At 35.0% G+C, this 57,671-nt stretch carries 53 protein-coding genes and 1 pseudogene (2 of these 54 running past the window's edge); 28 read left to right on the forward strand and 26 right to left on the reverse strand.

The genetic code is table 11. The features are described 5' to 3' along the window. Positions 1–449, reverse strand: partial view of a hypothetical protein gene (locus LKL37_RS14870; protein ID WP_431611305.1) — the 5' portion only. The gene continues 34 nt to the left of window position 1, outside the view; only the first 449 of its 483 coding nucleotides appear in the window; its start codon is at positions 447–449; its stop codon lies beyond the left edge, outside the window. A 78-nt stretch (positions 450–527) separates the two neighbouring features. Then, the gene (locus tag LKL37_RS14875) at positions 528–1,079 is read right to left on the reverse strand and encodes an RNA polymerase sigma factor (RefSeq protein ID WP_431611306.1); all 552 of its coding nucleotides are present in this window, start codon (positions 1,077–1,079) and stop codon (positions 528–530) included. A gap of 180 nt (positions 1,080–1,259) precedes the next feature. On the opposite strand from LKL37_RS14875, the gene LKL37_RS14880 reads away from it, so the two are divergent. The 4 genes from LKL37_RS14880 (at position 1,260) to LKL37_RS14895 (ending at position 5,767) form a co-directional block, all read left to right on the forward strand. Continuing rightward, positions 1,260–2,009 (forward strand): Rossmann-like and DUF2520 domain-containing protein, encoded by a 750-nt coding sequence (locus LKL37_RS14880; protein ID WP_431611307.1) that lies wholly within the window; start codon positions 1,260–1,262, stop codon positions 2,007–2,009. Next, on the forward strand, positions 1,999–2,517 hold the full coding sequence (locus LKL37_RS14885) for a KdsC family phosphatase (RefSeq protein WP_431611308.1): 519 nt from the start codon (positions 1,999–2,001) through the stop codon (positions 2,515–2,517). Before LKL37_RS14880 ends, LKL37_RS14885 begins: the two co-directional genes overlap by 11 nt. Positions 2,518–2,525: 8 nt before the next feature. Then, entirely contained in the window at positions 2,526–3,089 is a 564-nt protein-coding gene (locus LKL37_RS14890; protein WP_431611309.1) for a Maf family protein, read from the forward strand. Between the two features lie 149 nt (positions 3,090–3,238). Continuing rightward, complete coding sequence (locus LKL37_RS14895) at positions 3,239–5,767, forward strand: tetratricopeptide repeat protein (RefSeq protein WP_431611310.1); 2,529 nt, start codon at positions 3,239–3,241, stop codon at positions 5,765–5,767. Between the two features lie 19 nt (positions 5,768–5,786). Here LKL37_RS14895 and tsaB read toward each other — a convergent pair whose 3' ends face one another. From tsaB to rpiB, 7 genes are all read right to left on the reverse strand, one after another. Further along, positions 5,787–6,467 (reverse strand): tRNA (adenosine(37)-N6)-threonylcarbamoyltransferase complex dimerization subunit type 1 TsaB, encoded by a 681-nt coding sequence (gene tsaB / locus LKL37_RS14900; protein WP_431611311.1) that lies wholly within the window; start codon positions 6,465–6,467, stop codon positions 5,787–5,789. A gap of 82 nt (positions 6,468–6,549) precedes the next feature. Further along, on the reverse strand, positions 6,550–7,299 hold the full coding sequence (locus tag LKL37_RS14905) for an SDR family NAD(P)-dependent oxidoreductase (protein WP_431611312.1): 750 nt from the start codon (positions 7,297–7,299) through the stop codon (positions 6,550–6,552). A 12-nt stretch (positions 7,300–7,311) separates the two neighbouring features. After that, a complete protein-coding gene (locus LKL37_RS14910) occupies positions 7,312–7,683 on the reverse strand; it encodes a YraN family protein (protein ID WP_431611313.1) in 372 nt (123 codons plus the stop codon). Between the two features lie 42 nt (positions 7,684–7,725). Next, positions 7,726–8,655 carry a S66 peptidase family protein gene (locus tag LKL37_RS14915; protein ID WP_431611314.1) on the reverse strand — a complete coding sequence of 310 codons (930 nt, stop codon included), beginning with the start codon at positions 8,653–8,655 and terminating at the stop codon, positions 7,726–7,728. Beyond that, the gene (locus tag LKL37_RS14920; protein WP_431611315.1) at positions 8,652–9,338 is read right to left on the reverse strand and encodes a LysE family translocator; all 687 of its coding nucleotides are present in this window, start codon (positions 9,336–9,338) and stop codon (positions 8,652–8,654) included. Before LKL37_RS14920 ends, LKL37_RS14915 begins: the two co-directional genes overlap by 4 nt. A gap of 253 nt (positions 9,339–9,591) precedes the next feature. After that, complete coding sequence (rnr, locus tag LKL37_RS14925) at positions 9,592–11,745, reverse strand: ribonuclease R (protein ID WP_431611316.1); 2,154 nt, start codon at positions 11,743–11,745, stop codon at positions 9,592–9,594. Between the two features lie 338 nt (positions 11,746–12,083). Next, positions 12,084–12,518: a ribose 5-phosphate isomerase B gene (gene rpiB, locus LKL37_RS14930; RefSeq protein ID WP_027372149.1), complete on the reverse strand. Its 435-nt coding sequence runs from the start codon at positions 12,516–12,518 to the stop codon at positions 12,084–12,086. Positions 12,519–13,161: 643 nt separating this feature from the next. Between rpiB and LKL37_RS14935 the strand changes: the two genes are divergently transcribed. Next, positions 13,162–14,352: a phosphoglycerate kinase gene (locus LKL37_RS14935; protein ID WP_431611317.1), complete on the forward strand. Its 1,191-nt coding sequence runs from the start codon at positions 13,162–13,164 to the stop codon at positions 14,350–14,352. A 1,486-nt stretch (positions 14,353–15,838) separates the two neighbouring features. On the opposite strand, the gene LKL37_RS14940 is transcribed toward LKL37_RS14935, so the two are convergent. The 6 genes from LKL37_RS14940 to LKL37_RS14965 form a co-directional block, all read right to left on the reverse strand. Then, positions 15,839–16,660, reverse strand: a complete 822-nt coding sequence (locus tag LKL37_RS14940) for a class I SAM-dependent methyltransferase (protein ID WP_431611318.1) — start codon at positions 16,658–16,660, stop codon at positions 15,839–15,841. A 120-nt stretch (positions 16,661–16,780) separates the two neighbouring features. Beyond that, positions 16,781–18,643 carry a tRNA uridine-5-carboxymethylaminomethyl(34) synthesis enzyme MnmG gene (mnmG, locus tag LKL37_RS14945; RefSeq protein WP_431611319.1) on the reverse strand — a complete coding sequence of 621 codons (1,863 nt, stop codon included), beginning with the start codon at positions 18,641–18,643 and terminating at the stop codon, positions 16,781–16,783. Between the two features lie 153 nt (positions 18,644–18,796). Next, a complete protein-coding gene (ybeY, locus tag LKL37_RS14950; RefSeq protein WP_431611320.1) occupies positions 18,797–19,210 on the reverse strand; it encodes an rRNA maturation RNase YbeY in 414 nt (137 codons plus the stop codon). Between the two features lie 5 nt (positions 19,211–19,215). Then, complete coding sequence (locus tag LKL37_RS14955) at positions 19,216–21,375, reverse strand: patatin-like phospholipase family protein (RefSeq protein WP_431611321.1); 2,160 nt, start codon at positions 21,373–21,375, stop codon at positions 19,216–19,218. 2 nt (positions 21,376–21,377) lie between these two features. After that, on the reverse strand, positions 21,378–23,825 hold the full coding sequence (locus tag LKL37_RS14960; protein ID WP_431611322.1) for a bifunctional UDP-N-acetylmuramoyl-tripeptide:D-alanyl-D-alanine ligase/alanine racemase: 2,448 nt from the start codon (positions 23,823–23,825) through the stop codon (positions 21,378–21,380). Between the two features lie 189 nt (positions 23,826–24,014). Continuing rightward, positions 24,015–24,602 carry a thymidine kinase gene (locus LKL37_RS14965; RefSeq protein WP_431611323.1) on the reverse strand — a complete coding sequence of 196 codons (588 nt, stop codon included), beginning with the start codon at positions 24,600–24,602 and terminating at the stop codon, positions 24,015–24,017. 61 nt (positions 24,603–24,663) lie between these two features. On the opposite strand from LKL37_RS14965, the gene LKL37_RS14970 reads away from it, so the two are divergent. The 4 genes from LKL37_RS14970 (at position 24,664) to fabG (ending at position 29,248) form a co-directional block, all read left to right on the forward strand. Continuing rightward, positions 24,664–26,136, forward strand: a complete 1,473-nt coding sequence (locus LKL37_RS14970) for a hypothetical protein (protein ID WP_431611324.1) — start codon at positions 24,664–24,666, stop codon at positions 26,134–26,136. Between the two features lie 2 nt (positions 26,137–26,138). Beyond that, positions 26,139–26,813 (forward strand): 16S rRNA (cytidine(1402)-2'-O)-methyltransferase, encoded by a 675-nt coding sequence (gene rsmI / locus LKL37_RS14975; protein WP_047377914.1) that lies wholly within the window; start codon positions 26,139–26,141, stop codon positions 26,811–26,813. Positions 26,814–26,819: 6 nt separating this feature from the next. After that, positions 26,820–28,331, forward strand: coding sequence for a WG repeat-containing protein (locus LKL37_RS14980; protein ID WP_431611325.1), 1,512 nt, complete (start codon positions 26,820–26,822; stop codon positions 28,329–28,331). 173 nt (positions 28,332–28,504) lie between these two features. Beyond that, on the forward strand, positions 28,505–29,248 hold the full coding sequence (fabG, locus tag LKL37_RS14985) for a 3-oxoacyl-[acyl-carrier-protein] reductase (RefSeq protein ID WP_047377912.1): 744 nt from the start codon (positions 28,505–28,507) through the stop codon (positions 29,246–29,248). A 53-nt stretch (positions 29,249–29,301) separates the two neighbouring features. Here fabG and LKL37_RS14990 read toward each other — a convergent pair whose 3' ends face one another. Then, positions 29,302–30,339, reverse strand: coding sequence for a GMP reductase (locus LKL37_RS14990; RefSeq protein ID WP_431611326.1), 1,038 nt, complete (start codon positions 30,337–30,339; stop codon positions 29,302–29,304). Between the two features lie 61 nt (positions 30,340–30,400). Here LKL37_RS14990 and LKL37_RS14995 point away from each other — a divergent pair, with 61 nt between their 5' ends. From LKL37_RS14995 to LKL37_RS15005, 3 genes are read left to right on the forward strand one after another with little or no spacing between them, the layout of a single operon-like run. Then, a complete protein-coding gene (locus LKL37_RS14995; RefSeq protein WP_431611327.1) occupies positions 30,401–31,153 on the forward strand; it encodes a prolipoprotein diacylglyceryl transferase in 753 nt (250 codons plus the stop codon). Continuing rightward, positions 31,150–31,386: a hypothetical protein gene (locus LKL37_RS15000; protein WP_431611328.1), complete on the forward strand. Its 237-nt coding sequence runs from the start codon at positions 31,150–31,152 to the stop codon at positions 31,384–31,386. The genes LKL37_RS14995 and LKL37_RS15000 overlap by 4 nt, the downstream gene beginning before the upstream one ends. A 10-nt stretch (positions 31,387–31,396) precedes the next feature. Then, on the forward strand, positions 31,397–32,800 hold the full coding sequence (locus LKL37_RS15005; RefSeq protein WP_431611329.1) for a radical SAM protein: 1,404 nt from the start codon (positions 31,397–31,399) through the stop codon (positions 32,798–32,800). A 57-nt stretch (positions 32,801–32,857) separates the two neighbouring features. Here LKL37_RS15005 and surE read toward each other — a convergent pair whose 3' ends face one another. The 4 genes from surE to LKL37_RS15025 all read right to left on the reverse strand — a co-directional run bounded on the left by surE (position 32,858) and on the right by LKL37_RS15025 (position 35,420). Continuing rightward, the gene (surE, locus tag LKL37_RS15010) at positions 32,858–33,646 is read right to left on the reverse strand and encodes a 5'/3'-nucleotidase SurE (RefSeq protein ID WP_431611330.1); all 789 of its coding nucleotides are present in this window, start codon (positions 33,644–33,646) and stop codon (positions 32,858–32,860) included. A 369-nt stretch (positions 33,647–34,015) separates the two neighbouring features. Next, positions 34,016–34,186 (reverse strand): lmo0937 family membrane protein, encoded by a 171-nt coding sequence (locus tag LKL37_RS15015; protein ID WP_236852306.1) that lies wholly within the window; start codon positions 34,184–34,186, stop codon positions 34,016–34,018. A 162-nt stretch (positions 34,187–34,348) separates the two neighbouring features. Continuing rightward, positions 34,349–34,660, reverse strand: coding sequence for a hypothetical protein (locus LKL37_RS15020; RefSeq protein ID WP_431611331.1), 312 nt, complete (start codon positions 34,658–34,660; stop codon positions 34,349–34,351). A gap of 49 nt (positions 34,661–34,709) precedes the next feature. Further along, a complete protein-coding gene (locus LKL37_RS15025; RefSeq protein ID WP_431611332.1) occupies positions 34,710–35,420 on the reverse strand; it encodes a hypothetical protein in 711 nt (236 codons plus the stop codon). A gap of 661 nt (positions 35,421–36,081) precedes the next feature. On the opposite strand from LKL37_RS15025, the gene LKL37_RS15030 reads away from it, so the two are divergent. Next, entirely contained in the window at positions 36,082–38,211 is a 2,130-nt protein-coding gene (locus LKL37_RS15030; protein WP_431611333.1) for a carboxy terminal-processing peptidase, read from the forward strand. A 54-nt stretch (positions 38,212–38,265) separates the two neighbouring features. Here LKL37_RS15030 and LKL37_RS15035 read toward each other — a convergent pair whose 3' ends face one another. Continuing rightward, positions 38,266–38,769 carry a superoxide dismutase family protein gene (locus LKL37_RS15035; protein ID WP_105700296.1) on the reverse strand — a complete coding sequence of 168 codons (504 nt, stop codon included), beginning with the start codon at positions 38,767–38,769 and terminating at the stop codon, positions 38,266–38,268. Positions 38,770–39,007: 238 nt separating this feature from the next. Here LKL37_RS15035 and LKL37_RS15040 point away from each other — a divergent pair, with 238 nt between their 5' ends. The 10 genes from LKL37_RS15040 (at position 39,008) to LKL37_RS15085 (ending at position 47,612) form a co-directional block, all read left to right on the forward strand. Beyond that, positions 39,008–39,646 (forward strand): 4'-phosphopantetheinyl transferase family protein, encoded by a 639-nt coding sequence (locus tag LKL37_RS15040; RefSeq protein ID WP_431611334.1) that lies wholly within the window; start codon positions 39,008–39,010, stop codon positions 39,644–39,646. Between the two features lie 97 nt (positions 39,647–39,743). Then, positions 39,744–40,646 carry an AraC family transcriptional regulator gene (locus LKL37_RS15045; protein ID WP_431611335.1) on the forward strand — a complete coding sequence of 301 codons (903 nt, stop codon included), beginning with the start codon at positions 39,744–39,746 and terminating at the stop codon, positions 40,644–40,646. Between the two features lie 92 nt (positions 40,647–40,738). Then, positions 40,739–42,985 carry a TonB-dependent receptor gene (locus LKL37_RS15050; RefSeq protein WP_431611336.1) on the forward strand — a complete coding sequence of 749 codons (2,247 nt, stop codon included), beginning with the start codon at positions 40,739–40,741 and terminating at the stop codon, positions 42,983–42,985. A gap of 50 nt (positions 42,986–43,035) precedes the next feature. Then, positions 43,036–43,695 (forward strand): hypothetical protein, encoded by a 660-nt coding sequence (locus LKL37_RS15055; RefSeq protein ID WP_431611337.1) that lies wholly within the window; start codon positions 43,036–43,038, stop codon positions 43,693–43,695. Positions 43,696–43,834: 139 nt separating this feature from the next. After that, positions 43,835–45,145, forward strand: coding sequence for a 2TM domain-containing protein (locus tag LKL37_RS15060; RefSeq protein WP_431611338.1), 1,311 nt, complete (start codon positions 43,835–43,837; stop codon positions 45,143–45,145). A gap of 4 nt (positions 45,146–45,149) precedes the next feature. Then, positions 45,150–45,455: a 2TM domain-containing protein gene (locus LKL37_RS15065; protein ID WP_431611339.1), complete on the forward strand. Its 306-nt coding sequence runs from the start codon at positions 45,150–45,152 to the stop codon at positions 45,453–45,455. A gap of 51 nt (positions 45,456–45,506) precedes the next feature. Next, entirely contained in the window at positions 45,507–46,076 is a 570-nt protein-coding gene (locus LKL37_RS15070; RefSeq protein WP_431611340.1) for a methyltransferase family protein, read from the forward strand. A 126-nt stretch (positions 46,077–46,202) separates the two neighbouring features. Further along, positions 46,203–46,499 (forward strand): 2TM domain-containing protein, encoded by a 297-nt coding sequence (locus LKL37_RS15075; RefSeq protein ID WP_431611341.1) that lies wholly within the window; start codon positions 46,203–46,205, stop codon positions 46,497–46,499. Between the two features lie 33 nt (positions 46,500–46,532). Then, entirely contained in the window at positions 46,533–46,808 is a 276-nt protein-coding gene (locus tag LKL37_RS15080; protein WP_431611342.1) for a 2TM domain-containing protein, read from the forward strand. A 60-nt stretch (positions 46,809–46,868) separates the two neighbouring features. Continuing rightward, positions 46,869–47,612 (forward strand): LytR/AlgR family response regulator transcription factor, encoded by a 744-nt coding sequence (locus tag LKL37_RS15085; protein WP_431611343.1) that lies wholly within the window; start codon positions 46,869–46,871, stop codon positions 47,610–47,612. 133 nt (positions 47,613–47,745) lie between these two features. On the opposite strand, the pseudogene LKL37_RS15090 reads toward LKL37_RS15085, so the two are convergent. Then, a pseudogene (locus LKL37_RS15090) lies at positions 47,746–48,971 on the reverse strand (DUF6051 family protein). Between the two features lie 190 nt (positions 48,972–49,161). After that, the gene (locus tag LKL37_RS15095) at positions 49,162–50,058 is read right to left on the reverse strand and encodes a hypothetical protein (RefSeq protein ID WP_431611344.1); all 897 of its coding nucleotides are present in this window, start codon (positions 50,056–50,058) and stop codon (positions 49,162–49,164) included. 115 nt (positions 50,059–50,173) lie between these two features. Between LKL37_RS15095 and LKL37_RS15100 the strand changes: the two genes are divergently transcribed. Both LKL37_RS15100 and LKL37_RS15105 read left to right on the forward strand, forming a co-directional pair. Further along, positions 50,174–50,905: a glycine-rich domain-containing protein gene (locus LKL37_RS15100; RefSeq protein ID WP_431611345.1), complete on the forward strand. Its 732-nt coding sequence runs from the start codon at positions 50,174–50,176 to the stop codon at positions 50,903–50,905. Positions 50,906–50,919: 14 nt separating this feature from the next. Further along, positions 50,920–51,270: a hypothetical protein gene (locus LKL37_RS15105; RefSeq protein ID WP_431611346.1), complete on the forward strand. Its 351-nt coding sequence runs from the start codon at positions 50,920–50,922 to the stop codon at positions 51,268–51,270. 62 nt (positions 51,271–51,332) lie between these two features. Here the strand turns inward: LKL37_RS15105 and LKL37_RS15110 are convergent, their stop codons facing one another. Beyond that, complete coding sequence (locus LKL37_RS15110; RefSeq protein WP_431611347.1) at positions 51,333–51,542, reverse strand: hypothetical protein; 210 nt, start codon at positions 51,540–51,542, stop codon at positions 51,333–51,335. A 504-nt stretch (positions 51,543–52,046) separates the two neighbouring features. On the opposite strand from LKL37_RS15110, the gene LKL37_RS15115 reads away from it, so the two are divergent. Next, entirely contained in the window at positions 52,047–54,278 is a 2,232-nt protein-coding gene (locus tag LKL37_RS15115; RefSeq protein ID WP_431611348.1) for a TonB-dependent receptor, read from the forward strand. Between the two features lie 9 nt (positions 54,279–54,287). Further along, a complete protein-coding gene (locus LKL37_RS15120; RefSeq protein WP_431611349.1) occupies positions 54,288–55,070 on the forward strand; it encodes a DUF4249 domain-containing protein in 783 nt (260 codons plus the stop codon). Between the two features lie 78 nt (positions 55,071–55,148). On the opposite strand, the gene mnmA is transcribed toward LKL37_RS15120, so the two are convergent. Then, positions 55,149–56,336 (reverse strand): tRNA 2-thiouridine(34) synthase MnmA, encoded by a 1,188-nt coding sequence (gene mnmA / locus LKL37_RS15125; RefSeq protein ID WP_431611350.1) that lies wholly within the window; start codon positions 56,334–56,336, stop codon positions 55,149–55,151. 192 nt (positions 56,337–56,528) lie between these two features. On the opposite strand from mnmA, the gene LKL37_RS15130 reads away from it, so the two are divergent. Further along, positions 56,529–57,056, forward strand: a complete 528-nt coding sequence (locus LKL37_RS15130) for a hypothetical protein (RefSeq protein ID WP_431611351.1) — start codon at positions 56,529–56,531, stop codon at positions 57,054–57,056. A 158-nt stretch (positions 57,057–57,214) separates the two neighbouring features. On the opposite strand, the gene LKL37_RS15135 is transcribed toward LKL37_RS15130, so the two are convergent. Continuing rightward, on the reverse strand, positions 57,215–57,671 hold the final stretch of the coding sequence (locus tag LKL37_RS15135) for an ATP-dependent Clp protease ATP-binding subunit (RefSeq protein WP_431611352.1). 2,081 nt of this gene lie beyond the right edge of the window; 457 of the gene's 2,538 nt are visible here — the last part of the coding sequence; its start codon lies beyond the right edge, outside the window; the stop codon is at positions 57,215–57,217.

Here is a 57,671-nt window from a genome sequence, read left to right on the forward strand (position 1 = left end):
GAATTACTTGCTAACTCTGCAATTTCAGAATTAGAAAAAGAATCCAGGTAATCATTCATTTGTATGTCTTCTTTTTTTGTTACTGTTTTTACCGGTTTTGGTGTCTCTGATATTTTTTCAGTTTCATCTCCGCCTTTAAAAGCATAAACATCTTTATCCGTTTGATTTTCAACCGTTTGATTATTATTTTCAACAGAAGTTAAATCAGATTTTAAAGTTTCATAAGCCTGCTCACTATCTGTCTTTGGTTCTCCGTTATTAGCAGTATATTCTGTTTTAGCACTCAATGTTTTTTCCACAGATTCATTATCTGAATTGAGAACATATGTTGCTCCAAAGATCAAAGCCAGTGATGCCGCTGCTGCATACATCCAATTCAGCTTAAAGACAGGTGCTTTTTTACTTGTCTTTATATCATTCATAACGTTCTCCTGAATATTTTCAAACATATTATCAGGAACTGTGTAAATGTTTTTACGCTCTAGTTTTTCTATGTCGAACTCTTTCATCTCTGTTGGGTCAAAAAATTATCTTTCGTAATTTTCTTTAATATAATCTTCTATTTTCTGTTTGGCATAATGATAATTTGTTTTCAGAGTGCCTACCGACATATCTACAATTTTTGATATCTCTTCGTAGGGCAAATCATCATAATACCTCATCGTAAATACCAGTTTCTGCTTTTCGGGCAGACTCTGTATAGCGTTCTGCAGTAAAATCTGTATTTCTTCAGCATCTCCTCCTGCATTATCGGCAACAAGATTCTGCATATGATACTCCGGATCTTCATCAGTTTTCTGCATTTTCTTCATTTTGTTGACCTGCTGTAGTGCTTCGTTGGTAGCTATTCTGTACAACCAGGTATACAACTGGCTATCATTTTTGAACTGATGAAAATTCTGATATGCTTTAATAAAAGTCTCCTGCAAGGTATCTTGTGCAAGATCTCCGTCCACAATAATTCTTCTTATGTGCCAATACAATCTGCTTTGATAGGCATCCATCAAGGCCCGGACTCCCTTATCCTGGGTCCGTGGATTCTGCATCAACGCAATAATCTCCGCGTCCTTAATCTTCATAAGATGCTTTCACTGTTTTGGATTACAAAAATAACTGAAAGTTAAATTAAAAATTCAATTTTCAGATTAAAAATTAAAATAATATGAGACAGTTACGCAATAAACGTGCCTGTATTCAGGTATCCTATTTCAGAAATCATCTTCCTTTTCCCTCTCAGCTTAAAATCTTATATTTGTTATATGCAAATTGTAATAATCGGTTCCGGAAATGTTGCCTATCATATGGCAAAAGCTTTCACTTTGAAAAGCATTCCCCTGGCCCAGATTTTTGGCAGGAACGAAAAAGAATTAAGTAAAATTTCTGAAGAATTAAAAATTCCTTATTCCATAGATCATCTGGAAGAGGCAGATCTTTATATCATCTGTGTAAGTGATAATTCTGTGGAAGAAGTTTCGAAGATCATTACCAAAAAAGACAGTTTGGTAGCCCATACATCGGGATCCCTTCCAAAAGAAGCGCTTTCCGGTGAATACAGGAAATCCAGCTTATACCCTTTACAGACTTTTTCAAAATCCAAAGAACTGGAATATGAAAAAATTCCGTTTTTTGTAGAGGCAGAGAATAAAGAAGATCAGAAAATATTACTTGATCTCGCTTCCCAAATTTCAGAAAAGGTTATGGAAAGCAGCCATGAAAAAAGAAAATATATTCATCTGACTGCTGTTTTTGCCTGTAATTTTGTGAACCATCTTTTTTCAAGGGCTAAAGAAATTTCAGATTCCCAGGATATTCCTTTTGATTATTTTTTACCCCTGATTGATGAAACGGTGCAGAAAATTCATGAAATTGAACCTAAACTGGCACAAACCGGACCTGCAGTGAGAAATGATGTACGGATCTTACAACTGCATGAAGAGTTATTAAAAGACGAAAGTCTCGAAATTTATAAAACAATGAATCATTCTATTCAGAAAATGTATGAGTTATAAAGAGAAATTAAAAGATATTAAGGCATTTGTATTTGATGTAGACGGAGTTTTCACAGACGGAAGTGTTTATCTTCTTCCGGGAGGAAATATGTGCAGGGTAATGAATGTTCTGGATGGCTATGCAGTAGTAAAAGCATTAAAAAATAATTATCTGATAGGTGTTATTACAGGAGGAAATGATGAAATGGTAAAACACAGAATCAACTATTTGGGTATCAAAGATTATTATCCGAAATCTCACAATAAAATTGAGGATTTTGAGGATTTTAAGAAGAAATACAATCTTAAAAATGAAGAAATTCTGACTATGGGAGATGATCTTCCGGATATTCATATTATGGAAAGTTCGGCTATTGCAGCATGTCCTGAAAATGCAGTTCCTGAAGTAAAAGGTATTTCCGATTATATTTCTCCGAAAAAAGGAGGAACAGGTGCAGTACGTGATGTGATAGAACAGGTGATGAAAGTTCAGGGGAACTGGCATGACGATAATACTCAATCTGTATAATTAACGGTATGAAATTACTTTTAGCATCACAATCGCCAAGAAGAAAAGAACTTCTGTCTAGCCTTGGTTTTGAATTTGAAGTTGTGAAAATAGACTGTGAGGAAATTCTTCCGGAAAATATCAAGATAGAGGAAGCAGCTGCTTATCTTTCTGATCTAAAAGCAGATGCTTTTAGAATCCTTGAAGCAGATGAAGTTCTTTTAACTGCTGATACTGTAGTGGCTGTTGATGATCAGATTCTTGGAAAACCTAAAGATGAAGATGATGCCTTTAAAATGCTTCGCAGTCTTTCGGGGAGAACGCATCAGGTTTATACCGGAATTACCATCAAAACCGCAAATAAAATTTTTACAGAAACTGATGTAGCCGATGTCACCCTTGATGAGCTTTCGGATGAGGAAATAAACTATTACATTCAACATTATAAACCTTTCGATAAAGCGGGCAGCTATGGTATTCAGGAATGGCTTGGAATGGCAAAAATCACCAAGCTTACGGGAAGTTTTTATACCATTATGGGACTTCCTACCCACCTTGTTTACAAAATATTGAAAGAAACCTCTCTGATTTAATCAATTATTGAAGTTACAAATATCAGATAAAGAAGAAATAAAATATTTCCGCAAGAAATATAAATATTATTCATTATAAAATTTTATTATTTTTACAAAATCATCAAACAGCTGATAATAAATAGAAGATTAGCGAGTTATATTGAATAATGAAAAAGAATATATTATTCCTTTTAGTCATTTGTCTTGTTGCTTCCTGTGCTACGAAAACAAAGAAGCCGGAGCAGCGATCAAAACTATTGAAAGGATTTTCCACATACTACAACACTCTTTTTAATGCTAAAGACGCATTGAACAGTGAGTTTACGACCAGAGACAAAGGGCATAAAGACAATTTTTATGCACCTTATATTTCCATTCTGACCTATGAAGACCAGCCTTTAGGAAGTGATCTTGGACAGTCAGAAGCTTTTGCCGAAAATTCTATGAAGATGGCTGAAGTAGCCAACAGACCTTCTGGAAGAGGTGATTCCGGGGCTCCTACCCGGCCTGGCGGACCTTCTGGAAATGGCCCTGCAAGACCCGATGGCGAACAAGGCAAAGGAGCAACTACGCTTGAAATTGCGGAAGCAAAAGCTTTAAAAGCAATTAATAAATATTCTGTAACCAGAAACGGTGAAGAAAAAAACAAGACCATTTTTGATGCTTATATGATCCTTGCCCAGGCAAGAATTTATCGTGGTAAATCACTGGAAGCACTGGATGCTCTTAATTATGTTTTCACCCACATGAAAGATGATAAGAGAATTCCACTGGCAAGAATTTATCAGGGTCTCGCTTATGATAAAATTAAAGATTATCACAGAGCTCATGAGACTTTTGCCAAGCTTAAGGGAGAAGATATCAATAAAAGTTATGCAAAACTGCTGAGCATTTATTATTCTGAATCTCTGCTTGACGCAGGTAAAAAAGAAGAAGCGGCAAAAGAGCTTGATGATGCTTTCGAGCTGAACGGCAATAGAAAGTTAAAGAGCAGAATTGCTTATTTGAGAGGACAGGTTCTTGAAAACCTGGGTCAGAATGATAAAGCAAGAGAAAGCTACACAGCAGCTTATAAATATGCTAATGATTTTGAATTTGAAGTAAAATCCCAAATCGCTATTGCCAAAACTTTTAATGGTAAAGGAGACTATGCAGGAGCAAAGAACTATCTGGAAGGCATCAGTAAGAAAGGAACTTACGGATCCAGAAAGAATGAATTTTATTACGCTTTGGGTTTAATGGCCAACAAAGCCGGAAAAAAAGATGAAGCCCAGCAGTTCTTCAGAAAATCTCTGTTTGAAAAGGTTTCTGATCCTCAAATCCGTGGATTGGCTTATTACGAAATTGGAAAAAGCTATCTGGAAAAGAATGATTATATCGGTGCAGGAAGCTATTATGATTCTGCACTTGCCGTAATGACATATGAGCCTTCAAAAATCTTATTAAAAGACCAATCCGAATACATTAAAAAGATTTCCAAAAACTACTATCTGATCAAAAAGAATGACAGTATTCTTTCTTTAGCCAAGATGGATAATACGCAGAAAACAGATTATTTTACAAAATATATTGCCAAACTAAAGATTAAAGAAGAAAAAGAAGAACTGGAAAGAAAACGTGCTGAAAGGAGCAAAGGATTTGATACAGGAGATTATGGTGCCAATTCTATTTTTGCCAACGGTTCTGCCAATGCTTTTGAAGATTTTGGAGTGACTACAAAATCATTTTACTTCAGCAATACCGGAACAGTAAGTAAAGGTACATCTACGTTTAAGCAAGTATGGGGAGACCGTGCACTTGCTGATAACTGGCGTTATTCGAAGAAAATGGCTTCTATTGAGGATATGAAAAATGAGGCATTGGGGGTAACTTCTGCTCCTAACCCAAGACGTTTTGAACCGGATTATTATATTGAACAGATTCCTACAGATCAGGGTAAATTATCTCAGTTAAAAAAAGACAGAGACACCGCTTCTTTAGGCTTGGGAATCATGTATCAGAACTATTTTACCAACACTCCCCTAGCTACCAAAACGCTGTACGACCTTGTAGATGTAAAACCGGAAGAGAAAGTAATGCTTCAGGCATTATATGAGATTTTTGCCATGAATTATGAAAAAAATCCACAGGCATCTGAAAAAGCAAAACAAATTCTATTAACGGATTATCCATATACTTCTTATGCTGAGTTTGCCAGAAATCCTAAAAACAAAACTTTCGTAAAATCAACAGAAGAAGTTGAAAATGAATATAAAAAGGCCTATGCCCTGTTTGAATCTGAAAAATTTGCAGAAAGTAAGGATATCATAGATCAGACTATTCAGAAGTTCCCTAAAGATGCACTGGTTCCTAAATTATATCTGCTCAATGCTTTCAATGCAGGAAAATCCAGTGGAAAAGAAGTCATGATTCTGCAGCTTGAACAGATTGCCCTGAATTATTCTAAAACTGCCGAAGGCGTTAGAGCTAAAGAAATGCTGAATTACCTGAAAAGTGACCTCAGCTTCCAGGCAACGGATACTAAAGGAAATCCTGTCCCGCAACAGCCTGATAGACCTAATGGAACAGGTATTCCACAAATGAACAACGGAAAAGTACAGAAACTGGAAGACATCACAGAACCTGCTCCACAGCAAAAAGACAAAAAACCAAACGACAACAAGCCAGCATCTAAGTCTCCACCGAGACCACAATAAAATAAAAAAAAGCGAAGAGTTATTCTTCGCTTTTCTTTTTCTTTACTCCATGGAAATCTTTGAGATAAAAAGGCTCAAAATAAGCCATATCTTCAAATTCCCTGTTTTCTATTTTTTCCAGTGTTTTCCTGATAAGATATTGAGAAGAAGGATAAACATTCTCATTAAAAACGGCATCAGGGAGATTCAGTATTTCTTTTGCCTTCTTGGCACCATCGCCTACAAATAATACTTTTTTATCTCTGAATTCTTCAAAAGAAGTTTCATCCAGTATTTTTGCTTCAGTTGGCAACACTTCTTTACCCGTATGAGCGTCATAAACGGCCGTATACACCTCCATTCTCCTAGCATCAACTAATGGCACTACAAAATCATAGTTACTGCCTAAAAAAGGCTCTATCATGCTTTCAAGAGAATTTACAGCAACAAGAGGAACTTTAAGTCCATAACAAAATCCTTTTGCTGAAGCAGCACCGATTCTTAAACCTGTATAAGATCCGGGTCCTTTTCCTAAAGAGACCGCTTCGATTTCTTTAAGTGAAATCCCTGCTCCTTCCAATGCCCATTCCACATAGGTATGAAGGCTTTCAGACTGCTTATAGTTTTCAGAAACTTCTTCGCATACGCACAATAGTTTTTCATTGTCTGATACAGCTACCGAACAGTTCTTGGAAGAGGTTTCCAGATATAGAATTTTCATTTTTTTGTTTTAAGCTAAACTGCAACATTGCAAAAGGCAAAATTGCTTGTAATATTCTGCAAATTTAATCCATTATTTTGGACTATTTTCTATAAATCGTTCTTGGTTCTGCCTGAGCACTTGGGTAGATGGTCATATCTGAAATGGTAACATGTTTTGGCGCATTTACACAATAGGCAATAGCATCTGCAATATCTTCTGCTTTTAAAGCTTCATAACCTGCATATACCGTTGAAGCCTTCTCGCTGTCGCCTTTGAATCTTACCAAAGAGAAGTCTGTCTCTACAGCTCCAGGCTGAATATTGGTTACTTTGATCCCAAACTCAGTAAGTTCCAGTCTCATACCTTCGGAAATAACGTCTACTGCTTTTTTCGTTGCACAGTACACTACTCCATTAGCATAAGTTTGTCTTGCTGCTACAGAACTTATATTTACAATATGACCTAAGTTTTTAGTTTTCATGATTGGAATAATCATTTTGGAAACATAGAGTAATCCCTTCACATTTCCGTCGATCATAGAATCCCAGTCATCCGTCTTACCTGCTGAAAGAGGATCTAATCCGTGAGCATTCCCTGCATTATTAATCAGAACATCAATCTCTTTCCAGTTTTCCGGAAGCGAATTGATAGCGGTTTCCACTTCTTCGAGATTCCTCACATCAAACTTTAAACTAAATATTTCGGTATATTGAGATAACTCAGATTTTACAGCTTCCAGTACCTCACTTCTTCTTCCACAGATAATAATTCTGTTTCCTTGTTTTGCAAGAAGCTCTGCTGTGGATTTACCTATACCGGAAGTAGCTCCGGTGATTAATATTGTCTTCATAATATTGATTTATTAATTGGCATCAAAGGCCTGAAAAGCATCTTTGATATGGTCAATAATTAAGTTCTTATTTTCATCGGGAAGAACGGAAATGATATCAAATCTGACTTCGTTCTCTTTATTGAATTCCTCCAAATAGTGATTGGCTGCGGAAACAATAGATTTTATCTTGGTTTTGGTAACGGCTTCCTGCGGAAGAATGAAAAAATCCGTAGATCTGGCTTTCACTTCCACTACAATAATAACATTATCTTTTTCAGCAATGATATCAATCTCTGCTTTTTGAAAACGGAAATTTCTGACCAGGATTTTATACCCGTTTTTCTGAAGATAATCAACGGCCATATCTTCTGCTATTTTTCCAAAATCGTTATGGTGAGCCATATTCTGTATTTAAGAGTTTGGAGATAGGAGAGTAGTGGTATTTTAAAAATCTATTTTTACTTTAGCACCAATCTTCATTTTAACATTTCCACCAATTAAAAGGGGTCTGTTGTCCTTAATATGTCCATTAGGAAAAGCAAATGCAACAGGGAAATTATACTTTGAAATTCTATCTGAGATCAGCTTGTATGCAAATTCATCAAAGCTTTCTTCAAAGCTTTTATTTTCCTTTTCATCGCCCATATTGGTCATTCCTCCAACGATCAATCCTTTGATCTTACTGAAGACACCTGCAAGCTCCAGACTCATAATCATACGGTCCAGCGCATAGAAATTTTCTCCGATATCTTCGATAAACAAAATCTTGTCCTTAAAGTCAAAAGAATATTTGGTTCCTAAAAGGGCATAAATAAGGGCTAAATTACCTCCAACCAGTTCTCCTTCAATATTCCCTTCTTTATTAAATTGGTGAGATTGCAGACTGTATTTTGGCGTTTTCCCTTTCAGGATGTCAAAAATCAGATCATAGCTTTCATCTGTAACTCCAAAACTGGATGTTTTGATGGTCTGCCCATGGATAGAAACAAAACCTTTTTTCAACAGATAGCTTTGAATTACTGTATTATCAGAATATCCGATGTACCATTTCGGGTTTTCTGTAAAGTTTTTCAACTTCAGGTGCTGAATCAGATGCTGGCATCCGTAACCTCCTCTGGAAGCCCATACAGCCCCAACTTCTTTGTCGTTTAAAGCCCAGTTAATATCTTTTATTCTTTCCTTTTCTGTTCCGGCGTAATTGTATCCGTTTGAAAACTTGGTGTAAAGATGCTCCCCAAGAATGGGTTCAAAACCTCTACTTTTAATCATTTCTATTCCTTTTTCCAGTTGAGAGGCATCTACCGCTCCTGCAGGGGAAATAACAGCTATTTTGTCTCCTTTTTTAAGAGACTTTGGAAAGATCATTTTTTTCATTTTGTTTTTTGATATTTTACTTCTTTTTTCTCTGCTTCCTCAAGTTGTTTTTCAAACTGGTTGAACTTTTTAAAACTCTGCAGGAAAATAAAGAAACTGAAGATAATAAGGATACAGCCAACAACTCTTCTTATTTGGTTGGCCAGTTTTTGTGTTAATTTATCGTGAAACTGCTTAGCAAGAAATATCTTGGCAAGATCTATTGAAAGGTAAGTGGCCAGTACTATGCCTATATATAAAATAAAACTGCTGGTGTCCGGATATTGATTCCTTACGGAAATTACCGTTACCAGCCAGAAAAGGATGACTCCAACATTTAAAAGATTAAAGAAAAAACCGTTGAAAAATGTTTTAAAATAATTTTGACCAATGATTCTTTCTTCGCCGGGCAAATGCATTTTGGTTTTGGTAACCAGCATCACAATCCCATAGATAAAAATAAGAATGGAGGTAATCCTGTAAAAACCAGGGTGTTTATCTATTAAACTTACAATATCTGTACTGGCATAATAGGCCGCTACAATACATAATAAATCTGCAGTAATCACTCCAAGATCCAGCGAAAGGGCATGCTTTGGGCCTCTGGAAAAGCTGGTTTCAATTAAAAGGAAGAAGATGGGTCCTATAAAAACCAGGCTCAGCATAAATCCTAATATGATGGCAGATAGTACAAGTTCTAGCATTAAGTGGTATTTAAAAATGAATAAAAATTCATTTCGTTTTATACAAAGTTATACTTTATGATTTAATTATTCAATAAAGTTGTGATATATCAAGTGGATTTTAAGGAGAGTTTAATCTGAAATTTTTAAGGAAATAGGAGAGGAGAGAGTTTATTCAAAAGTTTTTACTTAAAAAATAAAAGGCTGAGTGTTCAGTAACATCTCAGCCTTTTTTCTATAATTTTATCTACAGTCTTATTAAAGACCTTTTTCTTTATTCCACAATCTTGAAGTCAAGCTGCTTCTGAATAAGATTCGCTTTTACCACTTTGATCTGAACCTCGTCACCCAGCTGGTATTTGTTTCCATGTCTTATTCCGTATACTGCGTGAGTTTTTGCATCATACATATATGAATCATCTACAAGATCTCTAAGCTTGATCAGACCTTCAGCACCGTTTTCAGGAATTTCAACCCAGAAACCGAATTCTGCCACTCCGGAAATCACTCCTTTGAAAGTTTCTCCAAGATGTTTTTCCATGAACTTCACCTGCATAAACTTGATAGAATCTCTTTCCGCATCTGCTGCCAGTCTTTCCATCGCACTGCAATGTTTTGCTTTGTCTTCAAGCTCACCTCTGTTTGGAGATTTCCCCCCGTCCAGATAATGTTGAAGAAGACGGTGTGCAAGCAAATCCGGGTAACGGCGGATAGGAGAGGTAAAGTGGCTGTAATATTCGAAACCAAGACCGTAATGACCAATTGGTTCTGTAGAATATACCGCTTTGCTCATACTTCTCATCGCAAGGGTTTCGATCATATTCTCTTCGCCTTTGCCTTTCACATCATGAAGAAGTTTATTCAAGGATTCTGCAACCTTTTTGGTATTGGCAAGATTCATTTTATATCCGAAAGTAGCTACAAAATCTCTCAAAGATTCTAATTTTGCCGGATCCGGATCATCATGAACCCTGTAAATAAATGTATTGTTGGTGATCTCACCTTTTCTTGACAATGAGACAAATTCCGATACTTTTTTATTGGCTAAAAGCATGAATTCTTCGATCAGGTGATTGGAGTCTTTACTTACTTTAAAGTAAACACCAATTGGCTCGTTATTTTCATCAAGATTGAATCTTACCTCACTTCTGTCAAAAGTAATAGCACCTCTTCTGATACGTTCATGACGTAAAATTTTAGCTAACTTATCAAGCGTATTGATTTCTTCTGCCAGGTCTCCCTGTCCGCTTTCGATACGTTCCTGAGCTTCTTCATAGGTAAATCTTCTGTCTGAATGAATAACTGTTCTTCCAAACCACTGTTTCTGAATTTCTGCATTATCATTCAGTTCAAAAACGGCAGAAAAAGTATATTTATCTTCATTTGGACGAAGAGAACAAACATCATTACTCAATACCTCCGGCAGCATCGGCACGACCCTGTCAACAAGATATACCGAAGTTGCTCTCTTATACGCTTCATCATCCAGCATAGTTCCCGGAACTACATAATGAGATACATCTGCAATATGAACCCCGATTTCCCAGTTTCCATTTTCCAGTTTTCTTATGGATAAAGCATCATCAAAATCTTTCGCATCCTTAGGGTCAATTGTAAATGTACAGATATTACGCATATCCCAGCGCTTTGTAACCTCTTCATCCGTAATACTTCTGTCTATTTTATCTGCATCCGCTTCCACTTCTGATGGAAATTCATAAGGCAGTCCGTATTCCGCAAGAATAGAATGGATCTCTGTTTCATGTTCTCCCGGAGCACCCAGCACCTGAATGATTTCACCTTCCGGATTTTTATCTCCCGGTCTCCATTCTGTCATTTTTACAATGACCTTATCACCATCTTCAGCGGTACTAAATTTCCCTCTTGGAATAAAGATATCTGTGTTGATTGATTTTTTATCACAAACCACAAACCCAAAATCCTTATGAGCAACCTTCTGAAATGTTCCTACAAATTCAGTTCTGTTACGTTCTAAAACTTCTAAAACTGAGCCTTCCAATTTCTTTCCTTTATAATGATAAGTTATAATAAGAACCTTATCTCCCTGCAGTGCATCCTTCACATTTTTGGCGTGAACGAAGACATCATCTTCCATTCCTTCCACATTCACGTAAGCATTTCCACTTTGGTTGAAGTCAATAATTCCGGTAAGTGTTCCTGCAATTTTCAGGTTCACTATATATTTTCCTTTTTCTACTTCTTTGATCTTTTCGGATCCCTGAAGTTTATGCAGTGCCTGGATGACAAGTTCTCTTTGTCTTGGATTTTTATAATCTATTCCGTCAGCGATCTGCTTATAATTATAAATTTTGGATGAATTAGCATTCATAAAACGGAGAATCAGTCTTCCGATTTCCATTAGTTTTAAATCATTTTTATGACTTATATATTTTCTTTTTTTTGGCATTTTAAATTTCTTTTTAATTGTTTTAGTCTTAGTTCAAATAAGACCTTTTTCTAAATCTTCCTCATTCATTCCTTATATATAAGGTTATTCAATTTCATCATTAGATTCTTTCCGTACATCATCAGAAATTATCTTTCAGTTTACTTAGAACGGGAGCTTTAGTTTTGTATAAATTTAATACAATTCTTGAGAAGAAAAGAGAAAAACCTTCTATTAAATATGTTTCAAATATAAGAAAGGCTTTGGAGAATAATAGAGTGTAATTTCTATTGGACACTGCAAATGTACGAATAAAAAATAAATAAGGCTTGTAATGAGATTTACAAGCCTTATTTATTTTAGCAAACTGCAATTTTGTCAACTCTGTTCTGGTGTCTTCCACCTTCGAAATCTGTTGAAAGAAATTTATCTACAATTTCAATCGCCAGTTCCTTTGATATAAATCTCGCCGGCATTGAAATCATGTTGGCATCATTATGCTGTCTTGCCAGGGTTGCAATCTCCGGCATCCAGCACAATGCACATCTTATTTTCTGATGTTTGTTCGCAGTGATCTGTACCCCGTTTCCGCTTCCGCAGATCAGAATTCCAAGCTCGTTTTCTCCGTTTTCAACAGAGGTTGCAGCAGGGTGTACAAAGTCCGGATAATCCACACTGTTTGTGGAAAACGTTCCAAAATCCTGTACTTCAAAACGTTCTGAAAGATAGTTCTTAACAATCTCCTTATATTCATAGCCTGCATGGTCCGCTGCGATAGCAATTTTTCTTTTCATAATACTCTTATTAAGCTTTATTAGATTCTATTTCATTACAAAGGTAAGAATAATAACAATTCGTGTTAGTAAACCCTGAGTTAATTGTGAAAAGGTATGTGAATAACTGTGGAAAACTTTTATCAACTTTCTATTTTTAAAGATCAATTTATTTCGTAATAGAAATTCTTTCCTCAAACTTTTACCACAACTTTCCAGATGTTTTCTTCATCTATCCCCAGCTTTTTCCATAATAAAATAACTAATAACCGCTTCCTTTCAAACTTACCAACATTTGTTAATAACTATGTGAAATAGCGGGTTTACAAGGATTTATATTGTGAGTTAAATATGAATTGTATAAAAGTTGAATGTTATCAATTTTTAGCCTAAAACTTATCCCCGAAACTAACAACACTCAACAACAACTACATTATTCTTTTTTTTATAAGAGAAAAAATTGTTGATTAATGGGTGATTGGGTTCGGGGAAAGTTTTTGAAAACTTTTATTTTAATCAAAGTGTTGAAAAAGTTTAAAACCTTACATTTGTGAAACGAAAATTCAATGAGTTTCCTGAAATTGTCCTGGCGGGATTTGCGGAAATGCAACCCGGAATCTGGCTCAAGGGATTTCATAAGACTTGGAAAAAAATAAATCTACGTATGAAAACAATCAATGATTTCAATTTTAAAGACAAGAAAGCTCTGGTAAGAGTGGACTTCAATGTTCCTCAGGACGATCAGCTGAAGGTGACAGACAATACAAGAATTGTTGCTGTGAAACCGACAGTGGAGAAGATCCTTAATGATGGTGGTTCTGTCATCTTAATTACACACCTTGGAAGACCTAAAGGGGAAGTGAAAGATGAATTTTCTCTTCAACATATTGTTGGCGAAGTTTCTTCTGTTTTAGGAAAAGAAGTAAAGTTTGTGGATGAATGTATCGGGGAGAAAGCGGAGCAGGCTGCTGCAGATCTGAAACCCGGGGAGATCTTATTATTGGAAAATGTTCGTTTTCATAATGAAGAGGAAAAAGGAGATGCAGCATTCGCTGAGAAACTTTCTAAGCTTGGAGACGCTTATGTAAATGATGCCTTTGGTACTGCACACAGAGCTCATGCTTCTACAGCAGTCATTGCACAATATTTCCCGTCAACTAAATATTTCGGTTTACTAATGGCTAGAGAGCTTCAGGCAATTGATAAAGTCTTAAAGAGCGGTGAAAGACCTGTTACAGCTATTCTGGGAGGGTCTAAAGTTTCAACTAAAATTACCATTATAGAAAATATTCTTCCTGCAGTAGATAATCTGATCATTGGAGGAGGTATGGCATTTACCTTTATTAAGGCTCTAGGAGGAAAAATTGGAAATTCTCTTGTAGAAGAAGATAAGATTCCTTTGGCACTTGAAATTTTAGGAAAAGCTAAAGAAAACAAAGTAAAGGTATATTTACCATCTGATACCATCATCGCTGAGAGTTTTAGTAATGATGTGGAAAGAAAAGAGGTTGATATCTATGCAATCCCTGAAGGATGGATGGGTCTTGATGCAGGTCACAAATCAAGAGATCAGTTTAATGATGTATTGTTAAATTCAAGAACTATTCTTTGGAATGGTCCGATTGGAGTTTTTGAAATGTCAAACTTTGCTGGAGGAACTGTTGCATTGGGTGAGAGTATTGCAGAAGCAACAAGACTTGGAGCTTTCTCTTTAGTAGGAGGAGGAGACAGTGTTGCTTTCGTTAAGCAGTTCGGATATGCTGATCAGGTAAGCTATGTTTCTACCGGTGGTGGAGCAATGCTTGAAAGTCTTGAAGGACTTGAGTTGCCAGGGGTAGCTGCGATCAACAATTAATAAGAAAAAAAGAAATATTATGAAGCCTGCTAATTATATTAGCAGGCTTTTTTCTTTCTTAAAATTGTAAGAAAATCCTTTATTCATCGGAGTTTTCAATATATCTTAGATATAACTTAAGGTTATAACGTGTTGGGTTTAATTCTCTTTCAGGTACTTATATTTTTTTGCTAACCTATTATCAGAATATTTTAAAATTAATGGAGATTTTATTTGGGTTTTAAAGGTAATTTTCCAGTATAAATGATCATTCTTTTGCGTTGAAATTTAATATTAAAATTGTTTTTTCTCTTCACAACTAGCATATATATTTTGAAAAGAATTGGTTGGTAGTCGGTATGTGTTTTAATGAAAATTATTACATGGTCTGAGCTTTAATTTCTGATATTTTTGTTAGCTGAAACAAGTACTGCTGTGATCTTTTGAATAAATTTTAAGAGCTATGACTTGAAATCTTTTAATTCTCCAAATTCCATTATTTTGATCAGTTTTATTTTTAATTTCTTTTTTTTCGTTCCTGAAATTGTTTAGTATACACTTTTATGGTGATAGAATAGGAATTTTGAAAAATTTTATTATTTCACATAATTGTGATTGTATTGTAATTTGCTGTTTATCAATAATTAAACTATATTTAAATTAGTTTAATCATGATTTTATATAAAAAATATTAAAGAAATATTTGAAATTATTTGTGAAATGCCATAAAATGAATTGACTAATTTTCTTTTCAAGAAATTTAATTACGTGTTTTAGTTATTTTGATTTTCTATTTCCATGGATTAAAATTATCATGATTTTTTCAATTTTTATTTATTTACATTTTTTGTAATATCGCTTTTCTCATCCTACATTTTTTAAATTTATTCTAAGCAGAAATTGTTCTCATGAAATTTATTTCTAAAATTATATTTTTAAAATATATTTATTTTTTTGAAAATGATAAGATGGAGTAGGGTAGTTGTTTTTTATTTTTCTAACAAAATATTTTTTGATTTGAGAATAAAAATATTTCATGTTACTCCTAAATTTTTATTTTTTCGAGAAAACTGCTTAAAATTGACCTTCATAAATAGCTCTAAAATCAATTTTCTTACTTTTTTCGAGTGCTTGTATATTATTTTATTTTGATGTGAAATTATTGCTGTTTTTATAATAATTTCCTTTCGAAAACCTTATTTTTTGTTTTCTTGATCCAATTTCATGATGGACGGGAGAATGATACATGAAATTAAAGTTTTACTTTAATTAGATAAATAAAATAATTAATTTCTCTTGTCTTTATTTACAAAATGGAGTAGGGGATGTTTTTTTAAAATAAAAATGCAGTTCATTTTTTTCATTTTTATTTTTAATAAAATATAAGATTAGAAAAAAGCAAAAGATATAAAAAAAGAAAACTCAGGATAAATAATCCTGAGTTTTTGTTTTTAAAGTTGAAATATACCGAAAATTGACCTCCGTAAACCGCTTAAAAATCGATTTTCTATCTTTTCTCGATAATATATATCAAACTTGAAAATTCGTTCGAAAATAGTGCTTTTACATTCGAAATCGTTCCGTAGATCACTGCTTTTGCCCAAAATAAGGGTGATTTTTTATATTTTTCGCTGAGCATGGAGATATAATAGGAGTCAAGCACTAAAGGTTTGATCTTTCTCATTTTCCAGTCTGATTTTTTGGAAATTAAATTTTCCATACCATTTTTGGAAAAATGATAGATATGTCTTGGTACATCATAGGCTGCCCAATATTCTTTATAATGTTTTGCATCGTAAGAAGTAGGGTTGGGAACAGCTATAACAAGAATTCCTTTTTCTTTTAATTTCCCATGAAAAGTGCTTAGCATTTCATCCTGGTTTTCTATGTGCTCAAATACATGCCAGAGTGTAATGGCGTCCAAACTGTTTTCTTCAATTTTATTGATGTCATCTAAAATTGAAGCTTTGGTTATTTTTCCGTGTGCAGCTTTTCTTGCATCAGCATCTGGTTCAAACCCGAACGTTTCAAAATCATTCTCTATATATTTTACAAATTCTCCGGCACCACATCCGTAATCAAGAACTTTAGATCCTTTTTTTATTCTGTCTATCAGTATATTTTTTTTGTACTGCAGATTGAAAGACTGAAGAAATTTATAAAGCTTTTCTTTCAGACTTCCGGAATCCTGATGATGAGAAATATAATCTTCACTTTCATAATATCTGGAAATATTGGATGGGATAGGGGTGGTCTTAAATACCCCTTTTGTTTCTGTCTCTTTAATTTCAAATATTTCCTGTGAAAGAAAATGATCTTTTATTTTCATTGAAATCGTTATCTTTTTTATCATGTAAAAAAATTAAGATATTCAGAGATTGGTATAGCCTCATAAATAGCTTAATTTTCGCTTTATTTTTTTTAATGTTTCACGTGAAACATTAATTTTTTAACGTCCTAAATAGACTAGTAAAACGTTTATATCGGATGGTGAAACCCCACTTATTCTCCCTGCCTGTGCAATTGTTTTCGGACGTACGTTAGACATCTTCTGTTTTGCTTCTGTGGAAAGGCTGGAAAGTTTAGTGTAATCAAAATCTTCTGGTATTTTGATATTCTCCAGTCGATTTAATTTTGCTACGTTCTCTTTTTCCTTTTCAATATACCCTTTATATTTGATATTGATCTCAGCTTGTTCTCTTACTTCATTATTATATTGGGAAGAAACTTCTTTAATAAAGTCTATTTCATCCAATTTTTCTAAAGTAATATTAGGTCTGGTAAGGATTTGAGCTGCTCTATAAGCCTGATCTACAGGATTACTCTCAATAGATTCAAGAATAGGATTGATAATGCCAGGTTTTAAAGAAGTTTCTCGTAAAAACTCTTCAAGTGCCTGACTTTCAGATATTTTAGCTCCTACTTTTCTTAATCTGTCTTCTTTTGCCAATCCAAGCTGGAAAGCTTTTTCGGTTAGTCTGATATCTGCATTATCTTGTCTCAAAAGAAGTCTGTATTCTGCTCGAGAAGTAAACATTCTGTAGGGCTCTTCAGTTCCTTTTGTAATCAAATCATCAATCAATACTCCTATATAAGCTTCATCTCTGTTTAAGATGAAATCTCCTTTTTCGTGAACTTTATTATGAGCATTGATCCCGGCAATTAAACCTTGGCCTGCTGCTTCTTCATATCCGGTTGTTCCATTGATCTGACCTGCAAAATATAAATTATCAATTAATTTAGTTTCCAGTGTATGTTTCAATTGGGTAGGAGGGAAGTAGTCATATTCTATAGCGTAACCCGGGCGGAAAACTTTTACATTTTCAAATCCTGGAATATGTTTCATTGCTTTGATCTGTACATCCTCAGGAAGAGAAGAGCTGAATCCGTTTACATAAATTTCTACAGTTTTCCATCCTTCCGGTTCTACGAAAAGCTGGTGTCTGTTTCTCTCTGCAAAACGATTGATTTTATCTTCTATACTTGGGCAGTATCTTGGACCTAAACTTTGAATCGTTCCATTGAACATTGGACTTCTGTCAAAACCTTCTCTTAAAATATCGTGTACCGTTTCGTTGGTATATACAATATGACAGCTTAATTGTTTTGTTAGTTTTGGAGTATCAAGATAGCTGAACTTTTGAGGATTTTCATCTCCTTTCTGTTCTTCCATTTTTGAATAATCCAAACTTCTTCCGTCTACTCTTGGTGGAGTACCTGTTTTCATTCTTCCTGCTTCGAAACCTAAAGTGACCAATTGTTCTGTAATTCCAAATGCTCTTGGTTCACCCATTCTTCCTCCGCCTAATTGTTTGTCTCCAACGTGAATTAATCCGTTAAGAAAAGTTCCGTTAGTAAGAACTACAGATTTTGCTTTGATCTCAATTCCTAAAGAAGTAACCACTCCGGCTACTTTATTATTTTCAACAATCAATTGTTTTACCATATCCTGAAAGAAATCAAGATTGGGAGTATTCTCTAATGCTAAGCGCCATTCTTCGGCAAAAAGCATTCTATCATTTTGGGTTCTCGGAGACCACATCGCAGGACCTTTTGAAAGATTTAGCATCTTGAATTGAATAGCAGATTTGTCTGCCACAATTCCGGAATATCCTCCCATTGCATCAATCTCTCTTACGATCTGTCCTTTTGCGATTCCGCCCATTGCCGGGTTGCAGCTCATCTGTCCGATGGTCTGCATATTCATTGTAATAAGTAGTGTTTTTGAACCGAGGTTAGCTGCTGCGGCTGCAGCTTCACAACCTGCGTGTCCTGCACCTACTACTATCACATCATATATTTCTGAAATCATTTTTATCTCGCTTGTTTTAAGCTTTAAACCTTATCTTTATAACTAATGTTTCACGTGAAACATTTTTGGAGAATGCACTCTAGGTAAACTAATATTGTTGCTAGAACAGAGTACTTTAGATATGGAACTTTAAGTGATTGTTCAATTTTAAATCTATAAATTCCTGTATTTCTCTAAGTACAGATCTTCCATTCTCCGCATCTCTTTTTCTTCCTCTTCCGTCTTGTCTTTATAGCCTGCAAGGTGTAAAATTCCATGGGCTAAAACCCTTCTTAATTCTTCTTCATAATCTCGGGAAAGGGTAGAGGCGTTGTCAGAAATGCGCTGCAAAGATACGAAAATCTCAGCGCTTATTGTCTTGCCTTTTACATAATCAAAAGTGATAATATCTGTATAATAATCATGCTGTAAATAATCCTGATTGATCTTAAGAAGATATTCATCATCACAGAAAATGTAATTGATTTCTCCAAGCTTTTTTCCTTCTGAAAGAATAAGATCTTCCAGCCATTTTTTGTAATCTGTACTTACCGACTCTGGTAAGTTTTCGTAAAAGAACTGTATCATTTTTTTTAAAACCAGTGTCCTAAAATAACACTGAATATACCTTTTTGGTTATTTTTAAGTGAGTGGCTGAAGTTTACTTTTATCTGCCCGAAAGGAGATTTGTAACCTGCCGTTATTCCCAGTGAGCTATAATTTACTTTAACTGCATCTTCAAACTTGATATCGTTTGATAAGTTAGCAAAGCTGAAATTTCCACTGATGAAATAGTTTTTGTTAAACTTAAACTGGATATCGTTAGATGCCAGTATCACATTATTTGTATAAAGCTGGGCGAAATAAAATCCACCAAAGCTTTTGAAATTAATCAGATTCTGTTCAAAAATGCCTCCTAATCTGAATTGGTAAAAGGCGGGGAGGTTTTCTCCAATAGTAAGTCCTCCGAATAGGTTAAGACGATAACTGAATTGCTTGCCAAGAGGGATATTAAGCTTAAGGTCTGCCTTGATCTGAATGATTCTTTTGTCTACTTCAGATTTTAAAAGGTCAATAACCTTTCCTTCTGCAGCAAAATAAACCCCTTTGGTTGGAAATTCTTTATCATCTTGAGTATCGGTTTTAATGAATACATACGGATTTAAAAAACGGCTATAGCGTCTGTTGTCACCATTGCTGTTTTCTGCTTTGAAGTAATCATGGCTGATACCACCGCCAATTGCAAATTTATCTTTCCATGTAGACTGTAAATAAGCTTCATTTCTGAGCCATTCCCAGCGGTCTACTGCATAATTATCGACATTCTTTATATCAAAGCTCATTCCTGATGAATAAAGACCAAATCCTGGAATATATCCATTATCTATAAAATAATTCAGATAATATCTCAAACGGTCACCTACAACAATATCCAGGGAAAGGTTTGAGTTTTTAAATAAAAGTCTCTTTGCAGAGTAATTCAAAAGAAGTCCTGTTTTGAAAACTTCATCATAATGAAGTCCGAATTTTAAAAAATGGCGGGCATCATCTTCAGTCACGTAAAGCTTCAGATAGTTGGCATCATTCTCCTGAACGATATCATAATTGATAAATTTATAATTGTTTGTGGCAACCAGTTTATCAATCATTTTATTAATGCTTCCATAGGTCTGCAGAGAGGGAAGGCGTAATCCCATTTTTCCCAGAGTGTAGTTTTTTCCGTAGATCTTACTTCCTTCAATGGAAATGCTGTCTATCTTATATACATTGGAATAAATTGGGTTTATGCGCTGTCTTAGACGGTCAAATGGCCGTTTTGGAAGCTGGTCCAGCACCTGAGAATATTTTAATCCTTCTACATAGCCGCTATCCAGAATTTTCTTTTTTTCATCATAGCTTGTAGCAGACATTCCTTTAAGGTTGGGTTTTATATTGATGTCTGTGTATTTATACTGCTTTCTGGTATCTTTCTTTATTCCAAAATCAATGACCTGGTTCAGAATGGATATAATATTATTTAAATCTTCTCTTTTTGATAGATCCTGATTAAGGTCCACACCGATGACGATATCAATTCCTTTGTCCTTTAAAGGTTTTGAGGGGTAGTTTACCGTCATGGCGCCATCAATATAAATACTGTCACCTATTTTAACAGGATCCATTAAAGAAGGGAATGCGGAACTCGCCATGATAGATTGCACCAGATCTCCTTTTTCAAAAATCTGCATATTGCCGCTTTCCAGATTGGTAGCAACGCATAAGAAGGGGATTGGCATTTTGGAAAAGTCCTCAATATTGGAAACGTTCTTAAAAAGTTCTTTCAGAAGATAAACATTTCTCTGTCCGGTACTGATAGAGGAGGGAAGTGTGATTTTTCCATTTTTAAGCGGAATGGATAAAAGATATTTGTCTACAGATTTATTGAAAAAGCTGGCTTCCTGCCTTGATTTCGGATCCATAATTAAAGAATAGAAATCCGTATCCATGACTATTTTTTCAATTTCTTTTCCGGAATAGCCTGCAGCATACAATCCACCTACGATAGCTCCCATACTTGTTCCGGAGATATAGTCGACTTTCACTCCCAACGAATCCAAAACTTTAAGAACTCCGACATGTGAAAAACCCTTGGCCCCACCACCTGCAAGTGACAGTCCTATCTTTGGATTTTTCGGAATCACCAAATTTTTTTTTACCTGAGAATGGATCAATAGCAGTGGGAATATGAAAAGCAGAATCAGGATTTTTCTCATAATTAATCTTTTATATAAATCCGTTTCACCCGGGGAGAAATGGAGGTTAATACTTCATAGGTTATCGTTTTGCAGTAGCCTGCAAATTCTTTTAAACTTGGTTTGGCGTTGAAAACAGTTACTGTATCGCCTTCTTTCACATTGGGAATATTGTCAACATTAATCATCATCATATCCATACAGATATTTCCAACGATGGGCGCTAATGTTTTGTTTACTCCAACGTTTCCTACCTGATTTCCGATCAGTCTCGGAATTCCGTCCGCATATCCTACAGGGATCGTTGCAATTCTTGTAGGATGATCAGCCTTATATCTTCTGCTGTAACCTACAGATTCACCGTTTTCAACTGTTGATATCTGTGAAATTACGGTTTTAAAGCTTACAACAGATCTTAATTGCTTCTGAATCTCAGGATCTGCCGATTCTCCAAGCATACCAATACCGATTCTCACCATGTCATGCTGATGATCTTTATAACTTGTTATTCCGGCCGAATTCAGAATATGGCGGATAGGAGTATATCCTAATTTTTCAATAAGATAGCTTGAATTTTTTTCGAAAATCTCAAGCTGTTTCAAAGTAAATTCTTTCTCTTCAGGCATATCAGAAGATGATAAATGGCTAAACATACTTTGTACCTTTACATTTTTCTGGCTTAAAGTTTCACTTAACTGATCCAGTTCAAAATCTTTGAAACCAAGTCGGTGCATTCCGGTTTCCAGTTTAATGTGAATAGGATATTTCTTGTCATATCCGGATTTCTGAACCGCTTCATAAAATAATTCCAGAACTCTGAAACTGTAAATTTCAGGTTCAAGGTTATACTCTATAATCGTTTGATAGCTGTGCTGCTCGGGGTTCATTACAATAATAGGTGTTGTAATTCCTTTTTTACGGAGTTCAACACCTTCATCAACGTAAGCTACACCAAGATAATCTATATGATGATGTTGTAGAAATTCTGATACTTCATAACTTCCCAGACCGTAGGCATTGGCTTTTACCATGGCCATCATTTTAGTTTCCGGTCTCAGAAGTGATTTATGATAATTGATATTATGAAGAATTGCATTAAGGTTTACTTCTAATACCGTATCATGCTTTCTTAACTCAAGAATATCTTTTAATCTTTCTATTTCAAATTTTCTGGCTCCTTTTAGCAGAATGATCTGATTTTCTAATTCAGTAAGATACTTGCTTTCAATTAATTCTTTAGTATCAATGAAAGTATATGTTTTAGCTTTAAATAAATCACTAAAGTTTGAAATTTTATCACCAATTAAGAATACAGAATCAAAATGTTGTTCATTCACCAGTTCAGAGACTTCTTCATACAATTCTTTTGCGTTGGAATTTACTCCTACGATATCTGTTAAGACCAGCGATTTTTTAGATTTATTATATTCATTCAAAAACTGAAGGGCAGTCTTCAAAGAATCGAGGTCGAGATTAAAAGAATCGTTGATGACAATATTGCCCTTAATTCCTTCAATCGCTTCAAGCCTCATTTCAACGGCTTTTAAAAGGTTGATTTTTTCGACGATCTTTTTATTTTCGACATTCAGTTCCTTAAGGACTGTGATAAGCGCCATAGCATTGGTTAATGTCGCTTCGTCTCTTTGATGGACCGGAAAACTGATTTCTTCACCAAAATGTTCAACAATGATGTTTTCATCTTTAGAAATATTGCTGTTGATGAAAACATTATTCTCTTTTTTAAAACCGTAAGAAATTAATTTTTTGTCAGAATAGGAATTTTTAATTTTTTGATCAGCCAAAGAATTGTCACCATTATAAATGATCACCTCAGAATTTTTAAAAAGTCTGATTTTTTCATCAATCAATTCTTCTTCGGAAGAAAAGTTGGCAGCATGAGCTGTTCCGATATGGGTAAGCAATCCGATCTGAGGATGGAAAATATTTTCAAGCTTTTCCATTTCATGCGGTTTTGAAATTCCCACCTCAAAAATTCCCAGCTGATACGAGCTGTTGATCTGAAGAAGAGACAGCGGAAGACCGATCTGAGAATTAAAACTTTTAGGACTTTTTACCGTAGGAAACTCATTCCATAAACATTGATACAACCATTCTTTTAAAATAGTTTTACCATTGCTTCCTGTAATTCCGATAGATTGTAAGTGAGAATTTTCGAAATGATACTTTGCTAATTTTTGAAGAAACTCTACGGAATTTTCAACAATGATCCAGGTTATATTTTCAAACTCCGGATAATGATGTTCAGAAATAATGACATTGATACCTCTGTCAATTGCAGATTCTATAAATTTTTCACCGGAATTTTTATGTGTATTGATCGCGATAAAAGCCGTATTCTTGGTAGAATAAATAATCCTGCTGTCATACGCTATATTTTTAATCAATATATTTCCGTCTCCAATGACCTGTGCATTGGTGATCTCTGCAATGTGTTGTATTGTATAGTTCATTGGTACCCTTTCTGCTTTATTTGGTGCGAAACTGCAAAAAGGTAAAATCACAAAAAGTAATGAACCGGTTATTTTAAACTGATCCTTTTTCAGATTTTACAATAGAGCGCTTTCGCTTTTTATTTTATATTAAGTGAATAGATCTTATGGTTTGGTAAATACAGTTTTATAGTTTTACCTTTTCAACATTTATTTTCTTTTTGAAAGTACTTCGTCAATAAAGACACGGCGGCTTACTGCCTCATAGCTTTCAGTTTCTCCCAATTCTACGAGATTATCTCCCTGTGAAGTTCTCATGGAATAGTTGGCAAGATTACCAGTTCTTTTGCAAATAGCATGCACTTTTGTAACATACTCTGCTGTAGCCATCAAATTGGGCATTGGCCCGAACGGACGGCCCAAAAAATCCATATCCAATCCTGCAATTACTACTCTGATACCACTATTGGCAAGCTGGTTGGCAATATCAACAATACTTTCATCGAAAAACTGAGCTTCATCAATGGCGACTACATCACAATTGGATGCAAGCAGAAGAATTTCATTAGGATTTTCCACTGCTGTACTACGGATTTTATTCTGATTATGAGACACTACATCCTCTTCAGAATACCGTATATCCATTTTGGGTTTAAAAATTTCCACATTCTGTCCTGCCATTTCTGCTCTTCGCAATCTGCGGATCAGTTCCTCGGTTTTTCCCGAAAACATAGAGCCACAAATTACTTCCATCCAACCACTTTGTTTGGAATGATTAATTGTATTTTCTAAAAACATTTGTTAAATTAGCCGTATATTTTTAACATCAAAAGTAAGCAATTTTAATAAGAATCTTATTATGCAGAATATCCAAGATTTAAAGGAAAAGATTTTTTTTGAATCCATGAATATCATTGATAATCTGGACAAAATAAGCAATATAGACGAACTACTTTCCAAGCAAGATCTTGTAGATGAGCTTGCTAACAGGATTTCTTTTTTGAAACTGCTGGAAAAAAATATTGAATATTTCGTTGCAGACAATCCGGTGAAGAATCCGGATCATCAGCATCTCTCTTTTGTGTCAGGAGATACAGATCATCATGATTCAGGAAACGAAGTGACGGAAGAAGAAGCTATTTTTAATAATGAGCTGAACGAAATTGATGAAAATGAAGTTTTCTCAGATGGATCTGAAGAAGAGGAAGCTGTTTTCAACAACCAGTTGAATGAAATTGTTGAAAATGAATTCCATGAAAATATTGTAAGCTTTGCAGAAGAAAACAACGAAGAAAAACTACCGGAAAGTATTCAGGAACAGACTCCTGAACATGAAACCCTGGAGGAAGAAGCTGTTTTCAATAATCAGCTGAACGAAATTGACGAAAATGAAATTTCAGAAGAACAGAGAGCGGTTTTGAGCTTTGTAGATGAAGAAAAGATTCTTGCAGATTCTACACCGGATTCTGATGAAGATCTTAATGAAGACTTGTTTCATCATGAAGTAACGGAAGAAGAAGCCACTTTCAATAATCAGCTTAATGAAATAGAAGAACAGGAAGAAGAATCCGAAAAAGAAACTGATTATGCTGTAGTAAATGATGCTAATGTTACACTACCGGAGACGATACCTAGTATTTTTGATGCAGAAACATTGGATGATGAAATACTGATTGAAGAAAACGAAGAACAATTTGTAGCGTCAAATGTCTCAATAGAGCAGGGAGAAATGGCTACAGAAACTTCCAATGTAGAAAACATTCTGAGTGAGATAAAAAATGATCATTCTGAAGAACCTGTAAAAGAGGAAAGTATTCTTGCTGAAGTATATGACAGAAGAAAAATCGTTGAAATAGACAGGCCTGTTCCTGAAGAAACAGACAGACATCCTTCTGATGAGAGCTTTGAAAACTTAGAAGCATATCAGCAGGAGAAAAAAATAAAATTAGCCAATATCAAAGGATTGAAAGCTGTTCAGTCACTTTTTGATGATGATCACCTGGAAACAGATTTTCCTAAAGACAAAGAACCGATGGTAGTGAAAGAAGATACAGGAAGTATCCTGAAATCCAATATTCCTACCCAATTTATGGAAGCAGACAAGCAGAAACCAGAATTCAAGCTGGATCTGAATGACAGAATTGCTTTCTCAAAAACGCTGTTCGAAGGAAGCCAGTCTGACCTGAATGATGCAGTATATCAGCTGAACCAATTCAAAACACTGGAAGAAGCCAAAGAATATCTTAGTGATCTGTATTACGAAAGAAAGTGGAGTAAAGTGGATGAATATGCGCAGAGACTTTGGATATTGGTGGAAAATAAATTCTTATAATTTTGAGCGGAATCCTATATTTTGTTCCCACACCCGTTGGGAACCTGGAAGATATGACATTCAGGGCAGTAAATGTCCTGAAAGAAGTAGATTATATTTTATGTGAAGACACCAGAACTTCCGGAATACTTTTAAAACATTTTGAGATCTCCAAGCCTTTAAAATCTTATCATTTACATAATGAGCATCAGGCAACAGAGAAAGTAATTACAGACCTTAAAAACGGTCAGAATATAGCAATTATTACCGATGCAGGAACACCTGGAATTTCGGATCCTGGCTACTTACTGGCAAAAGCAGGAGCAGACAATAATATTGATATGATTTGCCTTCCCGGAGCCACAGCTCTGATTCCGGCATTAGTGGTTTCAGGGCTTCCTAACAATGAATTTTTATTCGCTGGTTTTTTACCACAGAAAAAAGGAAGACAAACAAAGCTTAAGCAGCTTGCTGAAGAAAAAAAGACTATCGTTCTTTACGAAAGTCCTCATAAAATCAATACCACGCTGGAGCAGATCAAAGAATTCTTCGGAGAAGAAACCAAAGTAAGCTTAAGCCGTGAAATCTCTAAGAAATTTGAAGAAACTAAACGGGGAACAATCAATGAATTAATTGAATTTTCCAAGAGTAAAACTTTAAAAGGAGAGATCGTTCTTATTGTCAACAATTCTATTTAATTTTCCTTGAAAAAATTAATTTTTGTATTATGTTCTGTAGTCTGTACAGCACAGACTAACCAATATATGAAAGTGATTCTGTCTAAAAAGACAGAAAAGGAAGTAAATTCCTATTCGGAGGGATACGGAACATTCTACGATTCTGGTTATAAAAAACAGGGAATCGTAGATTCTTTGGGGAATATCACCTTTGAATCTCCTTACAAAGGAAGCATTTTACATGTCTTTAAAAACAGATTCATTCTTTATTCTGAAGAAGGAAACAGTAGGAAATCTTCCATTATTGATGAAAAAGGGAAAGAACTTATTCCTTTGGATAATCAGGAGTTTAATACACCATGGTGGAGCAAAGAATGCATTATTTCTTCAAAACAGGATAAAGAAGCCGTGTATGATTTTAACGGAAAGGAAATCATTCCTTACTCTGAGAAGATCCGTTTTTCTGGTAAGAACAGGTTTTTTGTTTTAAAAGATAAAAAATGGTTTCTGTATGACCTTAGCGGAAAGCAGCTCAGCACCCGCGAATTTAAAGAAGATTACAACTTCGAAGACGGAAAAGCTCTGATCATTAATGATGACAACGAAAATGAAATCATTGGAAATAATGGTCAGACACTGCACAAATTTTCGAAACAGATCGTAGATATCAATGCCTATCCTTATCTGATTACCAGAAATAAAAGTACAGGAAAATATGGTTTGATTGATACAGATGAAAATGTCATTGCAGAGGAAATTTTTAATGATATCACACCAGAATATTTTGGTAAAAAGGAATACATCTACCTTACAAAAAATGGAAAGACAACTGTTTTCAATAAAAAAGACAGGAAGCTGCATGCACAGGCTTTTAAATATTTAAATCCTTTATTGAATAATCTTTTCAGTGTTTATAATGATAAAGTAAAAAAATCCGGTATTGTAGATCTGCAGGGGAATATCATCCTTCCTCAGGAATATGATTTTATCAAAAGTTTTACTATTTCGGGCAAAGATTTTATTTACCTTAAAAAAGGAAATGAAGAGCAGTTTCTGGATAAAAATCTTAAGAATATTGTAGGAGAAGGAGTTCAGGTTTTAGGTTTCTATCCGGACAATCTTATCATCGGAAGACAGGATCGTTTCTACAGATTTTCTGTCGCAGATCAGTCGGTATCTGAATTGAAAAATATCAGCCAGATAAAAAATGAAGATGTTGAATATTTTAATCCTCTTAATCAGTACTCAAAACCTTTAGTATGTAAAAATACAGGCAATCTTTATGGCATTCTGGATGGGAAAGGAACAGAAATTGTACCCTTTATTTATGAAGATATTATAACATTCGGGAATGCTGAAAACGAGATTGTGGTAAAAAAAGAAGGCAAATTCGGGGTTTCCAACTTTCAGAATGAACCTCTTAAAGAAATAATTTATGATAAATATTTCTGGCAGAAAGAAGTACTAAAGCTGGATAAAAGCAAAAAAACAGATTTTATTTATTTCACCAGATTTAAAAATAACTCAGCTCAGCTTTAGTAAATATCCAGAGAATTGTCAAAAAAATCCAGTATTTTAACAATTTAAATGGCTTGAATAACATTTTATAATATCTTTGCAAACCGTTTAATTCCCGAAAGGAATTGTAGAAGCTATAAGAGGCAGCTGTCACAAGCTGAACGAGTTATAAAAGAAAATAATTATCAATAGATATGAAAATATTAGAAGGAAAAGTAGCATTAATTACCGGAGCTACAAGAGGAATCGGTAAAGGTATCGCTGAAATGTTTGCTCAGCAAGGGGCAAAAGTAGCATTTACCTACGCTGGTTCTGTAGACAAAGCAAAAGAATTAGAAGCAGCTTTAAGTTCTGTAACCCAAATTAAGGGATATCAGTCTGACGCATCAGATTATGATGCAGCTCAGAAATTGGTGGAAGATGTAATGGCAGAGTTCGGACAGATTGATATTCTGATCAACAATGCAGGAATTACAAAAGATAACCTGTTATTGAGAATGTCTAAAGAAGATTGGGATAAAGTAATCAAAGTAAACTTAGACTCAGTTTTTAACCTTACAAAAGCGGTAATCAAGCCGATGATGAAGGCAAGATCAGGATCTATTATCAATATGACTTCTGTAGTAGGAGTAAAAGGGAATGCCGGACAAGCCAACTATGCCGCTTCTAAAGCTGGGGTTATTGGATTTACGAAATCTGTTGCGTTAGAATTAGGGTCAAGAAATATCAGATGTAATGCTATTGCTCCCGGATTTATTGAAACGGAAATGACTGCTGTCCTGGACGAAAAAACAGTTCAGGGATGGAGAGAAGAAATTCCTATGAAGAGAGGAGGACAGCCTGCAGATATCGCAAATGCGTGTGTATTTTTAGGAAGTGAAATGTCAGCATACATTACCGGACAAACGTTGAACGTTGACGGTGGAATGTTAACTTAAAATATAAAAAGGCTGCATACTTGCAGCCTTTTTTATTCTTTGTAAAATCAATACTAATTAAAAACCTGATTTTCCTGTTCCTGAACTCTGATAAATGTAGTTCTCTTGGAAAGTTCTTTAAGGGTAGATGCTCCTACATAAGTACAGGTAGATCTTACTCCTCCTAAAATATCCTTTACGGTGTCTGCCACAGGACCTTTATACGCTGCTTTCACTGTTTTCCCTTCAGAAGCACGATATTCTGCTACCCCTCCGGAATGCTTATCCATTGCGGTTTTGGAACTCATTCCATAGAAAAGGCGGTATTTTTTACCATTTTCTTCAATTATTTCGCCGCCACTTTCGTCATGGCCGGCAAACATTCCGCCCAGCATTACGAAATCAGCACCACCTCCAAAGGCTTTTGCAACATCTCCTGGTACTTTACAGCCGCCATCAGCAATGATGTGTCCTCCCAAACCATGGGCTGCATCAGCGCATTCAATAATTGCAGAAAGCTGAGGATAGCCGACGCCTGTTTTTACTCTGGTTGTACATACAGATCCAGGGCCAATACCTACTTTTATAATATCTGCACCCACCAAAAGAAGCTCTTCTACCATTTCTCCGGTAACCACATTTCCGGCTATAATAATTTTATCCGGAAAATTAGCTCTTGCTCTCTTCACAAATTCAACGAAATGCTCAGAATAGCCATTGGCTACATCAATGCAGAGAAACTCAATTTTTGGATGCTTTTCGAGAATTTGTCTTATTTTTTCTTCGTCAGCTTTTCCCGTTCCTGTGCTTAAAGCAATATATTGATGAATGCTTTCAGGCTGGCTTTCCAGAAACTGGCTCCATTCTTCAGGGGTATAATGTTTGTGAACCGCAGTAATAATTTTTTCTTTTGCAAGTTCTACAGCCATTTCAAAAGTTCCTACCGTATCCATATTGGCTGCAATTACAGGAACTCCCGTCCATTTTTTCTTAGTATGTTTAAAAGTAAATTCTCTTTTCAAATCAACTTCTGAGCGGGATTTTAAAGTAGAACGTTTAGGGCGGAACATTACATCCTTGAAACCCAGTTTTATGTCATATTCTATACGCATTTTGTAATTATTTGTCAGAATAAAGGTAGTGAATAATATGAAATAGTGTATTTTTGAAATAATGGATTTTCCTGTAACATTTCATATTTTCGGCAAAACGATCCTTGCACATCCTCTTTTTGAGGCTGCCGGAATGTTTTTGGGAATGAGATATTATTTTTATCTGAAACGTAAATCTAAAGAAAAACTTTCATTCAATACCTCTGCTGCAGTTTTGATTGGAGCTACCGCCGGAGCTTTGATAGGTTCCAAATTAATAGGAAATCTTGAAAATCCCTATACGTTATTTGAGAATTTTAGTATTAAAAAATTTTGGTCAAATAATACTATAGTCGGAGGCCTGGCCTTTGGCTTACTTGGTGTGGAGCTTGCAAAGAAGATTGTACATCATAAAGAAAGTACAGGAGATCTTATTGTTTTTCCTTTGATGTTTGCCATTATTATAGGCAGGATAGGGTGTTTCCTTACCGGAATTTATGAAGAAACATATGGCATTCCTACTGATTCTGTTTTTGGAATGCATCTGGGAGATCAATACCTCAGGCATCCTGTTGCTTTATATGAAATAGCTTTTTTAATTGTTCTCTGGCTGGGATTAAAATATATTCAAAATCTTAAGAAATATCCTTCAGGGTTTATTTTTCAATTGTTTATGCTCAGCTATTTTACATTCAGATTCTTATTAGATTTTATAAAACCAAGGGTTGAGATCATAGGAAATCTTGGTATGATTCAAATGGTCTGTATCTGTTTAATTATTTACTATATTTATACTATAAACACCAAGGTTTTATATTTAAAACATTCAAAATGAAAATTTTAACTATTTTAGAAACAGGTAATCTCATGGGTTTAGTCATAATGATCATTGGAGCAATTATTTTGGCTGCTTTGTTTTTTTCCCTTATCGTTACTGTTGTTACAAAAATAATCTATGAAAGGAAGGGAGACCGAAAATTCACTAAAAAACAATTTATTCAAACAATGCTGATCTGCCTTCTGATCTGTGGATTGATCAGTGGCTATATTTGCGGAGGAAATTTTTAAAATTTTTGCTATGCCGGTAAGAAATTATACCTATTACGACTATACAATCAGTCTTTGTCCAGAGTGCCTTAAAAGAGTTGGTGCTAAGATTATCATAGAGGATGAAGCTGTATTTATGACCAAGAGATGTCCTGATCATGGCTTTTTTAAAACAAAAATAGCCTCCGATGTACATTACTATAAAAACATAAGGAACTATAATAAAGCCTCAGAAATGCCACTTCATTTCGGAACCGGTGTAGAATATGGTTGCCCCTATGATTGTGGACTTTGTGTAGATCATGAACAACATAGCTGCCTTTCTATTGTAGAAGTTACAGACCGTTGTAATTTGACTTGCCCTACGTGTTATGCTATGTCTTCTCCGCATTATGGAAGTCATAGAAGTCTGGAAGAAATTGAAGCCATGTTTGATGTTATTGTAAAAAATGAAGGTGAGCCGGACGTTGTTCAAATCAGTGGGGGAGAACCCACAATTCATCCGGAATTTTTCAAAATTATGGATATTGCAAAGTCAAAACCCATTAAACATCTCATGCTGAATACCAATGGAGTCAGAATTGCCAATGATCCTGGGTTTGCTGAACAGCTGGCGACCTATGCTCCTGAGTTTGAAATATACCTTCAGTTTGATTCATTTAAACCGGAAGTATTAGAAGATTTTAGGGGAAAAGATCTTACTGCTGTAAGAATGAAAGCATTGGAAAAACTCAATGAGCTTAATCTTTCCACTACATTAGTTATTGTCCTTCAAAAAGGTAAAAATATTGATGAAATTGGAAAAATTATAGAATTTGCCTTGAAACAAAAATGTGTGAGGGGAATTACTTTCCAGCCTGTTGAAATTGCCGGAAGAAACAGGGAAGATTCTGCTCACGAAAAGATTACTTTAACGGAGGTAAGGCAGGAAATAATCAATCAGTTTCCTTTATTAAACGCTGATGATATTATTCCGGTTCCATGCAACCCGGATTCCCTGGCTATGGGATATATTTTAAAACTTCAGGGTGAAACAATTCCTTTGACCAGGTATATCAATCCTGCAGATCTTCTGAATAATGAATCGAGAAATACTATCGTTTATGAACAGGATAAAGGGTTGCATATGCAGCTGCTGGATATATTCAGTACCGGAATTTCTGTAGATAAAGTACAGCCCAAAGTAAATCAGCTGTTATGCTGTCTTCCGGAAGTTTGTGCTCCGGATCTAGACTATGATAATCTGTTTAGAATAATTATTATGAACTTTATGGATGCTCATGATTTTGATGTACGGGCAGTAAAGAAGTCTTGCGTGCACATCGTCAATAAAGACTTGAAGTTAATTCCTTTTGAAACTATGAACCTTTTCTATAGAGATGAAAAAAAAGCGTATCTCGAAGAACTCAGAAAAGAAGATAAGGTATTATTTTAATACATAAAAAAGCGTGAAATCAAATTTCACGCTTTTACTATTTTTAATTTCGGAGATTTATTTTGCTTCTTTTACATTTTCAAAAGTCATTACCTCTTCCAATGTTTTCATATATTCATAAGCTGTAAGGTCAAATTTTACAGGAACAATAGAAATATATCCGTTTGCCAATGCTGTTTCATCAGCATCTTCAGAATCATCCATATTGTTGAAATAACCGGTTAGCCAATAATACTTTTTACCATGTGGATTTATTCTTTCATCAAAGCTTTCTTCCCATTTGGCATGAGCTTGCTTGCATACTTTTACTCCTTTTATTTCTTCAGCCGGAAGTTTAGGAATATTGACGTTTAGTACAACGCCTTTTGGCATAGGGTTTTCCAGCGTTCTTCTTACAATATTCTGAATAAATTCTTTAGCTTGAGTAAAATCTGCTTCCCAACTGAAATCAAGTAATGAGAATCCAATCGCAGGAATTCCTTCTACACCAGCTTCTACAGCTGCAGACATAGTACCGGAATAAATTACATTGATGGAAGAATTCGCCCCGTGATTGATTCCTGAAACTACAATGTCAGGTCTTCTTGTCAGAATTTTGTCAAGAGCCATTTTTACACAATCTACGGGAGTACCGCTGCATGAAAAATCAGTCTGTGGGCCTTCCAAAGTAACTTCTTCGTAGCTCAGTGTAGAATTAATGGTAATAGCGTGGCCTTTTCCACTTTGAGGAGAGTTTGGTGCTACAACAACTACTTCTCCGATTTCATTCATAAAATTTACAAGGTTTCTGATACCAGGAGCTGTAATTCCATCATCATTAGTCACCAGAATAAGTGGTCTTTCCATAAATTATCTTTATTTTTTTATTTAAATAGGGTGAGTTTGTTCATTTTCAGAATTGAACAAATAGATTTTCAACACATCAAATGTAGTTAAAAATAAGACGCAATAAAACAGAGGTTTATTATTAAGTATAGTGTATTTAGAATTAATACACCAATATTTTGACGATGAAATAAGGATGAAAGCAGAGTGTAAGATGAATTTAAAGTTCAGAACATGAAGCTGAAATGAAGAAAAATTAATAAAGACTAATATCTTCATCACATTTACGTCATAGCTTTGCAGGTGTCTTTACATACATAATTTTTTATTACCCGAACACACCTGCTAAGCCTGACGGTCTTGATTTAAGTGGTTTAACAAAATAATAAACTAATCAAGAGGTTTTCTGCCGGAAATGATATTATAAAGAATAACAACAATGGCAATGACCAGTAAAATGTGAATTAAATAACCCGTACTAATTCCAGGAACTATTCCCAACATTCCTAATAGCCAAACAACTATGCAGATGACTGCGACTAACCATAGTAAACTTTTCATGACTTAATATTTTGAATTTGTATAAGGTAATACTATCATATTTTATGCCCTTATGGGTGAAAATTGATTTTTGTGGTATCTGTTTTAAATTATTGAATATAAATAAAACTCCCTTCAGGCTATACCTGAAGGGAATAATTAAAAATTAAAATAAGTAATACTTTATTTTGCAGTTCTATTTGCCCCACCAGGGTTCCCAGGATTTCCTGGATTGGTAGGAATAGTAGTAGAAGTGCAACTTTTTGAAGAAACTGTTCTGGTAGTCCCTAATGGGCAGCAAAGAAAATACTTAGTTACAACTTTATAAGTAACTGTACAAGAACCTTCTTGTTTGGTCTCGTAACAAACTTTAAACCAACAGCATAGTGTTTTTTCACTGTTAGCATTAGTTCTAAGTTCTTTTGTGTTTGCACTCATAAGTGACGAAGTGCTAAATGTTGCAAGTAATAAACCTGCCAAAATTGTTTTTTTCATCGTGAATTTAATTTAAAAATTAAGGTTAAAATATTTTTTGTAAAAAAAATTATTGATAAAAGGCTACAGCCTGAAATCGGGATCCTGATATATTACCTCCCTGTTCACAGGATATATATGGGTTGCATGTGCCTTCCACTTTAATCGTATGGGTTCCTGCAGTTAGATTGATGAAGAAACTGCCCGTGTTATAAAAAACACCAGTTAAAGCAGGAGGTGGAGTAGGCTCATCAGGGTTTACATAATTCGTAACGGTGTTTGTTGATTTTGTAACGATGTTACCATCCACAACCAAATTGGTTCTAAGCATTTTGATTCTTCCATCTTTTGGAGGTAGGGAAGTACCATGTTCATAAATCTTATTAAGAGGAATAGAAAAATTAATTTGCACCAAGGCATCCTTCGCAAGGGTTATAGTCTTACTTTGAATTTCAATGGGAGTTCTGACATTGCTTGCACTGGTGTCAGCATCATCAATAGCAGCAATTCCTAAAGAATTTAGATCAAATAAAATATCATATGAACGAGTGGCAGGAATAGCACTTTCAGGAACAGATTTTAATACTCCGTTTGCATCTGCAACTACTATTTTATCAACGCCAGAAACGTAAGTGTTGGGAAATAAGGTTCTTACGCGAGCTGTGCCATTAATGTCTAATGTGTTTGTTGGAGTACTAGTGTTTATGCCTACAGCACTGGCTTGTGCATTAAGCATCGCTGAAGCAACAATTGCTACAACAATTGAATAATTTTTTTTCATATTTATGAGTTTAAAAATGTGTTTTTTGAAATGTTTATCAGGCTGTAAAGAGGAAAAATATTTTAGTATTTATTATTTCACTTTTGGAAGAAGTGAATCGTTATACAAAATCAATTTGACCTATGAGTCCTCAAACTTTTCGACTGTGAATCTAATTATTTATCACTACTTTTTGATAAATAATGTCTACTACACATGTACGACATTTGTATAATTATCAGATTTACAATATTATAAAGTTGTATAAAACTGAATGTTTTGAGTTTTTATATCTATGACAAGGGATAAATTTTGAAAAAAGTATTTTCCTTTTAAATCTGGTCCCAATTTTTATAAATTTTAATAACAATGAAGTATTAAATAAGAATGTTTTTTTTAAAATATCATATTCATGTCTTATACTTTTATTTTATTATAAAGTTTTAGTGCGTATATTTTTCTTATCCAATTACAGATGTAAAAAGAGAATGATGTTTCTGATCAAGCTTTTTTGTGTTAGATTATCTCTATATGAACAGAAATTGTATTCCTTTAATAAAAAAATATTTAAAACTGTCTGATAATTGCAAATAAGGTATTAAATTTGATCATTTGTAACAGTACCAAGCTTACTGCTACTAATTACTATACTTATTTAAAAATTAATAAATAAAGACAGTTTATGTGGAAAAATTTCAAACTGAATAAATTTTTACTTCTTATTCCATTAACCAGTCTGATGTTTTGTTTCAACTCGCCAAAGAATGACGATGAAAAGATGCAGACGATCATGGTGAGCGTAAAAAATACACTTTCTTATCTGCATTATAGCCCAAAGACTATCAATGATGCCTATTCGAAGGACGTTTATAAGCATTATTTCGAATTGGTAGACCCTGCAAAAAGATATTTCCTGCAATCTGACATGGATGAATTCAACAAGCATGAAACAAAGCTTGATGATTATATCAGCCAGGGAGATCTTACATTCTATAAACTTACGATTGACAGGCTATACCAGAGAGTAGACGAGATTGATAAAATCACTCAGGATATTTTCAGCAAGCCGATTAATCTTCAGGAAGACGAAACGCTTACCCTAGAACCAAAACTTAAAAAAGTACCTGCCAATAAGCAGGAACAGTATAACGAGTGGAAAAAATTCATCAAATACAATATTCTTCAGGAAGTTGAATCGATGAACAGTAAAGAAGAAGCTCAGAAAGAAAAGAAAGACTCTGTTCAGAAGTATAAACTGAAAGATACTATTAAGCTTAAGGTTCTTACTCAGGATGAAAAGATCAAAAAAGCTACTGATGAAGTAAAAGATCTCGTAAAAGATACCTTTACCCGATTCAAAAAGAGAAAGAAAATGGACTGGTTTACAGTGTATATGAATGCCTATACAGAAGTGTTCGATCCACATACCAACTATTACTCTCCAAAAGATAAAGAAGATTTTGATACCCAGTTTACTGGAAAAGTAATTGGTATCGGAGCATTAATCCAGGAGAAAAAAGGAAACCTCTACTTAGGAGCTCTTACAATAGGTGCACCGGCATGGAAGTCTAAGCAGCTCTCAGAGGGAGATAAAATCCTGAAAGTAAGATCTAAACCGAAAGAAGATGCTGTAAACGTGGTGGGAATGCTTTCTGATGAAGCTGTACGACTGATCAGAGGAGAGAAAGGAACACCTGTTACATTAACTGTTCAGAAAAAAGACGGTACTATCAAAGATGTAACAATGATCCGTGAAGAGGTAGCTATTGAAGATACTTTCGCAAGAAGTATTGTAGTGAATACTCCAAATGGTAAAAAATATGGTTTCATCAACCTTCCAAGCTTTAATGCTGATTTTGAAAATGCCAAAGGAAGAAACGCTTCTGATGACATCAAAAATGAAATCATTAAACTAAAAGAACAGAATATTGAAGGAATCATTCTTGATCTTAGAAATAACGGAGGTGGTTCATTAACTGAAGTGGGAGATATTATGGGGCTTTTCATGGAAGCTGGTCCTTACGTTCAGGTAAAAGACGGAAACGGAAAAATACAGACGCTTAAGAATAAAAATGAAGCTCCGATCTGGACAGGCCCGCTTGTCATTATGCAAAATGAACTTTCGGCTTCTGCTTCTGAAATCCTTGCCGGAGTAATGCAGGATTACGGAAGAGCAATGATCATCGGATCTCCGCAATCTTTCGGAAAAGGAACCGTGCAGACTTTTGTTGATCTGAACAGATTCCTGAACACAGAAGATGATTTCGGATCTTTAAAACTGACTATTCAGAAATTCTACAGGATTACCGGAGAATCTACACAAAGAAAAGGGATCGTTTCTGATATTCAGATGAAAGACTTCTTTACGTATGCTGAAGTAGGAGAGAGATACGACGATTATGCCTTAGCGTGGGATAAAATTCCATCTACAAAATTCCAAAAACTGAATTATTTCAATATTCAGGCTCTTGAGAAAGCAAGTGCAGGAAGAATGGCTAAAAACAGCAATTATCAGTTGTTATTAGAATCTGCTCAATGGAGAGAGAAATTGGATAAAGAAGAAAATATCACTTTGAATATAAACAAGTTTAATGAGCTGATGAAGAACAGAAAATCTCAGATTGAAAAGTTCAAGGCTTTGACAAAATTTGAGAACGGACTTCAGTTTATGATGTATCCAAGTGAAATTGAAAGAGAGAAAAAAGATGAAGCTTTCAAGAAAAAATCTGAAATGTGGATCAAGAATCTGAAAAAAGATCTTTACCTGCAGGAAGCAATGAATATTGTATCAGATATGGGAGCTAAATCCTAAACATAAAAAAACCGCTAATGAAAATTAGCGGTTTTTTTATTGAATAAATAAGGATTATTTAATTTCTACACATCCCACTCTTCCTCCGGCATTTCCGGTAGGCTGGGTATGGAAGTCATCAGCTGCAGCATGTACAATAAGACCTTTTCCGATGATGTTTTTAGACTCATCTGTACAGCCCAGACACCATTTGTCTGTCTTGAAAGTCAATGTTGCCGTTCCGCTCTGATCAGCAACCAGGTTTCCTATATCTCCCATATGGAAATGTTCAGCACCCCACTTACCATGATCATTCTTGGAAGGATTCCAGTGGCCTCCGGTAGAAGTTCCGTCTGCTGCAGAGCAGTCTCCTTTTTCATGAATGTGTACTGCATGAATTCCAGGAGTAAGGTTGGTGATATCCAGCTTCATCGTTACCTCATTTCCGTTTTGAGTAAACTTTGCTGTTCCTCCTGTCTGTGTTCCGCTTTTGGCATTTACGGAGTACATTTTTGTTGTTCCGCATGAAACTGCTAAAAATGCAAATCCCGCCAATAATGCTAATGTTTGTACTTTCATTTTTTAAATGATTTATAGTGATTTTACGATAAATTTAAAAAAGATTTTCCAAAGCGCTTTATGATCCCAGTCTTTTTTAAAAAGATAGTGTAAATAATAACTGCAATTCACCTGCTTTTAGCCTTTAATTTTTAAACCTGGACAAGGAGTCTAACTTCTTTAGAAAGAGAGGAAAAAAGCTTATTTTAGTCTTCAGAAAGTAACTTGTAAATCCGGCATTTCGGCAGAAAAAAAGAAAATGATTATTCTATATACATTCATCAGTAAAGAAAAACATGAGTTTCTATTAGACAAATACCTGCCTGCATTTTCTCAGGAAGCCCAACAGGATATTCTGAGATACAGAAGATGGCAGGATGCACAGCTTTCTTTGCTGGGGAAAGTTCTTTTACAATATGGATTGAGAACCCGCTACAACATCTCTGAAGCAGAAACGGGGGTTCTTCCCAACAAAAAACCTTATTTAAAAGGCCATCATCTTCATTTTAATATCTCGCATTCTAAAGATCTTGTAGTTTGTGCTATTGCAGAATATGCTTTGGGAATAGATATAGAATTTAACGATCCTAAGGTCAGTTATCTTGATTTTAAATTTCAAATGACGAATTATGAATTTCAGGAAATTGATAACTCTGATAATAAAACAAAAGGATTCTTTACCTATTGGACGAGAAAAGAAGCCGTCATAAAAGCCCATGGAGCAGGAATGATGCTTCCTTTGGATACTTTTGAAGTCATAAAAGACGAGTGTACGATTGAAGGTGAAAGTTTCTTTACCAGAGAGATTTTTATTCATGAAGATTACCATAGTTATATAGCCTCTTCAGATCAGAAAATTAAAGAAGTATCCCTTATTTTTAAATATTTTGAAGTATAAATCTTTAGTAAAAAATAAACCGGATTTTTGATAATCGCAATAAAAGACAACAGAATCCGGATCCGGAAAAATATCTTTGTAAATTAACAACTTTGAAGTGGAAAAGTATAAAAAACGGATTGTAAAAACAATTCAATATATTGATAATCATATTGATGGAAATTTGTCTCTGGAGAAAGTTTCAGAGGTGAGTGCCTATTCACCATTTCATTTCCACAGGATATTTAAGCTGGTTACGGGAGAAACTCTTCAGAATTATATTATCAGGAAGAAAATAGAAAAAAGTGCTCTTCATCTGGCGATGCATAAAAGCATGGAGATCAAAGAAATCTATTGGAATCTTGGATTTTCAAACCACTCAGCTTTCTGCAAAACATTCAAAAAATATTACGGTCTTGCACCTACAGAATTTCGCAGATCAGCTCCGGAAAAATTTCACAAGATTTTACAAACACAAAGCAAGAACGGACAAGTTGATACAGTTTTCAGCCAATACATTTGCAATATTGAAAACCTGTTAAACTGGACCAATATGAATTTAAAAATCGAAGTAAAAGAAATGCCTGAAATGAATCTGGCATCCGTAATGAGCCTTGGAATGGCTAATGTAGAACCTTCTTTCAACATCTTGATTGACTGGGCGAAAAAGAAAAACCTGTTTCCTCGGGAGAATGTTAAAATGATTTCTGTATATCACGACAGCTGCAAAATAACACCTCTTGACAAAGTAAGAATTCATGCGTGTATGCTTTTGAATGAAAAACTGAAACAGCAGGAGGGAGAAGTATTTCCCGAAACTATAGATGGTGGAAAATACATTGTTGGAAGCGGTGAAGTTACCCTCAACGACTTTGAACAGTGCTGGGTTTCTTTGTTTTTATGGATGAATGAAAACCACTATTCTACAAGAAGAACCTTCCCCTATGAGATCTATCACACCAATTTTAAAGAACACCCGGAAGGAAAGATGATCGTGGATTTTTGCATTCCGATTCATTAATTACCATTCGGTAGCAAAAGAATGCCTTTCGGTAATAATTTTTTTACAGAAGGGCATTTCTTGTGCTACTTTTGATCCAGAAAACAATAAAAATGAAAACACAAGGACAAAACATACTGTTCCTGATTCTCCTTCTCACTTCCATAATGGGATATTCCCAGGTGAAAATATCGGGAAAAGTTTCCTTCAAAAATAAAGGAGTAGCGGAAGTAAACGTGACGCTGAAAGATACTTATGATGGTACTACAACAGATGCTCAGGGTAATTTTACATTCGAAACTTCAGAAAAAGGAGCTCACGTCATAACTTTTACCCATCCCAAATATGAAAATATTGAAAGGACAGTTACTATTGAGAATCAAGATGTTTCTTTGAGTGTAGATCTTAAAGAACAGATCAGCGAGATTGATGTCGTAGTAGTTTCTGCAGGATCTATTGAAGCCAGCGATAAGAAAAGAGCAACAGCATTACTTAGCCCGATTGATATTTATACAACAGCAGGTGCAGACGGACAGATTTCTTCAGCATTAACCTACCTTCCGGGAGTTCAGAAAGTAGGAGGAACCGAAGGATTGTTCATCCGTGGAGGTACCGGAACGGAATCTAAAATCTTTATGGACGGAAGTCTTATCAATAATTATTTTTCTAATTCTGTTCCGGGAATTGCAGGGAGAGACCAGTTCAATACTTCTCTTTTTAAAGGAAATATCTTTTCAAGTGGCGGCTATTCTGCATTGTATGGGCAGGCTCTTTCTGGAGCATTGATGCTGGAAAGTGTTGATCTTCCTGATGAAAGTTCTTATAATATTGGAATATCACCTATTTTCGTTAATGCCGGATTTCAGAAGCTTGGAGATAATAAAAACTATTCCTACGGAGCTACAGCGGGCTATTCTCTTTTAAGTCTGATGCAGAAAGTCTTTAATTTTAATACAGATTTTGTTGAAGCGCCACAAGGGCTTAATGGGGATCTGAATTTCAGGTTTAAAACAAAATCAGGAGGCTTCTTCAAATATTACGGAATGTTTAATTCTAATAAAATGGGAGTAAGATCAGAAAGCCTTGAACCCGGATATGATTTCAGCCTGGTCAAACTTAACGGCAAAAATACATTTCATAATCTTTCCTTTAAACAGAAATTCGGAAAATACCTTCTGAATGTAGGCGGTTCTTACTCCTACAATAGGTCGGATCTTCATTTTTCTACAGAAACCAATGATATTGAATCCAACAGAAGCCAGCTTCTGACTGATGGAAATTATCTGAATTTTAAAGCCGTTGTTGAAAGAAAAATCAACAGAATCAGTGCGGTAAGAGGAGGAATTGAATTGAATAATACCGATGAAAACCTGAACTTTGAAGCAGTACAGAAACATTATAAGGATTTAATTTCTTCTGCTTTTGTGGAAACTGATCTTGGATTCAGTAATGCATTGTCTGCAAAAATTGGAGTAAGAGCAGAGCACTCTTCTTTTTTAGGAAAAAACAATATTGCCCCTCGTTTTGCTATTGCCTACCGCCTTGCAAAAGACTGGACAACTTCACTGGCATACGGCCTTTTCTATCAGAATCCGGAAAGTAAATACATCAATGGGCCCGCCAATCTTGGTTTCCAGAAATCCCAGCATTATATTTTTCAGGTTCAGAGAGCTTCAGAAGGCAGAACATTACGTTTTGAGGCGTTTTATAAAAAATATGACCAGCTGATCAAAACATTTAATGTTACTCAGGATAAAGAACAAAATCAGCAGATTCAGGCGGCTTTGAACAACAGCGGATATGGATATGCAAAAGGACTGGAGTTTTTCTGGAGAGATAATAAAAAAACATTTGAAAATATAGACTATTGGATCAGCTACTCTTATCTGGATTCAAAAAGAGATTTCCTGAATTATCCTGTAAGCCTGCAGCCAAGTTTTGCTGCTCAGCACACGCTTTCAGCAGTGGCAAAAAGATTTATTCCGGAATGGAAACTTGGGGTAAACTTATCTTATACTTATGCAAAAGGGCGTCCTTATTACGACATTGCTTCCAAAATTGAAAATGGGGAAGCTATCAATTATACCCGAAACGAAGGAAGATTAAAAGATTACAATGCATTGAACTTCAGTGTTAATTATCTCCCGAATATCGGTAAAAAAAATGCGAAAGCTTTTCCTGTATTTGTATTGAGTGTCAGTAATATTTTGGGATCAAAGAATGTATATGGTTATAATTTCTCAGCCGATGGTTCCAGAAGTTCTGCAGTCGTTCCGCCAGTCAATACTTTTGTGTTCATAGGAGCATTTATAAGTTTTGGAGTAGATAAAACGGATGATGCCATCAATAATAATTTATAAAAAACATATCTTAGGACAAACAATACAACTAACTTTTAAAATTTGATAATATGAAAAAATACCTTTTAAGCTTTGCTTTAGCTTTTGTGAGCTTAACAGCTTTTGCACAAGCAGATTATGACAAAATAATGACTGAAAAAATTGCAAAAATAGAAACCTGCAAAACATCTGAAGACTTCCAGGCTTTGGCCAATGATTTTCAGAGAATAGGAAGCAAAGAAAGTACAAAATGGCTTCCGGCATACTATGCAGCATTTTCTTATATCCAAAAAGGAAGAACACTGATGCGAGACGGAAAAATGCAGGAATTGGATGTCATTGCAGATCAGGCTGAGAAACATCTGTCTATGGCTCAGAATCTTGCCGGAGCAGATAATGCAGAAATTCATCTGTTGAGAAAAATGTCTTATTCTCTGAGAATGATGGTGAATCCTGCACAACGCTATATGACAGACGGGGCAAGAGCTGCTGAGGAAATGAATTCTGCGGAAAAACTAGATCCTACAAACCCGAGAATAGCGCTTATCAAAGCAGAAGATGTCTATTTTACTCCTGAACAATACGGAGGAAGCAAAACAAAAGGGCTGGAAATGTTTAAAGATGCTCAGGCAAAATTTAAGGCATACAAACCAAAAACGGCGTTAGATCCGAACTGGGGTAGAGGAGAAGCAGAGTATTTCTTAAGCTTGCCAACAGAAAAAGCGAAATAATTTTATCTATATTTCACTAAAAATCAACCTTCATTCGTGAAGGTTTTTTCATACCATTCAGGGATGAAAATAAGCCCTTCGGTAAGAATTAATTTTTGATACCTTTAATAAAAACTAATTTTGAGTCAAGAAAAAGATCATGAAACGTAAATACCTCATTATATTACTTTGGACATCATTAGGAACCACTTTGTTTTTCTTTTTGTTTTTTAATGAATGGACTTTGCATAATTTTCTTATTACGCTGCTCCTTTCAACCATGTATTCTTTTGTTCTGGGATTTGGAAACGGATTTATCAATGAATTTCTCAACAGGAAATTTCCCTGGTCTGAAGCAACACGGACGAGAGCGATTTTAAGTATCATTTCCATTATCATCGGGAATTTTATTCTGGTCTATTTCTGTAATTATATGAACTATGTTGTCATACAGGAAACGGCGACTACAGAAGAATTCTTTTCCTCAAAATATGGCACAACCAATTGGTTTATGATCAATATTGCCCTGTTGATTTCGGCTTTTCTTCATGCTAAAAGTTTCATGGAAGAACTGAAGAAGACTTCCAGAAAAGAAGTAGTAGAGCAGAAGCTTATCGCCAAATCGGCAAACGCCCAGTTTGAAAGTTTAAAGAATCAGCTGGATCCTCATTTCCTTTTCAATTCATTGAATGTTTTAAGCTCCCTGATTGATGAAAACCCACAACAGGCTCAAAAGTTTACGGCTTCAATGTCAAAGATTTACCGGTATGTACTTGAACAAAAAGATAAAGAACTGGTAACGGTGGAAGACGAAATAGAATTTGCTAAAACCTATTGTGATCTTTTGAAAACAAGGTTTGAAGACAGTGTAGATTTTACTTTTGATGTTGCTAAAGAAGACTATCAGAAATATGTAGTTCCATTGGCGCTGCAGCTTTTGTTGGAGAATTGTATAAAACACAATTTTGCAACATCATCAAAACCTTTAATCATCAGAATTTTTTCAGACGGAAATACACTCTGCATAGAAAATAACCTTCAGGTAAGAGAGCAGATTAAAGAAAGCTCAGGTATTGGTCTTGCTAATATTGTACAGCGCTATTCTCTGCTTACGGAACGAAATGTATTTATAGAAAAATCTGAAGATCATTTTAAAGTGAAACTGCCGATGCTTTTAGCTAAGCCGCATGTTTCCAGTGCAAAACCTGAAGATGAGTCTGAAGCTTACAAAAGAGCTCAAAAGAGAGTAAAAGAGATCAAGGGATTCTATAAAAATCTGATTTCTTACTGCACGGTGTGTTCCTTTTTAATCTTTATCAACCTCTTTACGAGCAGCAGAAATCAATGGTTCTGGTTTCCGGTGCTTGGATGGGGAATTGGGGTTGCTTCCCATGCCTTTCAGGTTTTTGGAGTAGGAGATTCGTGGCAGGAAAAGAAAATTCGTGAAATTATGAACAAACAAAAGAAATAACGTGATGGAAAGATTTGACGAAAACGATATTGACTATCAACGTGCCAGAAGGCAGGTAGAAAGACTGCGTGGGTTTTACGGACATTTATTTGCTTATGTTGCCGTGAATGCAATGATTGTGGTGTACAATTGCATGCATCTGAAACCCGGGGAAAGCTATTTTCAGTTTAAAAATTTTTTTACAGCCACTTTCTGGGGAATAGGATTGGCAGCACATGCTGTTACGGTTTTTCTGCCTCGTGTTAATTTTATCAGAAAATGGGAAGACAAAAAGATTAAGGAACTGATGGATAAACAGAAAGATCATTAAAAGGAACTCCCTTTTTTAAAACACTTTTAAGCTTAAAAACGTACTGAAAAAATGAACACCTTATCAACGCTGTTTTACATTTCAATGGCCGCCTGGTTTCTCAGTGAATTTCTTTATAAAAACATGCTGAAATCCGGCAAAGAAGATCAAAAGAATAAAGATAAATCTACTCTGAATATCCTATGGCTTGCCATTCCTTTTTCTATCGTAAGCTCAATTTTCATATCTTATAAAATTCATTTTCCGATTGCTGAAAGCAGCTGGATTCTTTATCTGGGAGAGTTTTTAATCCTTACCGGCATTGTTTTCAGATACATCATCATCAGATCATTGGGGAAATATTTTACGGTAGATGTTACCATCAGGCAGGATCATAAAATCAAAAAAGAAGGGTTTTATAAATACCTGAGACATCCTTCTTACGCTTTTTCTTTACTTACCTCTCTAGGCCTTGGTTTGTATTTGAATAATTGGCTGTCATTAATCTTCGCTTTTATGCCTCCGTTTTTAGCTTTTGCGTACAGAATTAAGGTGGAAGAGCAGGCTTTGATAGAACAGTTCGGAGATGAGTACCTTGAATACAGAAAAGGCACCAAGAAACTGATCCCATTTATCTATTAATGACACGTTTTTACGATTCGGATAGCATAATCTACCATTCGGTAATATAAAATTGATTGACGCCCTTTTCCTGAGCTATCTTTGATTCAAGAAAAAACAAATTAACCTTTTAAAAACAAAAACATTATGGAAATTTTACCAAATAAAGAGACGATTGCTTACAGAAAAGCTTCAAGAAGAGTAAAAGAATTAAAAGAGTTTTATGGAAACCTTACTTCTTATTGTGTAGTCATTCCATTTTTAGCCATATTGAACCTTGTGACTGCCCCTGGATACCTGTGGTTTTTATGGCCTGCACTAGGATGGGGAGTCGGAATTACATTTCATGCAATAAGTGTATTTGGAATTGGAAAAAGCTGGGAGGAAAGAAAAATAAAAGAACTGATGGAGAAAGAAGAAAAACAGAAAATAAAAACATTTTAAGTAATAATCATAACTAAAAAAACATACACGATCATGGACTACGAAACAGCCTGCACAAGAACCCGTAACATCAAAAAATTCTATAAAAGCCTTTTTATATTTGCCATCTTTGCTGTTCTTATCATTCCTGATGATATTTTTGGCGAAAAGATCGTTCACTTTAGATTATTTGACAGATATACCATCCTTGGAATCTGGGGATTTATTATCCTTATCAAAGCTATAAAATTGTTTCTTTTTGATTCAGAATGGGAAAGAAACATGATTGAAAAAGAACTCAGAAAAGAGAAAAAGCCAATAGATTATTAAAATCCGTCCGCTTTTATTTAACTTTATTTCCCAAAATCTGAAAACCAAAATTAAAGCTCAATGATCAAAACTGTCATTATAGAAGACGAAAAACCTGCTTCAAGGAAATTAGAAAGAATGCTGAGTAATTTTCCTGAAATAGAAGTAGTTGCAAAAATAGAGTCTGTAGAAGAAGGCGTGGCCTGGTTTTCCGAAAACGAGCATCCGCAACTGATCTTTTCTGATATTGTTTTAGGTGACGGATTGTCTTTTGATATCTTTGAGAAAGTGCCTACAAAAGGTTTTATTATCTATACGACAGCCTTTGATCAGTATACACTGAAAGCCTTTAAGCTGAACAGTATTGATTATCTTTTAAAACCTATTTTGGACGAAGATCTCGAAAGAGCAGTGGAGAAGTTTAAATCTTTCATTCCTGCTAACGATACGAACGGTTCTCAGGATATCAAGCAGCTGATCAGAAAAGAAAAATCCACACTTTCAAGGATTTTGGTTAAAATAGGGTATAATCTTAAAATCATACAGACTCCTGAAATAAGCTGTTTTTTCAGTGAGAATAAAATCGTCTACCTTCAGACGGAAGACCGTACTTATCCGTCAGATTTTACGTTGGATGAGCTGGAAGATGTTCTGGATGAGAAAAAGTTTTTCCGTGTAAACAGACAGTTTATCATAAGCTCAGATTATATCAAAAACATCCATACTTCACCTTATTACAAAGTGGAGCTGGAATTTCAGCCGGAAGAGGAAATTACGGTAAGCAGAGACCGTGTGAAAGATTTCAAAGACTGGCTCGTCAGTTGATCAATAAGGAAGATATCGGATCATGATTATTCCTGATTGTATACTTCCTCATAACTCAAAAAACTAACACCATGGATCTTATATTATTGATTTTTAAATTATTTCTTTCCCTCTTTTATAACTGAAAATAATATCAGGTATTATAAAAGTCAGTGGCAGATTGTACAAACTGCTGAAAGGCTTCCGTAACTTCTTTCTTATGTTTATGAGTAAGTGGAAACGGAACCATATGGGAATATTCAAACGGAAAATCCCTGATTTCAATATCTACATTGATATTTCTGTAGCCTCCCTGTAATGTATTTAATGCTTCTATTGGAGGAGCAACACGGTCTTTTTCCAGTACATAAGCTTTGATCTGAGACTGAATTTCATAAATTCTTTCTTCCCTTTCTTTTTGAAAATAATTATATCGGAGCATTTTTTTGAACCAGCTTTCCTGTGGATGCAGTTCTTCATTCTGATAATGTTTCAAACGGGGATCTGATTTGAAATCAGAACTTAACAGTTCCGTAAAGACAGACTGCATTTTAACCGTTGCCTGAGTATCCATGATGTATTTTGAAACCGGAAACATCCTGTCGATAGTCATTCCTCCACAAAAACAGAACACTTTAGATTGGGTAAAATAATGATGAGGATCTGCCATTTTGATAATCAGCGAAAGGAATGCTCCAATAGAATATCCAAATAAATCCAAACTTGCTTCTTTAGAAATACTCTTTATTTTGCCATTTTTAATATCCTTTACCACTTCCGTGATATCACAATAAGTCTGCAGCCCGGACCAGAAAATTCTCTGAGGATGTGCCTCCAATCTTGAACTTATCGCAGCATTCACATAGGAGTAATTCATATTTTCCGGATACTTTTTTTTCTGTAGCTCACCACTTCCATCATGTGATGACGGTCACTCCAGATCGGATCGGCACGGTCCATGTGAAAGGCAATAGGGAACAAGATAATGGCTTTTTGTGTTCTTTGGGCCAGTTCATATGCCCATGGCAGGTATTTATCCCATTTCTTTTCATTCAGTCCGTGGAAAAAAAACAGAGCTCCGTCAACTGTTTCTACATCTGCCCGCTTCAGAATATGATATTCAAACTTTTTATTGCATTCAATATCAAAATCCTTGATGTCTACAGCTGGCTGGCTGTAAAAGAGGTAGCCCTTTTCATTAATTCCGAGTGGTTGCTGATGTTTGCTGCAATGCTGGTGTTCTGAGCCGTAAAGCAGATCTGAAACCTTAGACTCAAAAGGAATTGATTCAATAGTAACATTCAGTTCTTTGATTTCAACCCTGCCTTTTCCGGAATCAAAATGACTTTTCAAAACTTCATACAATTCATAATATTCCATAGCAAGATGATTGAAGGGTTCATATTTAGAACTATCAAGTTAGAGAATTATTGCAGTAATTGACTGATTTTTAAGGCTTAAATATATTCTAGGCATAGGAGAAATACACAGATCCCGGAACGTGTGTTTTTCATAATGATATAATTACCTATGATCCTTTAATATCTAATATCTATTTTAATTAATATAACTACCTGTAATCAATACGGTTAGATTCAGTGTCTTCAAGTTGTTTAATAATAGATTCAGGAATCTCATCACTATCAATCGGGAAGCTGATAGAATCTGAAATAAAGTTTTTTCTCTCTGCTTTTCTGAAGATTTCAAACAAGGCAATCGGCTCCTGATTGAAACTGATGCAGGTGCTTATGAAGTGGATTTCGTGGAGTTTATAGTCTGGGTTTTTAAGTTTTTCTTTAATATCTTTTATTCTTGAAATAAAATGTCTCTGACGGATAAAAGTATTGCTGTTCATAATAATAAAAACATAATCCGAATAGGCGGTTACTTTGCCAAAATACTTATGATGATCACCACCGCTTCTTTCAATAAAATATTCTCCTGAAGTTTCGGATTTATAAATTTCCATTGCAGAACGCCATATACGGTCTTCTTTTGCCATTAAAGGATTATCCGGTAGATTTCTGTTATAAGAATACCAGCAGCCCACCAGACGATCTAAAAGAGATGTATTCAGGGTTACATTATTCATGTCAATTCTAAGATCATTAAAATTGAATGATTCTGTATTGGAATTAATGAAATCTATATAATTTGAATACCCCAGGACTTTGACAATCTGGCTTAGTTTAGCGAGATTGGGTCTACTCAGAACTGCATTTTCATTTTGCTTGAATTTCTTTAGTTTATTGATAATAAGGTGTTCATAAAGATAATTGTTCCCCAGAAGATCAGGTTCTTTTTTGATCTCTTTCTCAGAATGATCGTTGATAATCAGCTCATTCAGTTCAGAACTGATATAAGACCATTCAGTTTTTGTAACATCTTCCCAATGGTTTTTTTTTAAAAACTGACGGCTTAAGAAAGTCATAAGCTTTTCAAGATGCAGAATATCTTCCTTTTTCATGGCATGTATTTTATAAGACTAATTTAAGATTTTTATCAAACCAAAAAAGACTTTTGAGAGACTTTTATATTTTAAAATCCATTGATATTTGAATAGAAAAACAAAAATCAAAACAATGGAAACAAAAATGGTATTAAAAGACGAATCCCTTTGGAGCCGAATCCAGGAATTTTCTCTGGATGCTCCCGGTGTTGATTTTCCTTTCTCAAAAAAACTGGCCAAAGAAGAAAGCTGGAGCCTTGATTTTGCAAGAAAAGCAATTGAAGAGTACAAAAAGTTTGTTTATCTCTGCTGTATTCTTCCCAATGGTGCATCTCCCAGCGAAATCGTGGATAAAGTATGGCATATGCATCTGATTTATACTCAGAATTACTGGGAGGAATTCTGTCCACATATTTTAAAAAGGCCGCTTCATCATCATCCTTCTAAAGGAGGAATTTCGGAGAGAGAAAAACACAGGAACTGGTTTGATGACACCCTGATAAGCTACCGGAAAGTATTTCAGCAGGATGCGCCGGAAGAAATCTGGAAAGAGTTTAAGAAGAAGTCTAAAGTACGATCCTGGCTAAAAAGAATGGTTTTTTTTGCTCCGATCTTTGGGTTACTCCTTTTATTCTCATGTACAGAAGGGAGTAGTTTTACGGGATTGCTGGTCACAGGAGTAATATTTACCATTATTTTCATCCTTGGAACTATTGCATCAATAGTAGGAGACAGCGATGTCACAGATCCTAATAGAAAAGATAAGCAGAATAATGATGGAGGAGGAAGCTGCGGGGGCTCGGGCTGCAGCGGAGGCGGTGGTTGTGGAGGCGGTTGTGGGGGATGCGGTGGCTGTGGCGGATAAAAAAATTAATAATTATGAAAAAACTCATTATTCATTCAGCTCCGGTTATCATAAGCTTTACATGGCTTGTGGCAGTATATCAGACATATAATCCGGTTGTTCTTAAAGGACCAGACTTTCTGAAGTTTTATCTCATCCTGATTATCGGATTCTACATTTCAATTTTTATTTTAAATTCTTTGAAAGAAACCATTTCAAGAACAACCCTTTGTTTCGCAGGTCTTATTTTCTTCTTTGGAATAATCAAACTGATCAGAGGAGTCATATTAGGGAAACCTGTTGGATTTCTGATCATGATTTTAATAGTAGAAGTTATTGTTATATTGACTTTTATGTTGAATCATATCAATAAAAAGACGAAATAAATACCTATTGAAAAACAAACCCGAAACAAAGATGTTCCGGGCTTTATGATGTTTAGTTGAGATTAAATATCTTTCTTTTTCTTTTTTACGGGCTGATAACCATATTTTCGAACCATAACGGAAGTAAGGACTACCAAAATAAGACTGATTGCAATATTTGAATTTTCAGGATGCACAATGGCCTGATAAAAGTTATAGCCGAAAATGGCAGAAACAATTGTAATCAGAATATTGTTTACATAAGCATACTGGTTTTTTGTAGATGTTTTCATAGTAGTATTTTTTATTGTTTTACTTAGTAAGTATAACAATCTGAAATCTGTTACAAAAAAATCATTCTTCCTTACATTTTAATCTAAATGCCTTTTTTGTATTGAAAATATTTATTTTTTCATTGATGATAAGTAAAACTTTAATTTCAAGAAATGCTTTTCACAGGTATTTTCAGCAGAGTTTTCAGAGCTCATATGCCATATGCTGAAGTAGGGTTTTATATTATTTCTTCAAATTCGTTAAAAAAATTAACGAATTCTGTATGCGGAAATAGAAAGCAGTTAAATTATTGTTAATTTATTAATATAAAGGATATATTGACTAATTGTTAAAAACGATTTTGAATATAACTTGGAATGATATTTAGTCTTTTTGGTTGAAAAAAATATATTTATGGCTGTTTTTGGCTAAAAAAATACCATTTATGCTGGAAAATATGATTTTTCACCACGGATAGAAGGTTTTTGGAATTTAAATATACTTTTGCGCAAAAATGACGAAAAATGATTCGAATCACCACTTCTACTATTTTATTGTCTGCTTTTTCCTATGCCCAAAATATTTATCCCGTCAGCGGGGTGGTAAAGGATAGGGATACGGGGGAATTAATTTCCGGAGCAGTAATTAAAATAAAAGAGAAATCTGAAATTAATGTACAGTCCAATGAGTATGGTTTTTATTCCTTATCATTGCCTGAAGGCGATTATACGCTGCTGATTAGCTATTCTAACCGTAAGAACGACAGCAAAGAAATCCATCTGCATGAAACAATAAAAATAGACTGGGATCTGATAAAAGAAGAAACTCTTATTGAGGAGGTACAATTGAAAAAGAATAAAACTGTGGTCTCTACCAGATCTAAAACGGGAGGTGAAATTCTGGATGTAGAAGGTATTTCAAAATTGCCAGTTTTATTGGGAGAAAAAGATATTTTGAAAACAATACAGTACTTGCCCGGTATAAGCTCCCAGGAAGGAAGATCTGGCTTTAGTGTAAGGGGAGGCAGTCCTGATCAGAACCTTATGCTGGTAGATGAAGCACCGGTTTTCAATAACTCTCATTTGCTGGGTTTCTTTAGTACATTTAATAGTGATGCACTGAGAAATGTGACCGTTTATAAAGGTAACATTCCCTCCCAATATGGAGGAAGGTTATCATCGGTGGTCGATGTGAAGATGAAGGAAGGAAATAATCAGACATATAATGTGAGTGGAGGTCTGGGACTTGTAAGCAGCAGACTGAGCGTTGAAGGTCCTATTCAGAAAGGAAAATCGTCTTTCATTATATCCGGGAGGCGAACTTACGCAGATCTTTTTATACCACCGCAAAATGGATCAAAAATTAAATTGAATTTTTATGATCTTAATGCAAAGGCTAATTTTCAGATTAATAAAAATAATAGCATCCATTTATCCAGCTATTTTGGCAAAGATGTCTTAGCTTTTGAAGAATTCAATAATGATTGGGGAAATACAGCTGCAACTCTTAGATGGAACAGTATTATAAGCAGCAAATTATTCTCAAATACTTCTTTGATTTACAGTAATTACGGATATAAAACAACGGTTCAGAATAATAATGATGAATTTGTAGAAATAAAACCAAATATCAGAAATATTGGTATCAAGCAGGATTTCACTCATTATGTTGGTCTAAAACATACCTTACGTTATGGCCTCCAGACCTCTCAATATTTTTTCTCTACACGAGATCTTCCTGAAGCTATAACTTCCAGCTTTCTGAGAAATAATAGGACAATGTGGGAAAACGCACTCTACATTAATGATGATTATAAACCGAATGATAAGCTATTCATCAACTATGGCTTGAGGGCATCACTGTTTTCTTCAAACAGAAAAAATATGGATAATATAGGGAATGATTTTAATAAAAGTTATTTCAATATCGAGCCCCGAATTGTTGTTGGATATAATTTTAATGAAAACAATACTTTAACCTTAGGATATAATAGAAATACCCAAAATATATATACGCTGAACAGTCTCAATGGAGCTCTTAATAATGATTTGTGGATGGATGTGAGAAAACCTCAGATTGCTGATCAGATGAACGTTGGGTTTACTAAAAAGTTCAAAGGCGGATATGAATTGAGTACGGACGTCTTTTACAAGAAAATGTCAAATCTTGTTGATTATAAAGACGGTGCTGAAATCAATATTCTGGATAATATAGAGCAAAATCTGGCTTATAATGGGAAAGGAAGGGCTTATGGATTGGAAATTATGGCCAAGAAAACGACAGGAAAACTTACAGGTTGGTTTTCATACACGTTATCCAAAACTCAGAGACAAAATGATGAGATCAATAATGGTGGCTGGTATAATGCTACCTATGACAGAACACATAATTTGTCCTTGGTCGCCAATTATCAATTGAGTCCGAAATGGACACTATCCGGAGCATTTGTCTATGCTACGGGTAATGCGATGACCTATCCGGGAGCAAAATATGTGATAGATGGCCGAAGTTACCTTCAGTATGGAGAAAGAAACGGAGGGCGTATACCAGCATCACACAGATTGGATATCAACGCAACCTACGAACCAAAAACTGATAAAAGGTTCAAAAGCTCATGGTCATTCGGGATTTATAATGTTTATGGAAGACATAATCCATACAGCATTTCCTTTGAAGGGAACCAAGGTATTGTTAGGCCTAAGCAGACCTCTTTTGTTTCATGGGTTCCCAATATAACGTACAATTTCAAATTCTAAATTTTACCGATGAAAAATATAAAATACCTGGCAGTCTTTCCGATTGTATTTTCTCTGTTGAGCTGTTTTGATGAAAGATATATAGACCTGCCTTTAAAAGACTTGAGCGGAACCATAGTGATTGAAGGAAACGTTACGGATAAAAGCGGGCCTTACAGGGTGAAAGTCACCAGGTCTGAAAAAATTAATGCTACATCATATCCGAAACCGGTTACAGATGCTATTGTTGTCATCAGTGATAATCATGGGCAATCCGATACTTTAAAATATGCTGAGGGAGAATACAGAACAACCCATCTTACGACCCAGTACGGAGATGTTTATACCCTTTCTGTAACTGTAGATGGTGTTGCCTATAATGCAATGAGCAAAATGCCTGAATATGTAGAATTTACAGCGTTAAAACAAAAGGATATACCTAACGAATATTACATTGAAAAAAAAGTGATTCCGGTTTTTACAGATCCTGAGGTAAAAGGGAATTATTATTTGTTTAAATCTCAAGAATACAGTAGCATAGAAAAGATTACTCTGTTTTCTGATTATTCGGTAAACGGGCAGGTAAATAATAGAACGCTTAATGGCACAAATTACAGCAAAAATAGGAAAGTGAAAGTAGAAATGCAGTGCATAGATGAGGCTGTTTACAACTATTTTAAAGCTCAGAATAACCCGGATAATCCTGAATCTAATACCACTGTTTCTGCAAATCCGCCAAGTAATATCAGCAATGGAGCGCTGGGGTATTTTTCAGCCCATACGACTGCTGAAAAGGAAATTATTATTCAATAAATATTGAGACTAAAATAAAAAGAGACCTGAAAATAATTTTCAGGTCTCTTTTATTCTGATATGTTTATTGCTGTTTTTCTAAGCAATTACTCCGCTGCCAATCAATTCATCATCAATATACCATGATGCGAACTGTCCTTCTGCAATCGCAGACTGAAGCTCATCAAATTCAACATACAAAGCATTTTCAAACTGAAATAGAGTTGCTTTCTGCAAAGATTGTCTGTATCTGAATCTCGCCAAAACTTCCATGGATTCTCCATTTTGAAGCTTCATATCTTCACGTACCCAGTGAAGCTCAGCATTGTCTACTTTCAAGGCTTTTTTGTGAAGTCCCGGGAAATGACTTCCTTCCCCCACAAAAATGATATTGTTTTCCATGTCTCTTGAAACGATAAAGCAGCTTTCTTTATGACCGCCTATACCAAGACCTCTACTTTGTCCGATGGTAAAAAACTGGGCCCCCTGATGTTTCCCGATTACTTTTCCGTCAGATTTTTTATAATTGATTTTTCTTGATAAAAACTCAAGTTCTTCTTCTTTAGATGCAAACTCAGGTTTTTCTTCCGAAAATAAAGGAGAATCTTTGAAAATTTCTACAATTTCACCCTCATTGGGCTTTAATTGTTGCTGTAAAAATTGAGGAAGACTTACTTTTCCGATAAAACACAATCCCTGAGAATCTTTTTTATCAGCAGTTACCAATCCAATTTCTTTTGCAATTTCTCTTACCTGAGGCTTTGTAAGTTCCCCAATAGGAAATAATGCTTTAGAAAGCTGGTCCTGGCTTAGCTGGCATAGGAAATAAGACTGATCCTTATTGTTGTCTTTCCCGGCAAGAAGATGGAAAATTTCCTTCCCGTTTTCATCAAAAGTAGAATTTACCCTTGCATAATGTCCTGTAGCCACTTTATCGGCACCCAAAGACATTGCGGTCTTCATAAATACATCGAATTTTACTTCTCTGTTACATAATACATCAGGGTTGGGTGTTCTTCCTTTTTGATATTCGTCAAACATATAATCAACAATACGCTCTTTGTAAAGTTCACTCATGTCTATCACCTGGAAAGGAATTCCAAGCTTTTGTGCCACCATAAGGGCATCATTACTGTCCTCAATCCAGGGACATTCATCTTCTAATGTTACGGAAGCATCGTTCCAGTTTCTCATGAATAAAGCCACTACTTCATGGCCTTGCTGCTGCAGCAAATAAGCTGTAACACTAGAATCTACACCTCCGGAGAGGCCTACTACTACTTTCATTGTATTTCAATTTTACGGAACTCTTAACGGGAGTCCTTAGTTTGATGCGGCAAAAATACGATTAATAAAGTCGTAAAAAAACCATAATTTTAAACATTGATAAAAACAATAGAATAACCAATCACATTTTTATCAGTCTCTCTGCAGATGGAAACAGAAGAGTATATAATTTTAAAACAATAAATAGGAGATATGAAAAAGTTTATTATTTCTATGATGCTGATAGCTTCAGGCTCAGTTTTTCCCCAGGTTTCATTAGGTACACAGGCACAGGAAATCAACAGATGGACGTTTGGAGGAGGTATCGGATTAGGATTCGGGAGTAATAGTTCATTTAATCTGCAGGCTTCACCAAGAGTAGGTTACAGACTTACAGAAGATCTTGAGGCTGGAGGGATAGGAAGTGTTTCCTGGCAGACCTCCAATTCTTATAAATCTACAATGTTCGGAGTAGGGCCGTTTGTTAATTATTATTTTGCCAGATCATTTTATGTAGGAGCCAATTATCAACATTTCTTTATCAATTATAAAGACAAATATTACGATTATAAATACAATACAGAAGAAAATGCTTTATATCTGGGAGGAGGATATATGCAGAGAATCGGGAATAATTCCTTTATGCAGCTGGGGTTGATGTACAATGTGCTTTGGAAGCAGAATTCCAGTGTATTTACTAGCGGATTGATCCCGAATATTGGTTTCGTAGTGGGACTTTAATTTTATCAATAGGAACGGGCTATTATCCTGAGCTTAGCCGAAGGGAGCCCGTTCAATACAATATTGAAATACCATTGGCTTTAGCCAAAACTTATAAAAACAAAAATCCCCGGGAAATTTCCCGGGGATTTTCTATTTGAATTAAATTATGTATTCAATTATGATTGAGAGGATTTCTCAGCGGCTGATTTCTTAGCCTTCTGCGTTTTTCCGATCAATCCGTCTTTAGCCTCATTAAGGTCAAGAACTACAGTTTCTCCTTCATTCAATTGCTTGTTTACCAGCATTTCTGCCAATAAATCTTCAATGTATTTCTGGATCGCACGTTTCAATGGTCTTGCACCAAAATCTTTATCCCATCCTTTTTCAGAAATAAAGTCTTTAGCTTCTTCAGTAAGATCTACTTTATAGCCTAATTTTTCAAGTCTGCCATACAATTTGTTCAGTTCAATATCAATGATTTTCTTGATATCATCCTGTACAAGAGAGTTGAAGATCACAATATCATCAATTCTGTTTAAGAATTCAGGAGCAAATGCTTTTTTAAGAGCACTTTCAATCGTACTTCTCGCTCTGGTATCTGAACTGGTCTTCTTAGCAGAAGTTCCGAATCCT

Origin of the sequence: Chryseobacterium sp. 'Rf worker isolate 10', from assembly GCF_050753305.1 — a bacterium.
Taxonomy (GTDB): domain Bacteria; phylum Bacteroidota; class Bacteroidia; order Flavobacteriales; family Weeksellaceae; genus Chryseobacterium.

What these genes read in the sequence shown, in the direction of transcription:
- LKL37_RS14875 (WP_431611306.1), bottom strand. Translation starts at nt 1,079, where the DNA reads ATGAAGATTAAGGACGCGGAGATTATTGCGTTGATGCAGAATCCACGG.
- LKL37_RS14880 (WP_431611307.1), top strand. Translation starts at nt 1,260, where the DNA reads ATGCAAATTGTAATAATCGGTTCCGGAAATGTTGCCTATCATATGGCA.
- LKL37_RS14885 (WP_431611308.1), top strand. Translation starts at nt 1,999, where the DNA reads ATGAGTTATAAAGAGAAATTAAAAGATATTAAGGCATTTGTATTTGAT.
- LKL37_RS14890 (WP_431611309.1), top strand. Translation starts at nt 2,526, where the DNA reads ATGAAATTACTTTTAGCATCACAATCGCCAAGAAGAAAAGAACTTCTG.
- LKL37_RS14895 (WP_431611310.1), top strand. Translation starts at nt 3,239, where the DNA reads ATGAAAAAGAATATATTATTCCTTTTAGTCATTTGTCTTGTTGCTTCC.
- tsaB (WP_431611311.1), bottom strand. Translation starts at nt 6,467, where the DNA reads ATGAAAATTCTATATCTGGAAACCTCTTCCAAGAACTGTTCGGTAGCT.
- LKL37_RS14905 (WP_431611312.1), bottom strand. Translation starts at nt 7,299, where the DNA reads ATGAAGACAATATTAATCACCGGAGCTACTTCCGGTATAGGTAAATCC.
- LKL37_RS14910 (WP_431611313.1), bottom strand. Translation starts at nt 7,683, where the DNA reads ATGGCTCACCATAACGATTTTGGAAAAATAGCAGAAGATATGGCCGTT.
- LKL37_RS14915 (WP_431611314.1), bottom strand. Translation starts at nt 8,655, where the DNA reads ATGAAAAAAATGATCTTTCCAAAGTCTCTTAAAAAAGGAGACAAAATA.
- LKL37_RS14920 (WP_431611315.1), bottom strand. Translation starts at nt 9,338, where the DNA reads ATGCTAGAACTTGTACTATCTGCCATCATATTAGGATTTATGCTGAGC.
- rnr (WP_431611316.1), bottom strand. Translation starts at nt 11,745, where the DNA reads ATGCCAAAAAAAAGAAAATATATAAGTCATAAAAATGATTTAAAACTA.
- rpiB (WP_027372149.1), bottom strand. Translation starts at nt 12,518, where the DNA reads ATGAAAAGAAAAATTGCTATCGCAGCGGACCATGCAGGCTATGAATAT.
- LKL37_RS14935 (WP_431611317.1), top strand. Translation starts at nt 13,162, where the DNA reads ATGAAAACAATCAATGATTTCAATTTTAAAGACAAGAAAGCTCTGGTA.
- LKL37_RS14940 (WP_431611318.1), bottom strand. Translation starts at nt 16,660, where the DNA reads ATGAAAATAAAAGATCATTTTCTTTCACAGGAAATATTTGAAATTAAA.
- mnmG (WP_431611319.1), bottom strand. Translation starts at nt 18,643, where the DNA reads ATGATTTCAGAAATATATGATGTGATAGTAGTAGGTGCAGGACACGCA.
- ybeY (WP_431611320.1), bottom strand. Translation starts at nt 19,210, where the DNA reads ATGATACAGTTCTTTTACGAAAACTTACCAGAGTCGGTAAGTACAGAT.
- LKL37_RS14955 (WP_431611321.1), bottom strand. Translation starts at nt 21,375, where the DNA reads ATGAGAAAAATCCTGATTCTGCTTTTCATATTCCCACTGCTATTGATC.
- LKL37_RS14960 (WP_431611322.1), bottom strand. Translation starts at nt 23,825, where the DNA reads ATGAACTATACAATACAACACATTGCAGAGATCACCAATGCACAGGTC.
- LKL37_RS14965 (WP_431611323.1), bottom strand. Translation starts at nt 24,602, where the DNA reads ATGTTTTTAGAAAATACAATTAATCATTCCAAACAAAGTGGTTGGATG.
- LKL37_RS14970 (WP_431611324.1), top strand. Translation starts at nt 24,664, where the DNA reads ATGCAGAATATCCAAGATTTAAAGGAAAAGATTTTTTTTGAATCCATG.
- fabG (WP_047377912.1), top strand. Translation starts at nt 28,505, where the DNA reads ATGAAAATATTAGAAGGAAAAGTAGCATTAATTACCGGAGCTACAAGA.
- LKL37_RS14990 (WP_431611326.1), bottom strand. Translation starts at nt 30,339, where the DNA reads ATGCGTATAGAATATGACATAAAACTGGGTTTCAAGGATGTAATGTTC.
- LKL37_RS14995 (WP_431611327.1), top strand. Translation starts at nt 30,401, where the DNA reads ATGGATTTTCCTGTAACATTTCATATTTTCGGCAAAACGATCCTTGCA.
- LKL37_RS15000 (WP_431611328.1), top strand. Translation starts at nt 31,150, where the DNA reads ATGAAAATTTTAACTATTTTAGAAACAGGTAATCTCATGGGTTTAGTC.
- LKL37_RS15005 (WP_431611329.1), top strand. Translation starts at nt 31,397, where the DNA reads ATGCCGGTAAGAAATTATACCTATTACGACTATACAATCAGTCTTTGT.
- surE (WP_431611330.1), bottom strand. Translation starts at nt 33,646, where the DNA reads ATGGAAAGACCACTTATTCTGGTGACTAATGATGATGGAATTACAGCT.
- LKL37_RS15015 (WP_236852306.1), bottom strand. Translation starts at nt 34,186, where the DNA reads ATGAAAAGTTTACTATGGTTAGTCGCAGTCATCTGCATAGTTGTTTGG.
- LKL37_RS15020 (WP_431611331.1), bottom strand. Translation starts at nt 34,660, where the DNA reads ATGAAAAAAACAATTTTGGCAGGTTTATTACTTGCAACATTTAGCACT.
- LKL37_RS15025 (WP_431611332.1), bottom strand. Translation starts at nt 35,420, where the DNA reads ATGAAAAAAAATTATTCAATTGTTGTAGCAATTGTTGCTTCAGCGATG.
- LKL37_RS15030 (WP_431611333.1), top strand. Translation starts at nt 36,082, where the DNA reads ATGTGGAAAAATTTCAAACTGAATAAATTTTTACTTCTTATTCCATTA.
- LKL37_RS15035 (WP_105700296.1), bottom strand. Translation starts at nt 38,769, where the DNA reads ATGAAAGTACAAACATTAGCATTATTGGCGGGATTTGCATTTTTAGCA.
- LKL37_RS15040 (WP_431611334.1), top strand. Translation starts at nt 39,008, where the DNA reads ATGATTATTCTATATACATTCATCAGTAAAGAAAAACATGAGTTTCTA.
- LKL37_RS15050 (WP_431611336.1), top strand. Translation starts at nt 40,739, where the DNA reads ATGAAAACACAAGGACAAAACATACTGTTCCTGATTCTCCTTCTCACT.
- LKL37_RS15055 (WP_431611337.1), top strand. Translation starts at nt 43,036, where the DNA reads ATGAAAAAATACCTTTTAAGCTTTGCTTTAGCTTTTGTGAGCTTAACA.
- LKL37_RS15060 (WP_431611338.1), top strand. Translation starts at nt 43,835, where the DNA reads ATGAAACGTAAATACCTCATTATATTACTTTGGACATCATTAGGAACC.
- LKL37_RS15065 (WP_431611339.1), top strand. Translation starts at nt 45,150, where the DNA reads ATGGAAAGATTTGACGAAAACGATATTGACTATCAACGTGCCAGAAGG.
- LKL37_RS15070 (WP_431611340.1), top strand. Translation starts at nt 45,507, where the DNA reads ATGAACACCTTATCAACGCTGTTTTACATTTCAATGGCCGCCTGGTTT.
- LKL37_RS15075 (WP_431611341.1), top strand. Translation starts at nt 46,203, where the DNA reads ATGGAAATTTTACCAAATAAAGAGACGATTGCTTACAGAAAAGCTTCA.
- LKL37_RS15080 (WP_431611342.1), top strand. Translation starts at nt 46,533, where the DNA reads ATGGACTACGAAACAGCCTGCACAAGAACCCGTAACATCAAAAAATTC.
- LKL37_RS15085 (WP_431611343.1), top strand. Translation starts at nt 46,869, where the DNA reads ATGATCAAAACTGTCATTATAGAAGACGAAAAACCTGCTTCAAGGAAA.
- LKL37_RS15095 (WP_431611344.1), bottom strand. Translation starts at nt 50,058, where the DNA reads ATGAAAAAGGAAGATATTCTGCATCTTGAAAAGCTTATGACTTTCTTA.
- LKL37_RS15100 (WP_431611345.1), top strand. Translation starts at nt 50,174, where the DNA reads ATGGAAACAAAAATGGTATTAAAAGACGAATCCCTTTGGAGCCGAATC.
- LKL37_RS15105 (WP_431611346.1), top strand. Translation starts at nt 50,920, where the DNA reads ATGAAAAAACTCATTATTCATTCAGCTCCGGTTATCATAAGCTTTACA.
- LKL37_RS15110 (WP_431611347.1), bottom strand. Translation starts at nt 51,542, where the DNA reads ATGAAAACATCTACAAAAAACCAGTATGCTTATGTAAACAATATTCTG.
- LKL37_RS15115 (WP_431611348.1), top strand. Translation starts at nt 52,047, where the DNA reads ATGATTCGAATCACCACTTCTACTATTTTATTGTCTGCTTTTTCCTAT.
- LKL37_RS15120 (WP_431611349.1), top strand. Translation starts at nt 54,288, where the DNA reads ATGAAAAATATAAAATACCTGGCAGTCTTTCCGATTGTATTTTCTCTG.
- mnmA (WP_431611350.1), bottom strand. Translation starts at nt 56,336, where the DNA reads ATGAAAGTAGTAGTAGGCCTCTCCGGAGGTGTAGATTCTAGTGTTACA.
- LKL37_RS15130 (WP_431611351.1), top strand. Translation starts at nt 56,529, where the DNA reads ATGAAAAAGTTTATTATTTCTATGATGCTGATAGCTTCAGGCTCAGTT.